Origin of the sequence: Segetibacter aerophilus (genome assembly GCF_007991655.1) — a bacterium.
GTDB lineage: Bacteria > Bacteroidota > Bacteroidia > Chitinophagales > Chitinophagaceae > Segetibacter > Segetibacter aerophilus.
In genome coordinates, this window is the sequence record NZ_BJYT01000008.1 from 1 (window position 1) to 57,671 (window position 57,671).

At 39.6% G+C, this 57,671-nt stretch carries 46 protein-coding genes (1 of these 46 running past the window's edge); 27 read left to right on the forward strand and 19 right to left on the reverse strand.

All coding sequences use genetic code 11. The features are described from left to right. The 4 genes from SAE01_RS11495 to SAE01_RS11510 all read left to right on the forward strand — a co-directional run. The coding region (locus tag SAE01_RS11495) for a thioesterase domain-containing protein (RefSeq protein WP_218029141.1) at positions 1-1,037 on the forward strand (1,037 nt) is incomplete at its 5' end. A 196-nt stretch (positions 1,038-1,233) separates the two neighbouring features. Then, on the forward strand, positions 1,234-3,066 hold the full coding sequence (locus SAE01_RS11500; protein ID WP_147203916.1) for an ABC transporter ATP-binding protein: 1,833 nt from the start codon (positions 1,234-1,236) through the stop codon (positions 3,064-3,066). A gap of 179 nt (positions 3,067-3,245) precedes the next feature. Then, the gene (locus SAE01_RS11505; RefSeq protein WP_147203917.1) at positions 3,246-3,941 is read left to right on the forward strand and encodes a thioesterase II family protein; all 696 of its coding nucleotides are present in this window, start codon (positions 3,246-3,248) and stop codon (positions 3,939-3,941) included. Further along, a complete protein-coding gene (locus tag SAE01_RS11510; protein ID WP_147203918.1) occupies positions 3,938-4,585 on the forward strand; it encodes a 4'-phosphopantetheinyl transferase family protein in 648 nt (215 codons plus the stop codon). The genes SAE01_RS11505 and SAE01_RS11510 overlap by 4 nt, the downstream gene beginning before the upstream one ends. Before the next feature lie 118 nt (positions 4,586-4,703). Here the strand turns inward: SAE01_RS11510 and SAE01_RS11515 are convergent, their stop codons facing one another. From SAE01_RS11515 to hemH, 6 genes are all read right to left on the reverse strand, one after another. Continuing rightward, positions 4,704-4,910, reverse strand: a complete 207-nt coding sequence (locus tag SAE01_RS11515) for a hypothetical protein (protein ID WP_147203919.1) — start codon at positions 4,908-4,910, stop codon at positions 4,704-4,706. A gap of 204 nt (positions 4,911-5,114) precedes the next feature. Then, positions 5,115-5,576 (reverse strand): hypothetical protein, encoded by a 462-nt coding sequence (locus tag SAE01_RS11520; RefSeq protein ID WP_147203920.1) that lies wholly within the window; start codon positions 5,574-5,576, stop codon positions 5,115-5,117. Positions 5,577-5,648: 72 nt separating this feature from the next. After that, positions 5,649-7,706: a DNA topoisomerase (ATP-hydrolyzing) subunit B gene (gene gyrB, locus SAE01_RS11525; RefSeq protein ID WP_174834613.1), complete on the reverse strand. Its 2,058-nt coding sequence runs from the start codon at positions 7,704-7,706 to the stop codon at positions 5,649-5,651. 201 nt (positions 7,707-7,907) lie between these two features. Next, a complete protein-coding gene (locus tag SAE01_RS11530) occupies positions 7,908-9,539 on the reverse strand; it encodes an amidohydrolase (protein WP_147203921.1) in 1,632 nt (543 codons plus the stop codon). 25 nt (positions 9,540-9,564) lie between these two features. Continuing rightward, positions 9,565-10,116, reverse strand: coding sequence for a CopD family protein (locus tag SAE01_RS11535; RefSeq protein WP_147203922.1), 552 nt, complete (start codon positions 10,114-10,116; stop codon positions 9,565-9,567). Positions 10,117-10,283: 167 nt separating this feature from the next. Next, the gene (gene hemH, locus SAE01_RS11540; protein WP_147203923.1) at positions 10,284-11,330 is read right to left on the reverse strand and encodes a ferrochelatase; all 1,047 of its coding nucleotides are present in this window, start codon (positions 11,328-11,330) and stop codon (positions 10,284-10,286) included. Between the two features lie 997 nt (positions 11,331-12,327). On the opposite strand from hemH, the gene hemA reads away from it, so the two are divergent. The 9 genes from hemA (at position 12,328) to hemL (ending at position 20,627) form a co-directional block, all read left to right on the forward strand. Next, a complete protein-coding gene (gene hemA, locus SAE01_RS11545) occupies positions 12,328-13,578 on the forward strand; it encodes a glutamyl-tRNA reductase (RefSeq protein WP_147203924.1) in 1,251 nt (416 codons plus the stop codon). A 2-nt stretch (positions 13,579-13,580) separates the two neighbouring features. Next, entirely contained in the window at positions 13,581-14,501 is a 921-nt protein-coding gene (gene hemC, locus SAE01_RS11550; protein ID WP_147203925.1) for a hydroxymethylbilane synthase, read from the forward strand. Continuing rightward, the gene (locus SAE01_RS11555; protein WP_147203926.1) at positions 14,491-15,228 is read left to right on the forward strand and encodes a uroporphyrinogen-III synthase; all 738 of its coding nucleotides are present in this window, start codon (positions 14,491-14,493) and stop codon (positions 15,226-15,228) included. Before hemC ends, SAE01_RS11555 begins: the two co-directional genes overlap by 11 nt. 178 nt (positions 15,229-15,406) lie before the next feature. Next, positions 15,407-16,438, forward strand: a complete 1,032-nt coding sequence (gene hemE / locus SAE01_RS11560) for a uroporphyrinogen decarboxylase (protein WP_147203927.1) — start codon at positions 15,407-15,409, stop codon at positions 16,436-16,438. A 72-nt stretch (positions 16,439-16,510) separates the two neighbouring features. Continuing rightward, a complete protein-coding gene (locus SAE01_RS11565; RefSeq protein ID WP_147203928.1) occupies positions 16,511-16,882 on the forward strand; it encodes a four helix bundle protein in 372 nt (123 codons plus the stop codon). 19 nt (positions 16,883-16,901) lie between these two features. After that, on the forward strand, positions 16,902-17,840 hold the full coding sequence (gene hemF / locus SAE01_RS11570; RefSeq protein WP_147203929.1) for an oxygen-dependent coproporphyrinogen oxidase: 939 nt from the start codon (positions 16,902-16,904) through the stop codon (positions 17,838-17,840). A 37-nt stretch (positions 17,841-17,877) separates the two neighbouring features. Continuing rightward, positions 17,878-18,153: a four helix bundle protein gene (locus tag SAE01_RS11575; RefSeq protein ID WP_246113219.1), complete on the forward strand. Its 276-nt coding sequence runs from the start codon at positions 17,878-17,880 to the stop codon at positions 18,151-18,153. A 126-nt stretch (positions 18,154-18,279) separates the two neighbouring features. After that, positions 18,280-19,257: a porphobilinogen synthase gene (hemB, locus tag SAE01_RS11580; RefSeq protein ID WP_147203930.1), complete on the forward strand. Its 978-nt coding sequence runs from the start codon at positions 18,280-18,282 to the stop codon at positions 19,255-19,257. An 86-nt stretch (positions 19,258-19,343) separates the two neighbouring features. Next, the gene (gene hemL, locus SAE01_RS11585; protein WP_147203931.1) at positions 19,344-20,627 is read left to right on the forward strand and encodes a glutamate-1-semialdehyde 2,1-aminomutase; all 1,284 of its coding nucleotides are present in this window, start codon (positions 19,344-19,346) and stop codon (positions 20,625-20,627) included. A 110-nt stretch (positions 20,628-20,737) separates the two neighbouring features. Here hemL and SAE01_RS11590 read toward each other — a convergent pair whose 3' ends face one another. Then, positions 20,738-21,664 carry a helix-turn-helix domain-containing protein gene (locus SAE01_RS11590; RefSeq protein ID WP_147203932.1) on the reverse strand — a complete coding sequence of 309 codons (927 nt, stop codon included), beginning with the start codon at positions 21,662-21,664 and terminating at the stop codon, positions 20,738-20,740. Positions 21,665-22,242: 578 nt separating this feature from the next. On the opposite strand from SAE01_RS11590, the gene gltB reads away from it, so the two are divergent. The 4 genes from gltB (at position 22,243) to SAE01_RS11610 (ending at position 31,303) form a co-directional block, all read left to right on the forward strand. After that, positions 22,243-26,772 (forward strand): glutamate synthase large subunit, encoded by a 4,530-nt coding sequence (gltB, locus tag SAE01_RS11595; protein ID WP_147203933.1) that lies wholly within the window; start codon positions 22,243-22,245, stop codon positions 26,770-26,772. 161 nt (positions 26,773-26,933) lie between these two features. Next, positions 26,934-28,361 (forward strand): glutamate synthase subunit beta, encoded by a 1,428-nt coding sequence (locus tag SAE01_RS11600; RefSeq protein WP_147203934.1) that lies wholly within the window; start codon positions 26,934-26,936, stop codon positions 28,359-28,361. Between the two features lie 262 nt (positions 28,362-28,623). Then, positions 28,624-30,009 carry an ammonium transporter gene (locus tag SAE01_RS11605; protein WP_147203935.1) on the forward strand — a complete coding sequence of 462 codons (1,386 nt, stop codon included), beginning with the start codon at positions 28,624-28,626 and terminating at the stop codon, positions 30,007-30,009. Between the two features lie 229 nt (positions 30,010-30,238). Continuing rightward, on the forward strand, positions 30,239-31,303 hold the full coding sequence (locus SAE01_RS11610) for an outer membrane beta-barrel protein (RefSeq protein WP_147203936.1): 1,065 nt from the start codon (positions 30,239-30,241) through the stop codon (positions 31,301-31,303). A gap of 213 nt (positions 31,304-31,516) precedes the next feature. On the opposite strand, the gene SAE01_RS11615 is transcribed toward SAE01_RS11610, so the two are convergent. The 5 genes from SAE01_RS11615 to SAE01_RS11635 all read right to left on the reverse strand — a co-directional run bounded on the left by SAE01_RS11615 (position 31,517) and on the right by SAE01_RS11635 (position 38,625). Further along, the gene (locus SAE01_RS11615; protein ID WP_147203937.1) at positions 31,517-32,530 is read right to left on the reverse strand and encodes a glutamine synthetase beta-grasp domain-containing protein; all 1,014 of its coding nucleotides are present in this window, start codon (positions 32,528-32,530) and stop codon (positions 31,517-31,519) included. A gap of 297 nt (positions 32,531-32,827) precedes the next feature. Continuing rightward, entirely contained in the window at positions 32,828-33,676 is an 849-nt protein-coding gene (locus tag SAE01_RS11620; protein ID WP_147203938.1) for an HAD-IIA family hydrolase, read from the reverse strand. A gap of 11 nt (positions 33,677-33,687) precedes the next feature. Then, a complete protein-coding gene (locus SAE01_RS11625) occupies positions 33,688-34,815 on the reverse strand; it encodes a hypothetical protein (protein WP_246113220.1) in 1,128 nt (375 codons plus the stop codon). Positions 34,816-34,899: 84 nt separating this feature from the next. Next, the gene (locus tag SAE01_RS11630) at positions 34,900-36,258 is read right to left on the reverse strand and encodes a glutamine synthetase family protein (RefSeq protein WP_147203939.1); all 1,359 of its coding nucleotides are present in this window, start codon (positions 36,256-36,258) and stop codon (positions 34,900-34,902) included. A gap of 243 nt (positions 36,259-36,501) precedes the next feature. After that, a complete protein-coding gene (locus SAE01_RS11635; RefSeq protein ID WP_147203940.1) occupies positions 36,502-38,625 on the reverse strand; it encodes a DUF4231 domain-containing protein in 2,124 nt (707 codons plus the stop codon). A 453-nt stretch (positions 38,626-39,078) separates the two neighbouring features. On the opposite strand from SAE01_RS11635, the gene thrA reads away from it, so the two are divergent. Next, positions 39,079-41,520, forward strand: a complete 2,442-nt coding sequence (thrA, locus tag SAE01_RS11640; RefSeq protein ID WP_147203941.1) for a bifunctional aspartate kinase/homoserine dehydrogenase I — start codon at positions 39,079-39,081, stop codon at positions 41,518-41,520. A 164-nt stretch (positions 41,521-41,684) separates the two neighbouring features. Here thrA and SAE01_RS11645 read toward each other — a convergent pair whose 3' ends face one another. Continuing rightward, complete coding sequence (locus tag SAE01_RS11645) at positions 41,685-42,032, reverse strand: hypothetical protein (RefSeq protein ID WP_147203942.1); 348 nt, start codon at positions 42,030-42,032, stop codon at positions 41,685-41,687. Between the two features lie 289 nt (positions 42,033-42,321). Here SAE01_RS11645 and SAE01_RS11650 point away from each other — a divergent pair, with 289 nt between their 5' ends. Both SAE01_RS11650 and SAE01_RS11655 read left to right on the forward strand, forming a co-directional pair. Then, positions 42,322-43,959 carry a hypothetical protein gene (locus SAE01_RS11650; RefSeq protein WP_147203943.1) on the forward strand — a complete coding sequence of 546 codons (1,638 nt, stop codon included), beginning with the start codon at positions 42,322-42,324 and terminating at the stop codon, positions 43,957-43,959. 3 nt (positions 43,960-43,962) lie between these two features. Beyond that, a complete protein-coding gene (locus SAE01_RS11655) occupies positions 43,963-45,207 on the forward strand; it encodes a radical SAM protein (protein ID WP_147203944.1) in 1,245 nt (414 codons plus the stop codon). Between the two features lie 18 nt (positions 45,208-45,225). Here the strand turns inward: SAE01_RS11655 and SAE01_RS11660 are convergent, their stop codons facing one another. Beyond that, complete coding sequence (locus SAE01_RS11660) at positions 45,226-46,008, reverse strand: SDR family NAD(P)-dependent oxidoreductase (protein ID WP_147203945.1); 783 nt, start codon at positions 46,006-46,008, stop codon at positions 45,226-45,228. 287 nt (positions 46,009-46,295) lie between these two features. Here SAE01_RS11660 and SAE01_RS11665 point away from each other — a divergent pair, with 287 nt between their 5' ends. Both SAE01_RS11665 and SAE01_RS11670 read left to right on the forward strand, forming a co-directional pair. Next, on the forward strand, positions 46,296-46,571 hold the full coding sequence (locus SAE01_RS11665) for a hypothetical protein (protein WP_147203946.1): 276 nt from the start codon (positions 46,296-46,298) through the stop codon (positions 46,569-46,571). A 299-nt stretch (positions 46,572-46,870) separates the two neighbouring features. Beyond that, complete coding sequence (locus SAE01_RS11670; RefSeq protein WP_147203947.1) at positions 46,871-47,326, forward strand: methylglyoxal synthase; 456 nt, start codon at positions 46,871-46,873, stop codon at positions 47,324-47,326. A 16-nt stretch (positions 47,327-47,342) separates the two neighbouring features. Here the strand turns inward: SAE01_RS11670 and SAE01_RS11675 are convergent, their stop codons facing one another. The 5 genes from SAE01_RS11675 to SAE01_RS11695 all read right to left on the reverse strand — a co-directional run bounded on the left by SAE01_RS11675 (position 47,343) and on the right by SAE01_RS11695 (position 52,705). Continuing rightward, the gene (locus SAE01_RS11675; RefSeq protein ID WP_147203948.1) at positions 47,343-48,428 is read right to left on the reverse strand and encodes a zinc-binding metallopeptidase family protein; all 1,086 of its coding nucleotides are present in this window, start codon (positions 48,426-48,428) and stop codon (positions 47,343-47,345) included. A 299-nt stretch (positions 48,429-48,727) separates the two neighbouring features. Beyond that, complete coding sequence (locus SAE01_RS11680) at positions 48,728-50,221, reverse strand: peptide MFS transporter (protein ID WP_147203949.1); 1,494 nt, start codon at positions 50,219-50,221, stop codon at positions 48,728-48,730. A gap of 30 nt (positions 50,222-50,251) precedes the next feature. Continuing rightward, positions 50,252-50,635: a type II toxin-antitoxin system VapC family toxin gene (locus SAE01_RS11685; RefSeq protein ID WP_147203950.1), complete on the reverse strand. Its 384-nt coding sequence runs from the start codon at positions 50,633-50,635 to the stop codon at positions 50,252-50,254. Beyond that, entirely contained in the window at positions 50,635-50,844 is a 210-nt protein-coding gene (gene vapB / locus SAE01_RS11690) for a type II toxin-antitoxin system VapB family antitoxin (RefSeq protein ID WP_147203951.1), read from the reverse strand. Before vapB ends, SAE01_RS11685 begins: the two co-directional genes overlap by 1 nt. 85 nt (positions 50,845-50,929) lie before the next feature. Continuing rightward, complete coding sequence (locus tag SAE01_RS11695) at positions 50,930-52,705, reverse strand: peptide MFS transporter (protein WP_147203952.1); 1,776 nt, start codon at positions 52,703-52,705, stop codon at positions 50,930-50,932. 335 nt (positions 52,706-53,040) lie between these two features. On the opposite strand from SAE01_RS11695, the gene purD reads away from it, so the two are divergent. The 5 genes from purD to SAE01_RS11720 all read left to right on the forward strand — a co-directional run. Further along, entirely contained in the window at positions 53,041-54,327 is a 1,287-nt protein-coding gene (gene purD, locus SAE01_RS11700; RefSeq protein ID WP_147203953.1) for a phosphoribosylamine--glycine ligase, read from the forward strand. A gap of 198 nt (positions 54,328-54,525) precedes the next feature. Then, a complete protein-coding gene (locus tag SAE01_RS11705; protein WP_147203954.1) occupies positions 54,526-55,551 on the forward strand; it encodes a rod shape-determining protein in 1,026 nt (341 codons plus the stop codon). Between the two features lie 119 nt (positions 55,552-55,670). Next, complete coding sequence (mreC, locus tag SAE01_RS11710) at positions 55,671-56,522, forward strand: rod shape-determining protein MreC (RefSeq protein WP_147203955.1); 852 nt, start codon at positions 55,671-55,673, stop codon at positions 56,520-56,522. Beyond that, complete coding sequence (locus SAE01_RS11715; protein ID WP_147203956.1) at positions 56,519-57,052, forward strand: rod shape-determining protein MreD; 534 nt, start codon at positions 56,519-56,521, stop codon at positions 57,050-57,052. The genes mreC and SAE01_RS11715 overlap by 4 nt, the downstream gene beginning before the upstream one ends. A gap of 139 nt (positions 57,053-57,191) precedes the next feature. Continuing rightward, positions 57,192-57,671, forward strand: partial view of a DUF6766 family protein gene (locus SAE01_RS11720; RefSeq protein ID WP_147203957.1) — the 5' portion only. It continues 180 nt past the right edge of the window; only the first 480 of its 660 coding nucleotides appear in the window; its start codon is at positions 57,192-57,194; its stop codon lies off the right edge, out of view.

A 57,671-nucleotide genomic window follows, 5' to 3' on the forward strand; every position in this document is an offset into this window, starting at 1 on the left:
TCGGCGGACACTCACTTATGGCAGTAAGAGTAGTGGCTGCAACTAATAAGAGTTTGAATGTTGGAATAACTATTAAGGATCTGTTTTTAAATCCGTCTATATACGAACTGCTTTTACGCATTGAAGAAAAAAAGGACACAATTTCGAATACTACAATTGCCTTAAAATCCCTTGTGCAAATTAAAAAGGGAGGCCAGAGACTTCCGCTTTATATTGTTTCAGGAGGCGGTGGAACAGTATATAAATTTAAGGAGTTTGCCGAAATGTTGCATCCTGAGCAGCCGGTGTATGGGTTACAACAGCCTACTGATATCAAAGATTTGGAGAAATTTCCCAATACCGTAGAGGGTATTGCGAAGGATTATGTAAATGAAATTTTGACCGAGAATCCCGATGGCCCTTACGCTTTATCAGGACATTGTGTTGGAGGTGTTATTGCTTTTGAGATGGCTAAGCAAATAGAGGCATTAGGAAAGAAAGTAGAGGTACTAGCAATGTTTGATACTATTATTGGCGAGCGTAAAAAGCGTGAAAAGAAATCGTTCAAAAATTTGTACTACATACCTCATGTGTTAAAAAGATCAGTTTCTCAGATATATTGGAAGGCAAGATTTGAAACGCACTTATTTAGCAAGTACACGCGCTATGCACTCGAAAATAAGGTAGAGAAGCTAAAACTGTTTGCCAACAAGTACAACAGAGATGGGGTAAAAGATGTATCTGTCGATCTTTTTAAAACTTTGGAACATAATTTCGTTCACGCTACAAAAAATTATAAAATAACTCCCTATAATCGCGACATATTAGTCTTCTACGCTAAAGATCATTACTATTTTCTGGATATTGAAAGAAATGTTAGTTTCAGGAAGTTTGCTTTAAATGACAGTACTAAAAATATATGGAAGCCTTACGTTAAGTCGGTAACGATGTATGAGATTGAGGGGGAACATTCTACCATTTTCGAATCAACAAATGCAAAAGAGTTTGCTTTCCTGCTCCAACAAGAATTAGATAAGCATAATAAGACTGACAAATGAGACAAAAAGAATGAACTCAGTTATTTTATTCAATAAAAAGACAACAAAAGCGTTTCCTTCTTAATTGGAACAAAAACAGTTTTATAAAACTTTTAGTCTACCAATTGCATTATAAAAACAATTTTTTTTAGAAAAACTAACAATTTTTGCTCCCTTCAAAATAGTGAGGGGGCGTAAGTTTTAGAGCTAGAGATTTATGAAAGGTGAAAAGACATCAGCAGATGCTATAAGTTTTAGGGATCGTCTAAGAGCATTAAATAATATACCTCGCTTACTAAAAATGGTGTGGGAGACTAACCCCTATCTTACAATAGTAACTGTAGTTACTCGTATCATTTTAGCAGCATTGCCAGTTGCAATACTTTATGTTGGCAAGTTGTTTATTAACGAGGTCGTGATGCTGATACATAATAGTGATAAAACTCTTTCTCACTCTTATTTATGGCAACTGGTTGCTATTGAATTTGGGTTAGTTATTACTACAAATGCCTTAAACCGGGTTATTTTATTAGTTGACGTTTTGCTTGGGGATCGATTGTCCAACTATTCTTTTATGAGAATTATGACACACGCATCTAAGCTTGATCTTGAACAATTTGAAGACTCAGTTTTTTATGACAAGTTAGAAAGAGCAAGACAGCAGTGTATTGGCAGAACTGTACTTTTAACAAACGTCTTTGGTCAATTGCAAGACACAGTTACTGTTTGTTTTTTGATTTCAGGATTAGTGCTGTTTAACCCTTGGTTTACTATTATATTATTCATTTCGACCCTTCCGTCCTTCCTGGGGGAATATTATTTTAATAATAAAAATTACAGCCTTATTCGTAGCCAGATGGAAAGGCGCCGGGAGATGGAATATATAAGTTCTCTTGGTACAAGCGATATAACTGCCAAGGAGGTGAGGGCTTTCGATTTGTCTACTTTTTTTGTAAACAGGTTTCGCAATATATCCAATCGGCTCTACTTTGACATTAGAGCACTTGAGACAAAGCGGTCAGCCTGGGCTATTATTCTTGCAATTACAGGCTCTGTTGGGTACTATTCTGCTTTTGTATATATAATTCAGAAAGTTCTCATGGGTAGTATATCAATCGGTGATCTAACTTTTTTGCTTGGTTCTATCAGGCAAGTAAGTGGGGTTTTGCAAAATTTAATGAAGCGTTTTAGCACAGTTTCTCAGGGAGCAATTTACCTGCGAGACTTCTTTGAATTCTTTGAAATTATGCCAAAGATTAAGCTTCCCGTTAATCCCAAGCCTTTTCCTCGTCCGATTAAAGAAGGGTTTACGTTCGAAAATGTGGGTTTCAAATATAATAACTCTACAAAATGGGCAAATAGAAACTTGAATTTTACTCTTCATGCAGGTGAGAAACTGGCTTTGGTAGGAGAGAATGGGGCAGGCAAAACAACATTGGTGAAACTTTTGGTTCGGTTATATGACCCTACTGAAGGCAGGATTTTATTGGATGGGGTTGATTTAAGAGAATATGATCTTGCCGAATTGCGACTTGAAATTGGCATTATTTTCCAGGATTTTCTGAAATACCAGATGACTACTACTGAAAATATTGCGGTAGGAAACATCAGTGAGATGAACAACCATACGTTGATTGCAAAATCGGCCAAAAAAAGTTTGGCAAATATTTTTATAGAAAAATTGCCAAAACAGTATGACCAGATGTTAGGAAGACATTTTCAACAAGGAGTTGAGTTATCAGGCGGGGAATGGCAAAAAATAGCGTTGGCCAGAGCTTACATGAGAGACGCCCAACTGATGGTTCTTGACGAGCCAACGGCTGCTCTGGATGCTAAATCTGAATACGAGGTATTCCAACGGTTTTCTGAATTGACAAAAAACAAGTCGGCATTACTTATATCTCACCGTTTTTCTACAGTTAGAATGGCAGACCGTATTCTAGTTTTGGAAAAAGGTGAGTTGCTTGAAGTTGGAAGCCACGACGAGTTGCTACACCAGAACGGAAAATATGCCGAGCTATTTGAATTGCAGGCGATGGGTTACAGGTAAAAAACAGTATCCTATAAAGATTTACGGGATTTTTCTCCAACCATAAATCTTAATCAGTTTCAAAGAATCAGCGTTGGTATCTTATTTCAATAGAAAATTTGAAATAAAACATTTTTCAGAACAAGAGATTCTATTTTTGATATTTCCTGATTTTTGTTTGAATTATATCACTTCTAGTCATGAGTAATATCACAGTCTTTTGTTTACCCTTTGCAGGCGGATCTAAATATTCTTTAGCCTTTTTAAAAAAGGTTTTACCTAAAAACATATCCTGCCACTTCTTGGAATACCGGGGAAGGGGTACAAGAGCTAAAGAAGATTTTGCAGAAAATATAAGTGAAGTAGTTGACGATGTTTTTAAAAGTATAACTCCTCTACTTGACAAGCCTTATGCAATTTATGGTCATAGTATGGGAGCAAAAATTGCATATTTGTTGACGTTACGAATAAGAGAAGAAGGTAAAAAAATGCCAATTCATTTATTTGTTTCTGGTACCGATGGACCTTCTGTTCCTGCAAGAAAGTCTCCTAAACATTTACTTCCAAAAAATGAATTTGTTACGGCAGTTAAAGAACTAGGCGGTCTGCCGGATGAAATTTTAGGACATGAAGAAATGCTCGAGTACTTTGAACCTATTTTAAGGGCAGATTTTAAAATCTCTGAAAGTTATCAATACGAGGGCACTGAACCTTTAAAAATTCCATTAACTGTTATGGTCGGTGACAAGGAGGATATGCAGGAGGAGGACATTCTGCAATGGCAAAATGAAACACTAATTCCTATTAAACTTTATAGACTTCCAGGTAACCATTTTTTTATTTACGATCACGAAAAGCAGATAGGTAAAATTATTGAGGATGCTTTGACGAAATGATTAAAGCTTTTTACATAGAAAATAAGAAGCAGTTAACGCAAGAAGTTATAGATACAATTGAAGCGTTGATTGGACCGGCTGAAAAAAGGAAAGCTTCTTTATACAGAAGATGGCAAGACAAGCAAGCATACTTATTAGGGAAGTTATTAATAGCCGAACATCTCGAAAAGAACGGTTACCACACCACGCTCTTACAGCATTTATCGTATACAAAATCTAATAGGCCGTTTATTAAAACCTTGAAGGGGGATTTTAATGTTAGTCATTCAGGTGACTTTGTGATTTGTGCGTTTTCTGATGCCCAGATGGTGGGTGTAGACATAGAGAGAATTCAGGTTGTTGATTTTAAAGATTTTAGTAATATCCTGAACAATAATGATGAAATGGCGATAAAGAATGCTGATGATAAATACGCCTCTTTTTTTAAAATCTGGTCAGCTAAAGAAGCGATATTAAAGGCAGATGGCTGCGGTTTAGTAGATGATATCTATAAATTAGAATTAGATGGAAACGTCGGTACTTTTAATAATAAACGTTACTATTTAAAGGAATTCAATATTGCCCCATCTTATTCAAGCTGCCTTGCAAGCCCTTCTCCAATTGAAAGTTTTGTGATTGAAAGAGTACATTTAGAAAGCTTGTAATTACGTCTACCAAAAAGCGCCTCTATCAAATTAATTTTCAACCCACATTCCACATAGCATAAATGAAAAAAACTTCACAATCGTGAAGTTTCCAGTTATTATAATATAATTCGTTCTTTTAAAATCCTTTTTTTGCAACACCGTCTTCTATCGCTTGTAGGGCCTTTGACTCACTTAGAATTGCTGCCATCTTATTGCCTTTCCCATCATGACCACCAGCCATGTAACCACCTCTAGCTGTTTTAGTAATAACAGCTTCATGCATGGGCACATTTTTCTCTTTTGTTTTTAAACAATAAGCTTTAATCATTTTTGAAGTATCCATCGTTTTTTGTTTTTTTAATTAGGGAATACAAATTTCTCTAACGGCACACAAGCTACAAATTTTTTAAGAAAAACAAATTTCTCAACTAAAACATCAAAAGCTTGCTAAGGCTTTCATCTTTCAATGAAGGTTTCCTTTAAGGAATAAAAAAAGCCATCCTATAAATTGGATGGCCTTCAATCAAGTCCTAAATTAATTATTTTATTAAAGATGGATTTGGAAACCAGCGCCGAGTCCATAAATGGTTCCACCTCCTGTTAATATTCTTGCAGCAACTTCAAGTGCAACATTTTTAGTTAAGAAGGAAGCATATCCAACTCTGCCAGAAAAGCCAGTACTGGTATTACTACCGGAAGAACCAGCGAGTGAAAGTCCAGCTTGGGCAAACAGTTTACCAGTTGGATTTCCTGCGAAGTAGGCTCTTACGTAGGGACCAAGGCCCCAGTTGGTATAACCTCCACCAGTTATTAAATTAAATTCTGCTCCCGCAGCCACATTGTCCATAAAGAAGTAGCCTACATTAGGCGAAGCGGAAAAGGTAGTATTGCCAGAACGGCCAAGTAAAAGTAGTTCGCCACCAACCATTACTCTACCTTTTTCTGTCTGAGCGCTTAGCTGGGTGGTAACAAGGAATACTCCGAAAGCAATAAGTAGTAATTTTTTCATCTAAATTAATTTTAAGAATTAAACAATTAATAAATGTCAAATTACATATGCAAATTGTATTCCTCCTAAATGTTAGACATCGATTTTAGCGTATTTAGCATGACTCTCGATAAACTCTCTTCTTGGTGCAACTTCATCCCCCATCAACATACTAAATACGCGATCTGCTTCTGCAGCACTCTCAATGGTAACTCTTTTAAGCGTGCGGCGTGCAGGATCCATTGTAGTCTCCCACAATTGCTCTGAGTTCATTTCTCCCAAGCCTTTATATCGTTGAATGGTAACGCTGTCATCTTTTCCCCCACCTAACTTTTCTACCCAATGTTTGCGTTGCTCTTCACTGTAAGCATACTCTTGCTCTTTGCCCTTCTTAACCAGGTACAAAGGGGGCTGAGCAATATAAACGTAACCCGCTTCAACCAGTTCTTTCATATAACGGAAGATAAAGGTGAGAATTAAGGTAGCTATATGACTTCCGTCTACGTCAGCATCAGTCATAATGATAAGCTTATGATACCTGAGCTTTGCAAGGTTAAGTTGTTTAGGATCTTCAGGAGTACCAACTGTAACACCTAACGCAGTGTACATATTTCGGATCTCTTCGTTTTCATAGATTTTATGCTCCATCGCCTTTTCCACGTTCAATATTTTTCCCCGCAATGGAAGAATTGCTTGGAAACTTCTTTCACGACCTTGCTTAGCTGTACCACCTGCCGAATCTCCCTCAACTAAATATAATTCAGTTTTTGTTGGATCTCTTTCGGAACAATCTGCCAGTTTACCGGGCAGTCCACCACCGCTTAACACTGTCTTACGCTGTACCATTTCGCGCGCCTTTTTAGCTGCTACTCTTGCCTGCGCTGCTAAAACTATTTTCGAGATTACATTTTTTGCTTCTCTCGGGTTTTCCTCTAAATAAGCTTCTAAGGCTCGCGCAACAGTTGTCTGCACAATACCACTAACTTCACTATTGCCAAGTTTCGTTTTTGTTTGACCTTCAAACTGCGGTTCGGGCACTTTTACAGAAATGATCGCACTCAACCCTTCCCTGAAATCATCGCCCTCAACAACCACTTTTGCTTTTTCAAACAAACCATTTTTATCACCATAAGTTTTAAAAACTCTGGTTAGCGCTTGTCTAAAGCCGGTAACGTGAGTGCCGCCTTCAATGGTGTTGATGTTATTGACGTAAGAAAAAATGTGCTCCTTAAAATCATCGTTATAAGTCATTGCAACTTCAACCGCTACCATGTTGGCTTCATCCAATCCTTCTACAAACAGGGTATTTGGAATAAGTGCAGTACGATGTCCATTTTTATCTAGCATTTCTACGAACTCAACTATCCCGCCTTCGCTATAAAAGCTTTTGAAGTAAGGCTTTCCTTCTTCATCCAATTCCCGTAAGTCTGTTATATTTATGGTGATTCTTCGGTTCAGGTAAGAAAGCTCTCTGAGCCTTCCTTCTAAAATATCTCTTTTGTAAACTGACTCCTGGAAAATGGTATAGTCAGGCCAGAAATGCACAGTAGTTCCGGTAGTTTCTGATGTACCTATTTCTCTCACTGGATATTGCGGTACTCCACAATGATATTCCTGCTCGAAGATTTTCCCTTCACGGTGTACAGTAACTTGCAGAGTAGTACTTAACGCATTTACGCAACTCACGCCTACTCCGTGTAGTCCTCCGCTTACCTTGTAAGTATTCTTATCAAACTTACCACCGGCATGCAATACGGTCATTACAACCTCGAGTGCACTCCTGTTTTCTTTAGTATGTATAGCTGTTGGAATACCACGACCATCATCACTTACACTAATCGAATTGTCTTCGTGAATAGTAACATTTATGTTTTTACAATACCCTGCAAGTGCTTCGTCAATACTGTTGTCTACCACTTCATACACAAGATGGTGAAGTCCCTTTACACCTACATCGCCAATATACATTGCCGGTCTTTTACGCACAGCTTCTAAACCCTCTAAAACCTGGATACTGTCGGCACCATAATTCTTATTTTGCGCGGCGGCATCATTTACAATTTCATCTGACATAACTGCTTGATTTTCCTGCTTTTTATTGAATTCCTGCAGGTGCGCAAAAGTAAGAAAAATAAAGGGTTTTTCGGGCATAAAAGGAGGCCTTTTAACCCTAGTTTGTCTACCTGTGGATTTGGTGTGAATTGTATATAAAAGAAGAAGATTTGGACATGAGTTGTAGTGCTTACTTCAACATAGTTGCGTCGCATTCTTGTACTATTAATGTTTTTATCAGCGATTTTTTCCCTAGCTAAAATTTTGCGTCTGTAGCGGATCATGTCAGGAGGGCCTCCACTAAAAAACCTTTTTTCCTCCGATATACGTATTTACAACTTTTGTATTTAAAACATCCTTACCTGCAACTTTCATTAAGTCTTGACTAAGTATGATGAAATCTGCTTTTTTGCCTGCTTCGATGCTGCCTACTTCGTTTTCTAAAAAGCAAGATCTTGCTGCCCAGATCGTCATTCCCTTAATAGTTTCTTCTCTCGTTAAAGCATTTTCAGACTGAAAGCCTCCTTCAGGAAATCCTTTCGAGTCCTTTCTAAACACCGCAGCTAAAAAGGTTTTAAAGGGACTTATGTCTTCTACAGGAAAATCGGTACCTAAAGGTATCCAACCGTTCTGCCGCAACAATTGCTTAAATGCATATCCGCTTTTTATTCTGCCTGGTCCTAATCTTTCTTCGGCCCAATACATATCGCTTGTAGCATGTGTCGGCTGAACAGAGGGAATTATACTGGATGTTCCAAACAAGGTAAAATCGGCCGCATTGATAATCTGCGCATGTTCTATTCTCCAACGCTTGTCGTTTTTGCCATTTAACGCCCTGTTGTAAATCCTCAGCATTTCGCGGTTAGCACTGTCGCCTATTGCATGTGTACACATCTGGTAATTTGTTTTGGCAATTACACCTGCTATGCTGTCAAAATATTTTTTGTCCTTCAGCAGAAATCCTGACCATCCTTTCTTGTCCGAGTAAGGTTCCAATAAACAAGCACCCCTGCTTCCCAGTGCTCCATCTGCGTACACCTTAATGCCTTTCACAAACATCTTATCCGATTTGTAAGGTTCTTTGTGCAGATACCTGTTGTAGTTTGCAGTATCATCGCTTAGCATTACATATAAACGCATGTCGAGCTTACCTTCCTTTTGTAAACCATCAATTGTCTCGACGTCATTGTACATGAGACCACAATCAGCCACGGTAGTAAGACCGGCTTCAAAACAGTTCTTTTGAGCTTTTGATAACCATTTTAAATAATCATCTATTGTACTTGGTGGCACCTTGCCGGTTACTAGGTCAACCGCATTATCTATTAGGAGGCCGGTGAGCTTGCCTTCTTTTGTCTCAATTTCTCCGCCCGTCAAGGTCTGTCCTGCATGTATTTCTGCCAGGTCAAGCGTTTTTTGATTCACGATAGCAGCATGTCCGTCGACCCTTGTCAATATCACCGGCGTTCCCGGAAATGCTTCGTTCAACTTATCATTTGTAGGGTACAATTTGCCCGGCCATTTATTTTGATCCCAGCCTCTGCCTTTAATCCATTTTTCTTCCGGATGTTCTTTTGCAAACTTTTTTACTCTTTCTACCGCTTCTTCCCAGGTTGCGGCACCAAAAAGATCAACCATAAACAGCGATTGCCCATACCCTAAAAAATGCGCATGCGCGTCAATTAATCCAGGATAAACAGCTTGTCCCTTTGCGTCGATTGTTTGATTTGCTTCATACTTTTTTAGAATTTCGTTGTTAGTACCTGTTGCAACAATTTTTCCACCCTTTACAGCAAAAGCCTCTACCGTTTTGAAGTTTTCATCAACCGTGTACACAACCCCGTTATGCACAATTGTGTCAACCGCGTTAGTTGATTTACAAGCAACATTGAGTAATGAAAATATAATAACAACAACAAGCAGTCGGGGCATGTGAGCGGGGTTAAAAATTAAAAGATCAGGAACGTTTAGTACGAATAGCTTTATAAATCTTAATGGCAGTCATCAGCAGAATGATAAACAAAAAAAGCCCAATGAGACCCCAGACAAAGCTCATGCTTTGTTTTACAACTGCTAACATTACAATTGCTATTAAAAAAACAGTAGCTACCTCGTTCCAAATTCTTAGTTGTTGTGAAGTGTGTTTGAAAGTGTTGACCAGCTGTTGTTTAAAAATCCGATGTAGGGTAAAGAAATACAGGTACAGTAGTACAACAAATCCAAGCTTTACAAGAAGCCACCTGCCTTCAGGCTGAAAAATTGTTTTATGCCAATTTCCATTTATCATGGTAAAAAGGCCAAAACCCAGCGTAAGGATTGCAGAAGGCCAGGTAATACCGTACCACAATCGTTTCATCATTACATTAAACTGCCTCTGTAGAATTTCTTTAGTTGGCGCAGGTTGTTCCAGTGCTTCGGTGTTGTAAATAAATAGCCGCGGCATATAAAACATCCCGCTAAACCATGTAACCACAAAAATGATATGTAATGCTTTTATGTAATTGTACATGCCGCTAAGTTATAGAGGTATTTTTTTCGCTGGGCATTCTTGCGATATTCAACATTGTTGTGTCACTCACTGCAACAGTTATTCATATTTCGACAATTCAAGGCAAAAAGATGAATAGTAATATTGATGCCTTGCCCTTTCAATCCTAGTATGACAGTAATAAGTGTTTAGGTAAGTACCATATCTCGTTTACCCGCAGCAAAGTCTTGCACCCAAGTTACGAGTGATTGTACCCAAAGCGGATGGACATTTAGGCAAGGGATTACCATAAAACTTTCGCCACCCGCATGAAGAAAAGTTTCTTTCCCCGCCATTGCAATTTCCTCCAACGTTTCAAGGCAATCACTTACAAAAGCAGGGCAAAGAATCACAAGCTTTTTAACCCCTTCGCCCGGCAACTCCTTCAATCGTAGGGCTGTATAAGGTTTCAACCATTCCTCGCTTCCAAGCCGTGATTGAAAAGAGAAGCCGACTTTGCTAGAAGGAATGTTAAGCTCATTAACTAACATCTGAGTTGTAGTCCAACATTGGTGGCGGTAACATGTGGCATGGGCAGGTGAAGACACTTCACAACAATTCTGCACCTTCATGCAGTGTTTACCAGTTGGATCTGCTTTTGTCATGTGTCGCTGAGGAAGGCCATGATAACTAAACAGCACCTGGTCATACTCCTGTTGTAAGTATGGTTTAATACTTTCCGTTAAAGCAGAAATATAGTGGGGCTCGTTATAAAAAGGTTTTATAAACGATAACGAAAAAGAATATTTTTTCTTTTTATGCACCGACTTGGCATGCTCCACAGCAGTTTCATAAGAAGACATCGCATAATGAGGATATAAAGGAATCGCAATTACTTCTTCGAGATCTGGTACTCTTGCAGCTAATTTTTCGTAAGCCTCTTCCATCGTTGGGTGGCCGTATCGCATCGCAATCTCCACCGGCTCCTCAACATTTGGCTGGAGGGCTTGCTGCAATTGTTTTGTCAGAACGATCAAGGGTGAGCCTTCCTGAGTCCACACCGATTTGTACGCTTCCGCAGATTTAGGAGCGCGAAAAGGCGCAATAATACCTCCAACCAGCAATAACCTAAATATGTAAGGATAGTCAATTACCCTTTCATCCATCAAAAACTCCATTAAATATTTTCGAACATCTTTAACCTCGGTAGAGTCAGGTGAACCAAGATTCATTAAAATAATACCTCTTTTAGCCATAATGTAAAATAAACAGCAAATGTAAACCCCTCACATCAAGAAAAGTTCAAACGTAGTGTTAGGAGTAGAGACTGGAAATAGAGAGAAATAACGACAGTTAGTGGGAAATAAAAAAGGCACGGTATTCAACCGTGCCAAAATTTTAATTTGAAGTCCTTCTATGTTTCATATTGCAATCGTAGAAGGTTTCATACAGTTAATCAATCGTAGAAGCAAGTATTGTTATCGTTAGAAGCAAATCACTACTGAATTGCTGAAGCAAAGAAACTCAACTTTTTTATGCTAACAACCGTTAGTAACATTTTTAATTCTTTTTTAATTGCCTGAACAAGCGAGGATGGATGCTTTGAAAATAAAAAAGGAGGCTTCCCTAATTTATAAGAAAAGCCTCCACAATAATAACTACAGCGTTAACCTAAATGGAAGTAAGACGCAAACTAAAATAAGACTAGAAAAAAAGCAAGAACAATCGTAGAGGCCGGTATTATCAATTGGCAAATAAATCTTTAGATTTTCAATGACTGGCTAATCGTTAAAGGCGAAAACAAAGAAACATCATTTTTATGTCACTAACAAACGTTAGTAATTCTTTTTTAGAGAGTGGAATCTCATCAAAAAGCTTTTGAATTTGGAGTAAGTAAAAAAAAGCAGGGCATGATATAAATCACGCCCTGTTAACCCTTAATTTCTATTAGCAAAAACAGCAATCTAACGGCAAGTAAGCCCAAATGCTTGAACTACTTGCTTTGCCAAAGTAATAACAAAAAATCTAAACTAACAAACGTTAGTTTAGATTTTATCTTAACTTTTTTGATAGTTTCTAGCACTTAAGATGATTCGTGCGATTGAAAGAGTAATCGAGATAACGAGAATAGAATGTTGTAATCGTTAAAACCCGGATAGGAGTCATGTTTTTTTATGACAACTACGTGACAGACAAATTATGTCACTCCTTTACCTGCAATTACCTTTGCAATACAGAATTAAGAAACACTAAATGGTAGCAGACAAGCAGCAAAATATTTCTGGATTTTTCATCGTTGGAATAAACTATAAAAAAACAGATGCTTCAGTTAGGGGACAATTTGCTATCAACAATATTCAATATGCTAATATTCTGTCTATAGCCCCCTCGTTTGGCCTTTCTGAGTTTTTTATTCTTTCTACCTGCAACCGAACTGAGATTTATGGGTTTGCTGACAACGCTTGTCAACTTGTAGAAGTTCTTTGTAGCCAGACAGAAGGAGACATTGAAATGTTTAAGAAGTTGTGTTATGTCAAACAAGGGTCTGAAGCTATCCAACATATCTTTGAAGTGGGAGCGGGACTAGAATCGCAAATATTAGGAGACTATGAAATCATAGGCCAATTAAAGTTAGCCGTAAAGTTTTCAAAAGAAAGTGGTTTTATTGGCGCGTTCACTGAAAGATTGGTGAACAGTGTAATACAATCAACAAAGGTTATTAAAAATAAGACTGCATTAAGCGGGGGAACGGTATCAGTGTCATTTGCAGCGGTCCAATACATTAAAAAGAATGTTTCTAAAATAGCCGATAAAAACATTTTGTTATTGGGTATCGGCAAAATAGGAAGAAATACCTGCAAAAACCTCGTAGACTATCTTAATACAAAAAGGATCACTCTTATCAATCGCACCGAGGAAAAGGCTAGAGAATTGGCGAGTGAATTAGGTTTACAATCGGCCTCAATGGATGATCTTTCTTCATACGTTCAATCTTCAGATATTATACTGGTTGCCACCAACAGCAACGAGCCTATTATTTTAAAATCTCATTTAGAAAATTTCGGAGATAAGCTTATCATAGACTTATCCATCCCTTATAATGTAGAGAAGGAAGCACAAGAACTATCTAATGTTACACTTATTAACGTAGATCAGTTATCTAAACTTAAAGATGAAACGCTTCAAAAGCGTGTAGCAGAAATTCCTGCTGCTAAAGCAATTATAGCAGAGCACAAAGAAGAGTTTTTAGAATGGAGTCATATGCGCAAAAATGTACCATTCATAAAAGCAGTTAAGCAAAAGTTGCATGACATGCACAACTGCGAATTATATTTATCTTCCTACTCTTCTTATACTTCCAATACCACTTCTCTCAATCCTGTAAATGTGCAGGCTATACAAAAGGTTATAAAAAATATGGCTGTAAAAATGCGCCAGCAACACCAGCCGGGATGTTCTTACATAGAAGCCATCAATGATTTTATAACTACCCATCGCAATTAGTAATGAATAAGGTTATAAAAATTGGTACGCGGGAAAGTCAACTCGCGGTGTGGCAGGCTAATAGGGTAAAGGAACTTTTGGCGAAAAGCGGATTTGATGCAGAACTTGTTTTTATCAAAAGTGAAGGAGATATAGACTTACAAACTCCCTTATATGAAATTGGCGTTCAAGGAATTTTTACCCGTAGTCTTGATATAGCCTTACTTAACAATAGGATTGATATTGCTGTACACAGCATGAAAGACGTTCCTACTCAACTTCCAAAAGGTATTGTGCAATGTGCGGTTTTAGAAAGAGCTTCCTATAAAGATCTGTTCGTTTACAAGGGCGATGTTTCTTTTTTAGAAACCAGAAACTCAGATGGTTTGATAGCGACTAGTAGTATCCGCCGAAAAGCACAGTGGCTTAATCGATATCCCAATCACAAGATTGAGAACCTGAGAGGCAACGTAAATACCAGGCTGCGCAAAGTTGAGGAAAGCGATTGGAACGGGGCCATTTTCGCTGCGGCAGGTTTGGAGAGAATTAACTTAAGACCAGGAACTTCCATTGAACTTGATTGGATGCTTCCGGCGCCGGCGCAGGGAGCAATTGTAGTTGTTTGCCGAAATGAAGATGTGTTTTCTTATGAAGCTTGTCAAAACTTTAATCACGAGGAAACCGCATTATGTACCAAAGTAGAAAAGGATTTTTTAAGAACGTTGCTTGGCGGATGCTCCACACCCATTAGCGCTCTCGCGGAAGTAAGCGGTGAAACACTTGTTTTTAAAGGGAACATATTTACAGTAGACGGAGGTAAGAGAGTTGACATAGAAAAGTCTGTAACAATCAGCGAAGCTCCAACATTTGGGGAAATTGCGGCTTTGGAAATCCTGGCAATTGGAGGTCAGGAAATTGCTGACAGTATTCATCATGAAAGATAAGGAAGTCTGCATATTGAGCACGAGGCCTGTAGATGGAGCACTTATCGAAAAAGCAGCTCATCAAAATATTGTCATTGATACTATTGCCTTTATTGAGGTAAAAAAGATGATTTCAAATAAAGTTGCAGGGCGCATCAATTCTATAGCGGGTGAAAAGGCGACTGTAGTTTTTACAAGTATGAATGCCGTGGAAATTGTGGTTGAAACAGTACCCATTACCCCCCTCATGCCCGATTGGAAAATCTATTGTATTGGAGGAGCAACTTTTACCCTGGTAAAAAAATATTGGCCTTATGACAACGTGATTTTTACAGCCAAAGATGCAAATGAACTAGCGGATAGAATTATTGAGAATAAGGAAAAAAGTGTTTATTTCTTTTGTGGTAACAAGAGGCGAGAAGAACTGCCAACACTATTACAGAAGCAGAACATAGAGGTAGAAGAATTGGTAGTGTACGAAACTATTGAGACGCCCCAATCTGCTAACAAAACTTACGACGGCCTTTTGTTTTTTAGCCCCAGTGCTGTTCACAGTTTCTTTTCTTATAACAAGCCTGCTGCAGAGACAATTTTTTTTGCCATTGGTAATACAACTGCTAGTGCTATCAAACAATTCAGTACAAATAGCATTATTGTAAGTGACTTTCCGGCGAAGGATCAATTGATTGATAAAGCAATTGAATACTTTACGGAAAGGCCAACGAATGTTAGTAGAAAAACTGATTAATTCTGCTAATGAAAGTGCGATAGTTCAATGTTTTAGTTTCCAAACTTCATTGCTTTTGTCGACATCGTTGTGTCACTCACTTGTACACTGGTAGTTTTAGGAGCTTCGGCAAATATTGCTCTAAAAGCTTAAACTCTGGTTACCATTTTTACCCTGAAAATTAATACAAAAAATAGGAATGACCGAACTTAAAAACGACTTGGTATTAAGAGCCTTAAAAGGAGAAAAAACGGAACGTGTGCCTGTATGGATGATGCGACAGGCAGGCCGCTATCTACCCGATTACTTGAAACTAAAAGCAAAGTACGATTTCTTCACAAGGGTTCAAACGCCGGAGCTCGCCACAGAAATTACTCTTCAGCCAATAGACCAGGTTGGAGTAGATGCAGCCATTATTTTTTCTGATATCCTGGTTATTCCACAAGCTATGGGTGTTGAAGTGTTGATGGAAGAAGGTAAAGGACCTTCGTTGCCCAATGTGATGAAGTCTCAAAGCGACATCGATGCATTGCAGACAGACGGAGTGGAAGAAAACCTGAAGTATGTAACGGATGCGCTATCCCTTACAAAAAGAGAGTTAAACGGCAGAGTTCCACTAATAGGTTTTGCCGGAGCCCCTTGGACGATCTTATGCTATATGGTCGAGGGAAAAGGAAGTAAAACCTGGGACAAGGCAAAGCAGTTTGCTTATACCCAACCTGAGCTAGCTCACCAACTACTGCAAAAGATTACAAACATTACCATAAATTATTTGAAAGCCCAGGCGAGAGCAGGTGCAGACTTGGTTCAGGTGTTCGACAGCTGGGCAGGTTCACTTAGTCCGGCTGATTTTAAAACTTATTCGCAGCCCTATTTGGTTAAGATAGCGGACGCGTTAAAAGACGTTGTCCCGGTAATATTATTTCCAAAGGGTACGTGGTATGCGTTGAAGGATTTAAGCCAAACAAGCGCGGCGGGGCTTGGATTAGATTGGTGCATCGAACCAAAATTTGCAAGGGAACTTACTAACAACAGTATAACCCTCCAGGGTAACTTTGACCCTTCGAAATTACTTGCACCAATTCCAGAAATCAGGAAAGCAGTCAAAGAGATGATAGATGGGTTTGGAACACAGCGATACATTGCAAATCTCGGTCATGGCATTATGCCAAATGTTCCGGTTGATCATGCAAAGGCTTTCGTGGACGCAGTTAAGGAATATGGGGTGTGAGTGGTATGTGGTCAGTAGTGAGTGAGCGAAACCTAATTTTTAAATTTTTATTCTACAATTAAAATAGAAGAAATGTTCCTACAATTAGCTCATACTAAACTGAATGCTTATCAAGAAACAAGAAAGTTTACGCTGGAATGCTACAAAGTAACGAGGCTTCTTCCAGCAGATGAAAGGTTTGCAATGGTGCAGCAATTAAGAAGAGCTGCGCTGTCAGCTCATTTAAATTTAGCAGAAGGCGCCTCTCGGAAATCCATAGCTGAAAGAAAGAGATATTTTGAGATTTCAAGAGGTTCAGTAATAGAAGTAGACACCGCTGTTGGTATTGCGTTTGAACTAAAGTACCTGAAAATGGAAGATTTAGAAAGTATAGGAGAATTAATAGTAAATACTTTTAAGTTGCTAACTGGATTAATAAACCAAAGTAATAATACTGACAACTAACAACTGACAACTCACAGGAATGGGCATTAAAGAGCAATGGATACTATTCATACATCAGCTTCAAAATGACATTTGTGAAGCTCTGGAACAGACAGATGGCAAAGCAAAATTTTTTGAAGATGCGTGGGAGCGAGCCGAGGGTGGCGGTGGAAAGACAAGGGTAATTGCAAACGGAAATGTATTTGAAAAAGGAGGGGTAAATACGTCAATTGTATTTGGAGAGGTTACAGATGCAATGCGAACTCAGTTAAAAATAGATGGTGCAAAATGGTTTGCATGCGGACTGAGTCTTGTGATCCATCCAATCAATCCTTTTGTTCCCACAGTTCATGCTAATTACCGAATGTTTGAGTTGTACAATGAAAATGATGAAGTGATAGACCGTTGGTTTGGCGGTGGAACTGACCTTACGCCTTACTACTTATTTGAAGAAGATGCAAAGCATTTTCACAATACTTATAGAAACGCTTGTGACAAGTTCGATAAGTCTTTTTATCAGAAGTTCAAGGCAGAGTGTGATAACTATTTCGTCAATTGGCATAGAAATAAAGAGCGACGAGGCATAGGCGGAATTTTTTACGACTACCAGAAACCGACCGAAGAAAGGGATGTGAAGTTTTGGATGGATTTTGCAAGGGAGTGTGGTTTTGCCTTTATTGATGCATATATTCCAATAGTCAATAAACGAAAAGAAATTGCATTTACAACAGAAAACAAACACTGGCAGGAAATAAGACGTGGCCGTTATGTAGAGTTCAATCTTGTGCATGACCGGGGAACTATTTTTGGCCTAAAAACAAATGGTCGCATAGAGAGTATTTTAATGAGTTTGCCACCAACAGTAAGGTTTGAATATAATTATCAACCAAACCCGGGAAGCGAAGAAGATAAATTATTGCAAGCTTGTTTGCATCCAAGAAATTGGGTGGGGGAAGAAATTGGGGATGTAGGGATGTAAAGAATTGGTGATTTTAGGAATTCCTATACATAAAACTGTGACCAAGTTTGAACTGCAAAAGGGGACAAAGAAATTTCATGTAGACGTCCTTAAGTTATGTACTTATTATCCTAAAAATGCAGCAGGATATGAAACAGCGAAACAACTTATTAGGGCGGCTGGTTCTGTAGGAGCAAATTACAGAGCTGCTTGCCGAGGAAAATCGAAGGCAGACTTTATATACAAAATTGAAGTTGTGTTAGAGGAGGCAGATAAGTCTTTGTACTGGCTTGAAATTTCAAAAGAGGCAGAACTATTACCGCTATCAGAATAACTAGATTATTTATTGAAAGAAGCAAACAAAATAGTATGCATTTTTAATGCTGCTGATATAACTGCAAAGAGAAAAAGAGATGAACAAAATCAAAACGTCAGTAAATCTCCAAATCAGAAATAACAAATGTATCTACAAAGAAGAAATAGAATATTAAGAGCAACGCCGGCAATTAGAAGTTTGGTAGCGGAGGCAACAGTTTCTCCAAATGATTTTATAGCTCCACTTTTTATAGATGAAGGTGAAAATGTGGAGACAGAAATAGCGTCCATGCCAAATTATTATCGCAGGAGTCTTGACCTGACAGTTAGAGAAGTAAAAGAGCTTTGGAGTCTGGGGATCAAAAGCGTGTTGCTTTTTATAAAATGTAAAGATGAGTGGAAAGACAACACCGGTAAGGAAGCCTGGAACAAAGACGGGTTAATGCAAAGAAGTATCCGGGCAATTAAAGATGCAGTTCCTGGTATGTATGTGATGACTGATGTTGCGCTGGATCCATATTCCTCTTATGGTCACGATGGAATAGTGGAGAATGGAGAAATTGTAAATGATCCAACTGTTGAAGCGCTGGTAAAGATGAGTGTTAGTCATGCTGAGGCGGGCGTTGATATGGTTGCTCCCAGCGATATGATGGACGGACGTATCGGTGCAATAAGAGAAGGGCTGGAAGAAAACGGGTTTACCAAAGTTGGTATAATGGCTTACAGCGCCAAATACGCATCCTGTTTTTACGGTCCTTTTAGAGATGCCTTAGACAGCGCCCCAGGTTTTGGCGATAAGAAGACTTACCAGATGGATTATTCAAACCGTATCGAAGCGATCAAAGAGGCTTTAATGGATATTGAAGAAGGTGCAGACATCGTGATGGTAAAGCCGGGTCTTCCATATTTAGATATTGTGAGAGAAGTGAAAAATGCAGTTGATGTGCCTGTTAGCGTGTACAACATTAGCGGCGAATATGCAATGATAAAAGCAGCTGCGAAAATGGGTTGGATCAACGAAGAAAAAGCCATTTTAGAAACTTTAACCGGATTTAAAAGAGCTGGTGCAGATTTGATAGCAACCTATTTTGCAAAGGATGCAGCCAGACTTATCAATTTATAGCCACTAATACAGACGGGCTCAAAGATGCACCAAGACGACTTTCAGTTACTTTGCGTCTTTGAGCCTTTGTAGTAAAATAAGTTAGCATGATAGAAAAAAGCAAACAATTGTTCGAACGCGCGCAGCAATCAATCCCTGGAGGAGTAAACTCTCCCGTCCGTGCCTTTAAAAGCGTTGGCGGCACGCCCATATTTATTGATAAAGCCAAAGGCGCTTACTTATACGATGCAGATGGAAACCGTTACATCGACTACATAGCATCATGGGGACCGATGATTTTAGGGCATGCTTATGAACCTGTAGTGAAAGCTATTCAGGAACGTGCAGTTTACTCTACCTCTTATGGCGCGCCAACAGAACTCGAAATTGAAATGGCTGAGCTTATAATAAGCATGGTACCAAACGTGGATTTAGTCAGGATGGTGAGCAGCGGTACCGAAGCTTGTATGAGCGCACTGCGTTTGGCTCGTGGATACACAGGAAGAAATAAAGTGATAAAATTTGAAGGACATTATCATGGCCATGCTGATAGCTTTTTGGTAAAAGCTGGCAGCGGTCTGGCTACTTTTAATATTCAGCAGGTGCCCGGTATCACTGCTGGAGTTGCCAATGATACGCTTGTTGCCGCTTACAATAACTTAGAACAAGTCAAACAACTAGTTGCTGAAAATAAAGGTGAAGTGGCATGTATAATCCTTGAGCCGGTTGCAGGTAACATGGGTTGTATACTTCCAGAACCAGGTTTTCTTGAAGGCGTAAGACAACTGTGTGATGAAGAAGGAATTGTTTTTATACTTGATGAAGTAATGACCGGGTTTAGATTAGCGCCAGGTGGAGCGCAAGAAAAATTAGGTATAAAGGCAGACCTGGTCACTTATGGTAAAGTAATCGGGGGTGGAATGCCTGTAGGAGCCTTTGGAGGTAAGAAGGAAATTATGCAACATATTGCTCCACTCGGAAATGTTTACCAGGCCGGAACATTAAGCGGAAACCCCATAGCAATGATTGCCGGATATACTACTTTGAATACTTTGAAGGAAAATCGTGGCATTTACAAAGAACTCGAAGAAAAGACAATTTATTTAAAACAGGGGCTGCAGCAAGTTTTGCAGGACTGGGGCCAGCCTTTCGTTATTAATCAATTTGGGTCCATGATCAGTATTCATTTTAGTGATCACCCAATTATTGATTTCACAACTGCGGCTGCGGCTAACAATTCAAGATTCAATAAGTTCTTTCATGCCATGTTAGATAGGGGTATCTATTTACCTCCTTCAGCATTCGAAAGCTGGTTTTTAAATAATGCACTTTCTTACCAGGATTTAGATGAAACTGTTAAAGCAGCAAAGGAAAGTTTAGCAGCTATTTAAGTAGCCGATTTAGAAAAATACAGTACAAGAGTGCGACGCAACAAAAGTTTCAAAAACGATAAAAGCTGGGTCAACAACTGATTTTATTGGATCTGAATAGTAAAATGAGATTACTTCAAAAGAAGTTCACAGGGCTTTAAGCCTGTGTGCTTCTTGAAAGCCGTAGAAAAATGTGAAATGGAAGAATAACCAAGCAAGGCGGAAACGTCGGTAACACTTAGGCCTTTTTCGTATAAGAGATACTTTGCGTGCTCCATACGTTGCTGTTGGTAAAAGTCGAATATGGTAGTTCCAAAAATTTCTTTAAAACCCTTCTTTAAGTAGCATTCATTAATAGCAACTTTTCGGCTTAGTTCCTTAATTGTAATCGGATCTCCGATATGCTGCAATAAAACTTCACGGGCATTGAGGATCTTCTCACGATCAAGATCGTTCGCTAAAAACTTACACGAAAAACCTTCCTCTTTCTCATCAACGAGGCACTCAAGACTATACAACAAGAGCTCGTGAATTTTTGCATTGATGAAAATATTCTCAAGGCTACCACTATAACTGTGATTTAGGAGGGAATCCAAAACAGTTCTTTTACGATTGCAAACGGGAAATAGTTTAGTAAAAGAAGATGGATGTTTAAAAGCCAATACCTCATCCTTCCTGTTACTAAGTTTGATATTATGCGTAAACTGGCTTAAGAAAGTGTGCGTGAAATGGAAGGTGTAAACATCAACCGTATGTTGTTTTCCATTGCAATTATTAGTTGGAAGTTGCGTACACTTTGAGCAGCTTCTTTCCTCGCAATAGCGGTTACCTATAGTACAAAATCGAAGCTCGAGATAATTTTTTAAGGGTTGATTTGTATGAAAATGATAAACCATCATTCCAGTATCTTCAGCCCCTTCCGGGAATTGGTTATAATACCTTTTAATTGAATATTGAATAGAATCTGGAATACTTTGCTCTTTCTGAAAGAGCAGGTCTAACGAGGAGTCAATAGTATTTTGATTAGAAACCTTTAATATGTCGAGCGGCTTTAACATCAGCGACAAAATTAATGTAGAAACATGTAATGTCAAGATCCTTATGTCTCTTGCTTGTCATTTTCTGGTTTGCCCGAATGTTGGTGACTCCTCTTTTCTTCATTCTCTCTTTGATTGTTTTAATAAGCATTTTTTAAAAAAAGCAAATTGTGAGAAAGTTGGCGACTGGATTTTACGGGCTAGTTAAAAAGTAGCGGGCTTGATTCGCCGTTGAACTGAAAAGGAGATAGCTTGGGCATCGTAGAAAAAATGCTTTCAAACGCAATATCAGTAAGGGTTGTGGCTTTTTATTTTAAATCTCACTACTGTAAAAGAATAATAAGAATATTGTTTTTAGCCTTACTAAGAAAATTAAATTTGGTAGAAAACAAATTGGCATTCTTTGAAGAGGGATATATAAAGGATTAAAGGTTCGTGTAAACGAACATTCATTGATTGCCTGGAGATTTATAACGATTAGCTCTATTTCAAACACATAATTTCCATTATCCTGATTGCTTCTCTACGATTGTTTGCCAGTACAAAAGTTTAATACTTTACTTAAGTATTATTTCCATATTTAAAAACCTCATTTTTTTATGACAGGTACTGGACTATACTCCCCCGAATTCGAACATGACGCGTGTGGTATCGGCTTTGTTGCTAATATTAAAAACAACAAATCTCACGAGACTGTATCTGATGCATTGACAGTTTTAGAAAACATGGAGCATCGCGGTGCTTGCGGATGCGAAAATAATACAGGAGACGGCGCGGGCATTACAATTCAAACTCCACATGAATTCTTCTTTGATGAATGTCTTAAAACAGGGGTTCATTTACCTGCTTATGGCAAATATGCTGCAGGAGTAATTTTCTTTCCGCAGGATGTACCGTTAAGAGAAGAATGCAGAAATATCTTTAATCGGTCGGCAGAAAAACTTGGACTAGAGATACTACATTATCGCAAAGTGCCTGTAAACCAGGAAGGCATCGGTGCTTCTGCATTGTCTGTTGAGCCTGAGATTGAACAGGTTTTTATAGCTTGCCCGGATAACATATCCAATCCTGAGGAGTTTGAAAGAAAGCTTTTTGTTTTGCGTAATTACGCCACGCATACAATTGCTAACTCGGTTAAAAAAGATGCTGTAGGTTTTTACCTTGCCTCGCTTTCTTATAAAATAGTTATTTATAAAGGACAATTGACGAGTACCCAGCTCCGCAATTATTACCCTGACTTAAACGACAGACGTGTTGTGTCGGCATTTGCATTGGTTCATTCACGGTTTGCTACAAATACGTTTCCTTCATGGAAGCTTGCTCAACCGTTCCGTTACATTGCCCACAATGGAGAGATTAACACACTCCAGGGAAATCTTAACTGGCTAAAGACTAGTGAGAAAGGTTTTACAACGCCTTATTTTAGCCGGGAAGAAATGGACATGCTTTTGCCCGTCATCACTGCGGGTCAATCCGATTCTGCATGTTTGGATAATATGATTGAGTTGCTGACCCTTACAGGTCGTTCACTTCCACATGTGATGATGATGCTGATACCTGAGGCGTGGGACGGCAACGAATTAATGGACCCGGTGAAAAAGGCTTTCTATGAATACCATGCAAGTTTTATGGCACCTTGGGATGGTCCTGCATCTATTTCGTTTACCGATGGAAAAATGATTGGTGCGACCCTTGACCGGAATGGTCTTCGCCCTTCCAGGTATTGTGTTACTACTGATGATAGAGTAATCATGGCTTCTGAAACAGGTACACTGCCCGTTGATCCGGCGATGATTAAGGAGCTAGGAAGATTGCAACCAGGAAAGATGTTTGTAGTCGATTTGGAAAATGGAAGGATTATTAGTGATGATGAGTTAAAGAATACAATTTGTTCTCAAAAGCCTTACGGCGAATGGCTCAACAAGTACAAAATAAAACTGGAAGAACTTCCTGAGCCTCGTGTTCTATTTACTGAGCTTGAACATGAGCAGATTTTTAAATATCAGAAAAGCTTCGGATATACAGTTGAGGATGTTGAAAACATCATTGCACCTATGGCTCTAGATGGTAAAGAGCCAATTGGGTCTATGGGAACTGATGTACCTCTTGCTATTTTAAGCGATAGGCCGCAGCACATTAGCAGCTATTTCAAACAGTTATTTGCGCAGGTGACAAATCCTCCAATAGATCCTATCAGGGAAAAATTAGTGATGTCGCTGGCAACCTTTGCCGGAAGTAATGGAAATTTTCTAATTGAAGATCCCCTTGCATCTCATAGTGTCGCGCTGGCACAACCAATTCTTACAAACCACGAACTCGAGAAGATCCGCAGTATTGATACAGGGATGTTCCAGGGAAAAACCTTGCAAAGTTATTTTAGGGCCGATGGAAACCCGGGTTCATTGCAAAAAGGTATTGACAGAATTTGTAAGTATGCGTTGGATGCAGTTGAAGATGGATTTAAATTAATTATACTTTCTGATAGAGCAATCGACTCAGGCCATGCCCCTATTCCATCTCTGCTAGCTATTTCTGCTGTCCACCATTTCTTAATCCGCAAAGGATGTCGTGGCCAAGTGGGTATCATTGTAGAAGCAGGTGACATCTGGGAAATCCATCATTATGCCTGCTTAATAGGTTTTGGAGCTACAGCAATTAATCCATATCTCGCTTTATCTACTATTCACGATTTAAAGGCGACAGAAAAAATTCAAACTGATCTTGACTTAAAATATTTGGTCAAGAATTATATAAAAGCGGTCAATGATGGTTTATTGAAGGTTTTCTCAAAAATGGGAATATCTACTTTACAATCATACCAAGGTGCTCAAATCTTCGAAATAATTGGTATTAATAAACACGTCGTTGATCATTATTTCACGGGAGCACCTTCACGCATAGAAGGTATCGGCCTCGATGAAATAGCACAAGAAACGTTGGCAAAACATTTTGTAGCGTTTAAAAAGAAGCCAACACCATTCGAAAGACTGGCTGAAGGTGGTGTATACGAATGGAGAAAAAAAGGGGAATTCCATCTTTTCAATCCACAGACAGTTCACTTGTTACAGTATTCAACAAAAATGAACGATTATGCTACTTTCAAAAAATACTCGAAACACGTTAATGAGCAGAGTGAGAAGGCTTGTACTTTAAGAAGCTTATTCCAGTTCAAACCAAATAGACCTTCCATATCATTAGACGAGGTTGAACCGGCGGAAAAGATCTTTAAACGTTTCGCAACAGGAGCCATGAGTTTCGGTTCTATATCGCACGAAGCTCACTCTACTTTGGCTATTGCTATGAACCGTTTAGGCGGTAAAAGCAACACAGGAGAAGGGGGTGAAGATGAAATAAGATACGAAACGCTACCTAATGGAGATTCTTTAAAATCTGCTATTAAGCAAGTTGCATCTGCAAGATTTGGAGTAACAAGCTATTATCTTACCATGGCAGAAGAGCTTCAGATTAAAATGGCTCAAGGTGCAAAGCCGGGCGAAGGAGGTCAGTTACCAGGCCACAAAGTTGATGAATGGATTGGTAGAGTTCGTCACGCTACCCCAGGCGTTGGTTTGATTTCTCCACCACCGCATCATGATATTTATTCCATTGAAGATCTTGCTCAGTTAATATTCGATCTAAAGAATGCGAACAGGGCAGCAAGAATAAGTGTAAAACTGGTTTCTAAAGCCGGCGTTGGAACGATTGCAGCAGGGGTCGTGAAAGCAAAAGCTGACGCGGTATTAATCTCAGGGCACGACGGTGGAACGGGCGCTTCTCCGGTTACTTCAATCAAACACGCTGGTTTACCTTGGGAACTTGGATTGGCAGAAACTCACCAAACACTGGTAAAAAATAAGTTGCGTAGCCGCGTTGTTGTTCAAACAGACGGACAATTAAAAACAGGTAGAGATATAGCGATTGCTACATTGTTGGGGGCGGAAGAGTGGGGTGTTGCGACAGCAGCTTTAATTGTAGAAGGATGTATTATGATGCGCAAGTGTCATCTGAATACTTGTCCTGTAGGTGTGGCTACGCAGGATCCGGAGTTGAGAAAGCGCTTTACAGGAGAGGCTGAACATGTCATTAACTTCTTCAAATTCATTACCCAGGAATTGAGAGAGATTATGGCTGAGCTAGGCTTCAGAACTATTGAAGAAATGGTTGGCCAGGTAGATTGCCTCGAACAAAGGACGGACGTAAAACACTGGAAGTACGGCAAGCTCGATTTATCAAAAATTTTATACAAGGAGCCGGCGAGCGAGGAAACCGGTTTATTCAACCAGGACGCGCAAGATCACGGTTTAGAGGGAGTGTTGGATTGGAAACTTTTAGAGGCAGCACAGCCTGCCTTGCAGAATGGACAAAAAGTGTTCTCTTCCTTCAAAATAAAAAATACAGATCGTACCGCCGGGACTATTATATCAAACGAAATTTCGAAGCTCTATCAATCAAAAGGGCTTCCTGAAGATACTATTCATTTCAAGTTTACCGGAACCGCGGGCCAAAGCTTTGGTGCTTTCAACACTAACGGCGTTACTCTAGAACTTGAAGGTGATGCGAATGACCATTTTGGCAAAGGCTTATCTGGTGCTAAACTGATTGTTTATCCTTCTTCAAGGGCAGCGTTTGTTCCCGAGGATAACATCATCATTGGAAACGTTGCTTTTTATGGCGCCACTTCAGGTACTGCATATATTAGAGGTAAGGCCGGTGAGCGGTTTGGAGTTCGTAACTCAGGTGTTACTGCTGTAGTTGAAGGGGTGGGGGATCACGGTTGCGAGTATATGACAGGAGGCCGAGTAGTGGTGTTGGGTGATACAGGACGAAACTTTGCTGCAGGTATGAGCGGCGGGATAGCTTATATCTACGATGTAAAGGGCACCTTTTCGACTCTTTGTAATAAAGAAATGGTTGACTTGGACCCGGTCTCGGAGGAAGATTATGCAGAATTAAAAGAAATGATCTATAATCATTTTAAGTACACCAATAGTAGGGTTGCTAGATTTGTGTTAGACGATTTCGAAAACCAGCTTAGAAACTTTATTAAGGTGTTTCCAAAAGATTACAAAAAAGCATTGTCCGACGCAAAACACAAGCAGGTTCAAAAAGTTGAAAACAACAACTTTTAATTAATAGTCATTATCAAACTTGCAACTAACGATTGAAAGCTGGCGCTTAGCGACAAGACGCCGGTTGTTAAAACCCCAAATGTCCAAAAGTGCGACGCAAGAAAAGCTCGGGGGAAGTTAAAATGTTTGTTACCAAAAAATAATATCAGTAAACAATAGATATGGGAAAGCCTACAGGATTTTTAGAATTTACAAGGGAGCTTCCAAAGAAAAGGCCAGTGGAAGAAAGGTTGCATGATTACAATGAGTTTGTTCATTTATACGAGGAGGAAAGGTTAAACCACCAAGCAGCGCGTTGTATGGATTGCGGGATACCTTTTTGTAACCACGGATGTCCCGTTGGTAATCTCATTCCTGATTTTAATGACGCTATTTATCGCAAAAATTGGAAAGAGGCTTACGAGATACTTTCTGCAACTAACAACTTCCCTGAATTTACAGGAAGGATTTGCCCCGCCCCATGTGAAAGTTCATGTGTTTTAGGAATAAATCAACCGGCTGTTACTATTGAAGAGATTGAAAAGCACGTAATTGAAATTGCATTTCAAAAAGGCTATGTGCAGCCATTCAAGGGGATAGTAAGAAGCGGCAAAAAAGTAGCAGTTGTTGGTTCTGGTCCTGCCGGCTTAGCAGCAGCAGCACAACTTAACTATGCTGGTCATACAGTTACTGTGTACGAAAGAGATGACACCCCGGGCGGTTTGCTTCGCTACGGCATCCCTGATTTTAAACTTGAAAAGTGGGTTGTGGAAAGAAGGCTTAAAATAATGGAAGAGGAAGGAGTTGTATTTAAATGCAATGCGGAGGTTGGAGTAAATGTAAGCATGAATGATCTTTTAAGAAATAATCATGCAATTGTTCTCGCGGGCGGTTCTACCATTCCAAGAGATCTTAAAATTCCTGGCAGAGATCTTAACGGAGTTGCTTTTGCCATGGACTTTCTAAAACAGCAAAATAAAAGAGTTAGCAATAGGCCTTCTATTAATGAATTGACGGCGACTGGAAAAAATGTAGTGGTTATTGGTGGGGGAGATACAGGAAGCGATTGTGTAGGTACTTCTAATCGTCATGGCGCTGTCTCGGTTACTCAGTTCGAATTAATGCCAATGCCGCCTGCTTCCAGAACACCATTTATGCCGTGGCCAACGTATCCGATGGTATTAAAAACAACTTCATCGCACGAAGAAGGCGCCGCAAGACAATGGGCGGTTTCAACAAAAGAATTTATCGGGGATGAAAATGGTAATTTGAAAGCGCTGAAAATAGTTGATCTTGAATGGAAACTAACCCCTGATGGAAGGCCTGCTCAATTTGTAGAAATACAGGGAAGCGAAAGAGAAATTCCGTGCGAGTTGGCCTTACTTGCAATGGGTTTCTTGCATCCCCAGCATGCAGGTCTACTAAACGAATTAGGCGTTGAGTTAGACGACAGAGGCAACGTAAAGGCAAGTGAAAAAATGTATCAGACAAACATTCAAAAAGTTTTTTCTGCGGGAGATATGAGACGTGGCCAATCACTGGTAGTCTGGGCTATCGCTGAAGGCCGAGAGTGTGCAGCTAAAGTTGATGAATATCTCGCCGGTTTTTAGATTGATTAAACACCTAATAATTGTAATTCATACAAGGAGCAGTTTTACTGCTCCTTTTTTATTTGGGCGCAATTGCAACTAGTTGACTAAAAGGTCAAAAGTAGAGTCGCTATTAACATTATAAATAAAAATATGTATATAAATATTCTCACAACAGTCCAAATTTTTCTTCTTTTCGGGTTACTATTTCATTTTTTTTGCATTAATTTACAAAAAGAAGGATAAGGTTAATATTTATTCATTAAAATTTGAACCCGTTTTTATGAAATCGAACACATTAAAAAAAGTTACACCCTTTGTTATTTTGTCTCTAGTGGCAATTGGGGCAATCTTTATTCCATCGCTCCCTAGTTTTGCGGATGCAGGAAAGTATAACAGTGCAGACATTGCATGGATTATAGTTGCTACCTGCCTTGTTTTCATAATGACCCCAGCCTTAGCCTTTTTTTATGGAGGGATGGTACACAGGAAAAATGTGTTGTCCACCATGATGAAGAGTATAGCGGCTGCAGGAGTGGTCAGCATCTTATGGGTAGTAGTAGGCTTCAGCCTTTGTTTTGGAGATACTGTGGGTGGTTTTATCGGTAATCCAACTACCTTCTTCTTTTTCAAAGGGGTAGCATCAGGTGCTCCGTGGTCATTAGCTCCAACTATTCCCTTCTTACTATTTTCTTTATTTCAGTTAATGTTTGCGATAATAACCCCTGGGTTGGTTGTAGGTGCTGTTGCTGAAAGAATAAAATTTACTTCTTACATTTTATTTATAGCTCTGTTTAGTTTGCTGGTCTATGCGCCTATAGCACATTGGACGTGGCACCCTCAAGGATTCCTATTTAAAATGGGAGTCCTAGATTTTGCTGGTGGAACTGTTGTACATATTTCTGCTGGTTGCGCTGCTTTGGCTGGAGCTTTGGTTTTAAAGCGTCGCCAGGTTCATCTTGATCACAAAGAAATCCCACCTGCAAATATTCCTTATGTTTTGATTGGTACCGGTTTGCTTTGGTTTGGATGGTTCGGTTTCAACGCCGGTTCAGCGCTAGGTGCTAACGCACTTGCTGTTTCTGCATTTGCTACAACAAATACTGCTGCCGCGGCTGCAGGACTTTCATGGATGTTCTTCGATGCACTTAGAGGAAAAAAACCATCAGTATTAGGTTTCTGTATTGGCGCAGTTGTAGGATTGGTAGCGATTACTCCTGCTGCAGGTTATGTGGCAATTCCACAAAGTATTTTTATCGGCTTCCTGGCTGCTATCGTATCAAACATTGCAGTTTACTATAAGCAAAAATCCAGGTTAGATGATACTTTAGATGTTTTTCCTTGTCATGGCGTTGGTGGTATGGTAGGTATGGTTATGACGGGAATATTTGCTACTACTACTGTTAACAATGCCGGAGCAAATGGCTTGTTATATGGTAACGGCGCATTTCTAATTACCCAGTTAAAGGCCTTAGCAATTGTGGTAGCCTATAGTTTCATTGTTTCTTACGGCATTTTCAAATTCATCAACTTTATTTTACCGCTTAGAGTTAGTTCAGAGGAAGAGGAACTAGGTCTCGATGCAAGTCAGCACGATGAAAAATACATGCAGGGTACTTTGCTTGTACATGACAACGGTACGCTAAAGGAAGAGATGGTTCAGGATTAGCACTTCTTCTTAAGTTATTATTAATTGAAATTATTTATAGGCCAAAGACTGGTACAATCTTCTCCATTTGTTGCGTCGCACTCTTGTACGGCTTTATTCAATTCAACAAAAAGCTATTATTTAACCACTATCTAAGAGTGGAAATATGTAAAAAATAAGGTACGGCTTTACTAAAAGCTTCTCCAAAAGCTTCTAACCGTACCCTTTCTTAATACTAAAAACCAAAACAATGTTACAAAAATTTTTGCTAACGGGCCTATGCATGGCCTCCATTTCGTCGATATACTCGCAAGACACTCTAAAAGTTTCTTCTTTTAAGTTGTCCGGATCTGTTGACGGCTATTACAGGTATAACTTTAACGAGCCTAAATCCGCTCCCTATAACAATTATACAAGCTTTACTAATAGCCAGAATTCTTTTGAATTGAACATGGCCTCAATTAAAGCCGAACATTCTATTGGAAAAGTTGGCTTTGTTGCAGATCTCGGCTTTGGTAGAAGAGCTGAAGAATTTTCTTATAATGATAGCAAAACAATGCAGGTTATTAAACAGGCCTATGTCACTTACTCACCTTCGTCGCATGTAAAGTTTACCATGGGAAAGTGGGCAACTCACGTTGGTTATGAATTAGTTGATGCAGCCGGCAATAGAAACTATAGCATGTCTTACATGTTTACAAATGGTCCTTTCTTTCACACCGGTCTTAGAACTGATTTTACTTTTGGTAAGTCAGGTTTTATGATAGGAGTTGCCAACCCGACCGATTATACTACCACAACTTCAACTACAAAAACGCTCATTGCTCAATTCAGCACGGGCACAAAAGACGACAAATTAAAGGCGTACCTAAACTACCAAGGATATTTTGGAGCTAAAAGAATGTCTCCCAACGCGTCTCGTCTGAATCAGTTTGACCTTGTGGTATTAGGAACGATCAGCCCAAAATTTAGTGTTGGCTACAACGGCACTATTCAGACGGTGAAAGATGAAGAAGCAAAACAAAGTAAAAAATGGTGGGGTTCTGCTGTGTATCTTAATTACGACCCGACAAGCGCTTTTGGCTTAACATGGAGAAATGAATACTTCAACGACGAAAAATATGGATTAAAGACAATCGGCGGTGGAGCTGATATATTTGCATCGACGCTTTCTGCAAACATTAAAATAGATAACTTTAGAATTATCCCTGAATTCAGAATAGACAACGCATCAAAATCTATTTTTACAAAAAGCAACGGAAATTCATCCAAAGGAACGGCCGGCTTTTTATTGGCTGCAGTATATAGTTTCTAAGAGATTTGAATAATTTGAGGGATCTAATCTACACAAAAAAATAATTGATTGGGTTAGTTTGTAAATTCTAGATATCGTAAAATCCGGGCAAGTAACATTGACCGGATTTTTTATGTCTATATCAAAAAATACAACGAAATAGCTTCAAACTAAAAAGAGGTTGCGATAAGCAACCTCTTTTAAATTAGAGATATTTTCAAATCAACTTAAAACCTAAACAACAGCAGACTTCACAGTCTTGATAATAACAGCCGCAACTTTATAAGGATCTGCAGCAGAGTTAGGACGGCGATCTTCCAGGTATCCTTTCCAACCTCTTTCTACTGTAGCTAAAGGTATACGGATGGATGCCCCGCGATCAGAAATACCGTAAGAGAAATCATGGATAGATGCGGTTTCATGCTTACCGGTAAGACGTAAATGATTATCAGCTCCATATACTTCAATGTGCTCTTTCACAACAGGACGGAAAGCTTCACATATTTTATCGTAAGTTTCTTTGCTACCGCAAGTTCTTAAAACACCATTCGAGAAGTTAGCGTGCATACCCGAACCGTTCCAATCTAAAGCACCCAATGGTTTGCAATGCCAGTTGATTGAAACTCCATATTTCTCACCAATTCTTTCAAGTAAATATCGAGCGATCCAAATTTCGTCACCGGCCTGTTTAGCACCTTTTGCAAAAATCTGAAACTCCCACTGGCCAGCGGCAACTTCAGCATTGATACCCTCAACGTTTAAACCAGCTTCAATACAAGCGTCCAGGTGTTCTTCAACAATGTGTCTTCCAAAAGCATTGTTTGCACCAACGCCACAATAGTAAGGTCCTTGAGGAGCTGGGTAACCACCTTCAGGAAAACCTAAGGGTTTGTTGGTTGCAGTATCCCACAAGAAATACTCCTGCTCGAAACCGAACCAAAAATCATTGTCATCGTCTTGAATAAGAGCACGTCCATTGCTAGGATGAGGTGTTCCGCCGGCACTCAACACTTCACACATTACCAGGTAAGCGTTTTTTCGTTGCGGGTCTTTCACTACGTATACTGGTTTCAAAACGCAGTCAGAAGATCCTCCTGGCGCTTGTTCGGTAGAAGAACCGTCGAAAGACCAGTTAGGCAAATCTTCCACTTTACCACTAAAATCTTTTTCAATTTTAGTTTTGCTACGTAAGCTTTGGGTGGGCTTATAACCGTCGAGCCAGATGTACTCAAGTTTTACTAACGACATAAAGAGTTTAAGTTAGAAATTATAAATTTTTAAACAATTCTGGTGCGAATTTAATAAAAATAAAAGAAAAAGAGATTTTTTCTGCAAATACCCTCCTTAATTTTCCTTTAAGCTGAATAAGTAAAACAAATAAAAATAATTTTAATATGTTTGAGGATTGTTGTTGTTCGGCAAAATCTAAAGCCGAATAAAGAGATGAAAGTAACAGTGTGTGACACAACGATGTTGAGGAAAGTTGAAAAGCGGAATTCAAAAAAAGGTTGTAGTCTTTTACATTGCCTCAACAAATTGAATGGTTTAATCAATAATAGAACGACAAATGAAATCGGGGATAATTCCCGATGCGTTGATTTGCTGCTGGGCATTTTCCTCGCTTGTGTTGCCAGAAAGTACGAGCGTAGTTTTAATACCAAATTTGTTACCTCCCAAAATATCAGTATTCAGGTTATCGCCCACCATTAGAATTTCTTTTTTAGTGAATGGACCTAGTCGTTGCTTCAGCCTGTTATAACTATAGGTGAACATTTGCGTATCAGGCTTGCCAAAGTGGATGAACTTCTTGTTCAACATGCTCTCAACCAAACGGGCAATACCACCAGTTGCAACTGCTACATCATTTTTAGAAACGGGGTAGAGTTTGTCGGAGTTAGCGACAATGATAGGTATGTTTTTACGCCTAAGCAGGTTTACAGTTTTATTGATTTCGGTGTTCCAATCGAAGCCTTCATCGTCGAGAAAAACGAATGCTGAAATGTCTTTGACGTTGTTAAGATCAACGTCTTTAACAGCAATGTGCTCGAGCCCCGATTGAAGAATATAGTGGGCGGAATTTTCAGTGCCGAGATAAGCAATTTTGCCCTCGGTAATTTTGTGCTGTAAAAAGTGCTTAGCCATCATTCCGGAAGTAATCACTTCATAGGTTTCAAAACCATGAAGGCCCTGCTTCGCAAAACTGGCAATCTGCTGCTCCTGGCTACGCGACGCATCATTGGTGAGTATGCGTATGGCAATCCCTTTTTCTCGCAACTTGGCAATGGTGTCTTGCACGCCGTCGATCAATCCCTTGTAATTTTTTAAAACTCCGTAAGAGTCCAAGAAAACAGCTCTGAATTTTTCTGCCAGCGGTAAAAAAGGTTGTATTTCCATCGATAGTAAGGTTAGAGATTTAAAGCTTTTAAAATGATGTCTGCATTAAATTCTTTTTCAATTGAAGGCAGGTAAATTTCGTACGCTTCTTTCTGGAGTTTGATTGCAAATAATTCATGGAAAAAGAAACGGCCGTCTTTGATGACGTAGTTTAAAATAAAGAAGCGATAAGCTTCCTTTAAAAACCTGACTTCTGCTTCTTTCAATGGATATACTTCGTGATAAGCTTTTATAAAAAATAAGAAGCGTTCTTCCATTAATGGACCGATATAATAACTGAAAGCAGTGCGGTCGCCGACGTCTGAAACAACACGACTTAAAAAATAAAAGTCCAGCATGCGGGACCCCATTCTAAACCAGTCGTAATCCCAGCGGGAATATAATCGTAAGGAAGATGTGACTGAGAAGTTTCCGATGTTCCAGTCAACAAACACAGGTATTTTGTCAAAGTTGGGTGACTTTAGTATTTGAGTGTTTTGGAGAAATATTTCCGAATGCTCTTTTATTTCATCCAGGTGCATGCGATGTTCAAAGCGGCCTTCTTCTGTTTCAATAATCTGTAACAAATGGTCAATATCAGTCTTCAGCGTTTTAGAAGACGGCGGAAGTGTATTGCGTGTATTATGACAAGCCTTATGAAACAGCGCAAGTTGAACTGCAAGTTTTACGATTTGACTTTCGTCTAAGCGCTTCGGAAGTCTTTTCTTAATTGCAATTGGCCGGTAAAAGACGACCCAGGCATCTAAGATTTCATCCTTGTAGCGGTAAACAAAAAGGTTTTTTCCTTTTGCAAGTGCGCGGGCCAGGAAGTTTTCAAAAGGGGCCGGCAGGTTATTAGAAAGCGTATCTATTATGCTGTGATCCTCTACAAAATGTTCAAACCGGCCGAAGTAAGACATTTTAGCAATAATGAAATTGCCATCAGTAAAAGTTACCCTGTACACATGGTTGGTAGAAACTTTTGCGCTAATGTCAACTATTCGTATGATCTCTCGGGTATCATCATATGCTTTCCACGCTTCTTCAATAATCGCTGTAAAATCTATAAAAGGCATATCAGTAAATGAGACTGATTTTGTGTGATTAATTTTTATGTTACCGGCAGTTGCTCTTTGTAGCGTCATCGTTGTGTCACTCACTTGTACTGTCAATTGTTAGTTGTGAGATGTGAGTAAAAGAAACCTACTTGTTCCACCACTCACCACTGACTACTCACCACTCACCTAAACAATTTCAAAGTAACGCTTCAATTCCCAATCAGTAACCTTTTGTGTAAACTGTTTCCATTCCCATTCTCTTGTTTTGATAAAATGGTCGACAAAGCCTGCTCCAAACAGTTTATCCGGAAGGTCACTGGCTTTCATTGCATCTGTGGCTTCTTTTAATGTTTTAGGAAATTGCTGGTTCAATTCGTTCGCATATTCATTTCCCTTTGTGCTGGCAGTATCAAGAGATAGTTTGTTTTCAATTCCATACAAGCCACTTGCAAGACTCGCTGCGAGGGAGAGGTACGGGTTTGCATCTGCTCCGGGTACTCTCGTTTCAAGACGCATAGAATTACTGTTGTGATTAATCACACGTAAAGCAGTAGTCCTGTTCTCCATCCCCCAACTCACAGATGTCGATGCCCAGGCTCCTTCAACATATCTTTTGTAACTGTTTACGGTCGGAGCATACATTGGTAAAATGTGGGGCAAACAATATAATTGGCCTGCTACATAGTGCTTCAGCAACTCGCTCATTCTGTTCTCATCCGCGTCATCATAAAACAAGTTCGTATTCTTCTCTACGTTCCATAAGCTTTGATGTATATGTCCACTACAACCAGGAAAGTCACTACTCCATTTAGCCATAAAACAAGCCATTAAATTGTGACCTGACGCGATTTCTTTTACCGAAGATTTGAACAAAACTGCGCGATCAGCAGCTTCCAAAATATCTGTATAGTCAATAGCAGCTTCACACACACCATCACCGGTTTCTGTATGCAAACCTTCAAGCGGTATTTTAAATTGTTGAAGGAGTTTAAAGAGATCGTTATAGAATTCTTTATTCTGCGATAAGCGGAGGATAGAATAACCGAACATGCCAGTTGTAAAAGGCTCGGGGTTAAAATAGTTTTTGCCTTTAAGAGATTGGGATGTTTCGCTGAAGTTAAACCATTCGAATTCTTTAGCAAACTGCGGATTAAAACCTTGATCCAAACATTGTTGTCTTACCCGCTTTAAAAGTGTGCGCGGACATGCAGCGCTAACATCTTTTGAGTTACTGAAGTCTGCAAGAAAAAAGGGGGTATTATCATCCCAGGGAATATTGCGAAGGGTATCGACGTCAATAGTCGCGATTGCGTCTGGGTAGCCGGTGTGCCAGCCACTCACACTTGTGTTGTCATAAACCACATCATTTATATCCCAACCGAAAATCACGTTACAAAATCCCAGGCCTTCCTCTAATCCTTTCAGCAGTTTTGCTTTGCTAATAATCTTTCCCCTAACAACTCCATCAATATCTGTTACTGCAAATTTTATTTTATCTGTTTCCAGGTTTTCAATTCTTTGTTTCCAATTTATTTCATCTGGCATGGCACCTCCGGTTTGTTAAATAAATCATTATAGTGAAAGTAAAGATCAAGGTAATTTTTGATTTCCACTCAAATATGGAAGGTGGTATTTTCAGCAAAGAGATAGGAAAAATGAAAAAAGACGTGTCAACTTGTTCAACTAAGAGTCTGCAGAAATCCAGAAATCAAAAGCACCAGCAGACGCTGCTGGTGCTTTATTTAGTTTTGATCTATTTAGCATAAAAAACCAAAAAGGAGAAAATTATTAAATGGGTCCAGCAGGCTGAGGCTTTTCTTTTTGCATTTCAGAATCTGTATTCTCTTCTTCAGGCTCCGCTTCAGCGTCAACAGCCTCTTCCTGTTCTTTTACAGTTCCATCTGCCGATATAATTGTTTTTCCAATTTCGGTTTCCAGCGGTTGCTGGTTCTCTTCAATTTCTGCCTTTCGAATAACTTCCGGCTGTCCTGCCTCACCCTCCTTTTTTGATGTCGCTTCTTCCCTCGCGATTATCTCCGCAGGAGGCGAGGCACTTTTACTAAACGGCCCCTCTTGCGTAACTTTTGTTGCATCTTCCTCTTTTCCTGTTTTTTCATATTTCTTCTGACTGTCTCTCAGTTCTGCGAGAGCGTTTTGCATTTGTTGGATCCATCCATCAAGTTCACTTTGCAGCACTTGTTCAGTATGCTCAACCAACGAGTCTATGTTTTTTTGATCAGACTGTTCTTCTGACGACAGTGCGTTCCACCAGGCTTTTACATTTGACAAGTCGGTCGACGACTGGTTATACTTCATCAACGTACGTTCTGTTTGTTTATAGCCAAGAAATGTGGCGAATGCTCCCACCAACGAAGTTGTTACAGCAATCCACACCTCAAAACCTACTGCGGCAAGAAAACTTCCTACGCCGCCTATGATAAATGTTAACCATGACAGTAAATTTAGTTGTCGTTCCAGCCCTATTGTTTTCTTCCTATAGAACTCTGCCTGGTCATTTAACCTGATGGTAATATACCTGTCGGGAACGAGGTAACTAAATCCATCATCCTTACCATCTCCTTCACCAGAAAATATGTTTGCCGGCAAGGACTTATCTTTTTCATCCTTGTTGTAAGGTTTTAGCGCGGAAGAATTTACTTCCGTTCTCATAGTTCTTCTTGTGATGTCTTCTATGCGTTGCGCTAACTGTTGTTCGGGCTTTTCGTTGTAGTACATGGCTCTTGTACGATACCTGAATATTTCACGCTTTATAGACTCGGCTCCCGCGCGCAAGAGCAGCCACTTGGAGCCTTGCTTAAACCTATTGGCCGCGGTAACTAATACAGTTAGCAGTATTGGAATAAATATCAATACATAATGTAGCAGCCACCAGGCATACTGTTTCGTCTTCCATAAATTATCTGCTGACAAGAGGCGACTTGGTTCGTTTAGATCGGGCGGAGCAAAAACCTGCTGAGAGATAACTAATACTGTACTAAACACGCCAAAAAACAAAATGCTTAACTGCATTCTGTTAAACGTCTTCTGCTGCAGCTTCGCATTGTAATCGTAATACGCAAAAGTGTCCCACGCTTGCATTAGAACATTGTCAATTCCCAGTTCTCTAATGATTAATCTTTCAATGCCTTTAACAGGTTTCGTCAAATTATGGAAGTGCAGTTCTCCGTCGGCAATGATTTCTGCAATCACGGGGTCTTCTTTCAATGGATCTTTTCTTTCTGCTGCAGCAACAATTTCGTCCGCCACTCCACCACTTCCCTTTATAATAATAAGTGGAAGGTTTTGACGAACAGCCCTTAAGACTTCTTGTTTCGCAATGGGCCCTCCACCAGCTAAAATCGCAATTGCAGGAACTATGTTACTCTTTGATTTTGGAGCGTCCTGGCTATTGCCTATGCTGTCAGAAGGAGTGGCAAGGGCTTGCGCTAACTTAAACATTAACGATGTTTCACTTCCCCTTTTATCGCCTTCTACAAAAATAAAATGGGAGTGATTTGGTTCAAGTAATGAAATATCAGGTTGATTAGTTTGATCTTTTATTGCACCAAAAGGCGCAATTCCTATAATTGATGTTTTATAGCCTCTTGCTGCCACACCTTCACCCATCATTGATGTTATGCCTTTCCCCGAACCTGAGTCTATAATTACCGCACTTGCTTCAACTGCTGCCCGGGCAATCCCAAGCCCAAATAATTGGGTGAGCCTGTTTGTATCCGTCGCTTCCAATTCATCTGCTCCACCTAAAACCAATATCACTTTCGTATAAGGAATGAGATTGTCGAGTTTACCAACAATCGCTGTTACGCTCGTATTACTTTGTACCAGAAGAGCCGTTGCGCTATTATTATTGTCGAACTTGATTATTTGACTTTCTACGCTATTGTTACTCATGCTTCATGTGGTTTTATTACTAGTGCTGGAATCGATCCTTTAACTTAAACATTAATCCCCGCTTTTGCAAATATTGAAACAGTTGGAACTCAGGTCTGTATGTTTTCTTGCCCGACTAATTGTACAAGTATTATTGTTGGAAAGTTGCGGTAAAAGAACTGCAGGTGCAGCAGGGAGTTATGCAAGTATCCCTGTTGGATATAAGCACAAAAAACATGGGAAATAGAATTTTACTATCTTACGCCCGCTAATAAATTTTCTTGACATTCCTGGAAATACATATTATTTCTTTCAAATCACCAGGTATTTTATCATGTCTTATACCTGTTATCACTACTGTTACATCAACCCTTTAGGGGTTGTACTTCATCATATTACCAGTGGGCATTTAGTTGCTATAACGAGCTTCAGGTGTTCTCTATTTAAAAATTATTTATTCCAAAAACAAGGTTCATGCAAGTATTAAAATTTGGTGGTAGTTCCGTAGCCAATGCGGAAAACATCGAAAAAGTTGTAAGCATAATACAGCACAAGTCAACAGAAGAAAAAGTGATCGTGGTTGTTTCGGCATTGGGTGGAATGACGGATCTGTTGTTGGAATGTGGAATGCTTGCTTCACAGGGTGATGAGTCTTATAAAGATAAATTACACGTTGCTGAAGCAAGGCACATGGAAACAGTTAAAGCACTTGTGCCTATTACCCAGCAGAGCAGGATACTAAGTCATGTAAAAACCCAGTGCAATGAGCTCGAGGATATTTGCAACGGTATTTTTTTATTGAAAGAATTATCAGCAGCAACGAAAGACCGCATTGTGAGCTACGGCGAATTACTATCGTCACAAATTCTGGTTGCAAGGCTTTCTTCAATCGGCCTAGATGCTGAATGGAAGGATGCGAGGAATCTCATCACAACCAATAATAACCACACAAATGCAACTGTAAACTTTGCGGTATCTAATGAATTGATTGCTGCCTACTTCAGCAATACCGATCATGGTGTCACCGTCCTGCCGGGCTTTATTGCTTTCGATGAAAATCGTAAAACAACCACATTAGGAAGAGGAGGTTCGGACTATACCGCTGCAATTATTGCTGCAGCAGTAGACGCACAAATATTGGAGATTTGGACCGATGTTTCAGGTATGATGACTGCCGATCCAAGGCTTGTGCCAACAGCAAAGGCTATCCCCCGTATTTCATACCAGGAGGCCATGGAGCTTTCTCACTTTGGAGCCAAAGTTATCTACCCTCCAACCATACAACCGGTGATGAAAAAGGAAATACCGGTATGGATAAAAAACACATTTGCTCCTACCGACGAAGGGACTTTAATAGAAAGTAACCGTAGCAGTAATGGCAAGAACATCAGGGGTATTTCTAGCGTCAATGATATAGTGTTGCTTAGCCTTGAGGGAAGCGGCATGATAGGCATTCCAGGCTTTTCTAAGAGATTATTTGAGGCGCTTGCACAGGAAAGAATTAATGTAATCCTCATTACCCAAGGATCTTCTGAACATTCTATTTGTGTTGGTATCGATCATCAAAATGCAGGACCGGCGAAAAGGGCAATTGATACCGCTTTTTCATACGAAATTGAAACCGGCAAAGTTGAGCCATTATCTATAGAAGCAGGATTATCAATCATTGCTTTGGTGGGAGATAATATGAAAAATCACACCGGTATTAGCGGTAAAATGTTTGGAGCGTTGGGTCGTAATGGCGTGAATGTTCGTGCTATTGCGCAGGGGTCTTCAGAAAGAAACATTTCGACAGTTATTTCGAAAAACGACGTAAAAAAAGCGATCAACGTTTTACATGAAGAATTTTTCGAAACGAGCTATAAACAACTCCATTTATTTGTAACAGGCGTTGGTAATGTTGGAAGCAAATTGCTGGCGCAAATAAAACAACAGCAGACCTATTTGCAGGAGCATCTGCGGTTGCAGATTAAAGTGGTGAGTATAGCAAATAGCAAAAAAATGTACTTCAACGATGAAGGTGTTGACCTGTCAAACTGGAAAGAGCAGTTGCAACAAGGTGAACAGATGAACACTCAGCAATTCGTTGAAACCATTCAATCTAAAAATCTTCGTAATGCTGTTTTTGCAGACGTTACTGCTAATAGTGAAATTGCCCATTCTTACGATTCTCTTCTGCAACGTAGCATCTCAATTGTCGCTTGCAATAAAATTGCTTGCTCTTCGCCCTACGAATATTATAGAAAGCTGAAGGATTTGGCAAAAGAGTATAATGCCCAGTTTTTCTTTGAAACTAACGTAGGTGCGGGTTTGCCGGTAATCGGAACACTAAATGACCTTTTAAGAAGTGGTGATCAAATTAACCGTATCGAAGCAGTGTTGAGTGGTACGCTCAACTATGTCTTTAATAATTATGACGGCTCAAAAACATTTGCCCAGGTAGTTCAGGATGCACAGGATGAGGGCTACACGGAGCCAGATCCGCGCCTTGATTTAAGTGGTACAGATGTAATGCGCAAGATTATGATTTTAGCCAGGGAAGCGGGTGAACAATTAGAAATGGAAGACATCACCAATAAGTCCTTCATGCCGCCGTCGTGCATGCAGGGAAGTGTGGATGATTTTTATGCAGAAATGGGAAAACACGAAACACACTTTGCCTCCCTTTACAATGAGGCAAAAGTTGCAGGCAACAAATTAAAGTTTGTAGCTTCCTATAACAACGGTAAGGCTTCGGTTGGCCTACAGCAAATTCCTCCGCAGCACGATTTGTATCATCTCTATGGAAAAGATAATGTTGTGTTGTTTTATACCAACCGCTATGTTGAACAGCCATTAGTTGTTAAAGGTGCCGGAGCTGGTGCAGAAGTAACAGCATCAGGTGTTTTTGCAGACATTATAAGAGCCGGAAGATAAGCGATCTTTAATTTTACCTCTCTGGTTAATTGCCCTACTATTTGTAGGGCAATTTGTTTTACAGGCAGAGGAACATAGCCTGGCATTCTTGTGTCACTCACTTGTACTATTGATGTTTTATTCAGCTTTTTACAAGATTGCTTAAACTGCTGTTGTCAACTGTTTTATTGAAGCTCTTTCGCCAGCAACGCCGCATCTATTTTGATACTATAGACTTTCTTGTTATTAGTAAAAAAGCCATACACAACATCTGTGTCTTTGCTTCTTAATTTTCTTACACTCCAAAGCTTCACTGGTTGGGCTGCAAAATCAGCGCTTACTTTTTCACCTTTTGCATTTACGTGTTCAATATATCTAAACGAACCATCGTCTCTCGATCCCAAGCCAATTTTTACCTGTTGACCTTTTGTAAACACTTGTCCCGAAGTTGCTTTGTAAGTGCTGTCATTAATCATTTGAGAAAAGGCATAAGTAGGTAGAGACAATAATATTATAACCGCTAATTTTTTCATGATGTATGTTTTTATGCTAAAGAATAAAAAATGTATCCTTTTCAAAACTCCTATTCTTTTTGAACAAAAAACTGAAATTGCCCTGGTGTTAATATTAAAAACAAGCTCCAATTATTTATACACTAAAAGTATTTTCAGCATCTCTCTTATACTTATAGGCTCTGAGGTACGACTCTATTTTTCTTGCAAACCGCAGATCAAACGCCAATATTAATGATTGCGATTTGTTGCAATTAGCAAAAACCTTGTTTACTTTTCAATAGCAATAACCTCAACCAAATCAAAACGTATGAGAATACTCAAGTCAATGTGCAAAGCGTTTGTTGCCTTTATTTTTTCAAGCGTTTGCTCCGGGTGTTTTCAACATTATTTTAAAGTAGTTCCGGTTAAGGATGTTGCAGCGTACCCTACTTCAGTTGAAAGGGGAAAGGAGGAGAACCGGTTTTTTATTTTACATGCTGGCTCAAACGCATACAGCATTACCACCATTCACGTAAACAAAGAGAAGCAGCAATTAGAATTGCAGCTTTCGAAGCTTGATACGCCCCACACTGTTTATGTAAATAAGCCTAAATACAGAGTCTATAAACCTTCGAAAGGTCAATCGCAAGTATTGACTGAAATGCACCTTTATTCAAAAGATGCAACTAGCTATGCTTTAAGCGAACCTCTTGTACTTCCTATAGCCGAGGTTAGCAAAATAGAACTGGTGGAAAAAGATGTAGCTGGTACTACGGCCAGTACAGTATTTAGCCTATTAGGTGTAACGCTGGGAGCATTTGCACTTCTAATAGTCATAGTAGCTCTTACTAAAAGCTCGTGTCCTTTTGTAAGCGGTTATGATGGGAATGACTTTAAGTTGCAGGGAGAAATTTATGCCGGCGCTATTTATCCTGCTCTTAAACGTGATGACTACCTGCCTTTGCAGTTGAAGCCTTTGGAAGGTAAGCTACAGGTTAAAATCAGCAACGAGTTACAAGAAAGACAATACACTGACCTTGCAGAACTTTGGACTATTGAGCATGAAAAGGATGTTGATATCGTGCCGGATGAACAAGGCAATTTATATTCAGTTGCGAAAGGAGAAATTCCTTCGACTGCCACTGTAAATGGTCGTAATGTTTTAACTGAAGTGTCTCAGAAAGATGAGACTTATTTTCCTTTCAATAATGAGAAAGAAGGCGGTATTAGTGAGTTGGAGGTAACTTTTTCAAAGCCGCATGAAAGCAAAGAAGGTAAACTGTTACTCCACTTAAAGAACTCCTACTGGCTTGATTATATCTATGGCGAGCTCATTCAACACATGGGCGGCTATTTTAATAAGTGGAGCAAACTGCAAAAGAATAAATCGGCTGAACAATTAGTTAAATGGAAAAACGAGCAAGCCATCCCACTAACGATCGAAATGAAAACTGCGACAGGATGGAAGGAGGTGAAAACTCTTACGACAGTCGGACCTGTCGCCTATAGAGAAATGGCAATTCCTTTAAATATAAGCGAGTCTGAAGGAGCACAAATAACACTAAGGCTTTCCTCAGGTTTTATGTTTTGGGAACTTGATCGCGTCGCTATCGATTATACGCCTGCACGTGCATACACCGTTCGCAAACTTAAGCCTGTTTCTGCTATTGACGAGTTGGGAAAAGACGTCAGCTCTTTACTTCTTGCAAAAGACAATCAATCTCTGAATCAGCCCATTCCCGGAAATGTAGCTACGATTAGTTTTGATGCCAATACGCCAAAATCAGATAAATCCTTGACGTACATTTTACACACGAGCGGCTATTACGAACACGTGAGATCATTTAAAGGAATGGCTGATATAAAATTTCTGAAAAAGTTTAAAGAGCCTTTAGCATTATCGAAGTTTAGCATGGAACGTTATCATCAAATAAATTCTTCGCTTGCCACAAAATCAAAAAAATAACCCATGATAGATTTATCTGCCGGTACAGCTAAAGCAAATACTGCGTTTAGCTTTCATGATAAAAGGGAGTTTAGGAGCGAGGAATTGGTCGATGGCAAAAAGCACCGGACTCAAGTAACAGGTCTCCATAATACTTGGGTATGGTTTGCAATAAAAAGCAGGATATTTTTCCTGGTAATGTATAATGTCAGGTCCATTAAAAAGGCTATTGAGTACTACAGGCAAATTATCGGTTTAAGGGAAAATGTTTGGAATGGTAATATGAAAAAGATTTACCAGGTGGGAGGGAAATATTTCTATAATCAATACACACCAGCGTGGCCCTCGAAGCAATACGATCAAATGATTGTAAGGGAAACGAGGAGAAGAATTTTTAATGAAACAAATCATTCCTGTTCTTTTATTTTTTTTGCAATAACGAGGAAATGCCCTTTAAAATGTGAGCACTGTTTTGAATGGGATAACCTCAACAAAAAAGAAACGTTCTCTTTGAAAGAGTTGGACTTAATCGTCGACCATTACAAAAAGCAGGGAATGTTTCAAATGCACTTAAGTGGAGGCGAGCCTATGCTTAGGGTAAAAGAAATGGTTGTGTTACTAAATAACCACGCAAGACAAGTGGACTTCTGGGTACTTACTTCTGGTTTTAATTGCACACGCGAAAACCTTTCTCAGTTAAAACAAGCTGGTTTAAAAGGCATCGTAGTTAGCATCGACCATCATCTCTCAGAACTACATGACTTGTTCAGACGCAAGGCCGGATCTTTTGATGCTGCTTTGAAAGCAATCCATTATGCACAAGAACTTCAGCTTGCAACGGCAATCAGTGTTTGTGTAACAAAGTCGTTTTTAGACGGAGGGCATCTTTGGCCGTACGCAGAATTTGCAAAAGACCTGGGAGTAGAATTCGTGCAGTTACTTGAGCCGAGGAATATCGGTAACTACAAAGACCAGGATGTACTGCTCGATGAAAAGCATATACTCTTGCTGGAAGATTTCTTTAAAAGCATCAATCATAGTAGAGACACTAAAAGTTATCCAACTTTTAGTTACCACGGATTTCATCAAAGAAGAATAGGCTGCTTTGCAGGAAGTCGTAGCATGTATATCGACTCAGCAGGCAATGTACATTCATGCCCTTTTTGTCATACTGCTGCTTATAACATTAAATCCTTTATCGAAAACGATACCTTGGCTAACATACCTCAAAAGCAAAACGAATGTCCAAGGTTTGGTAAAGTTATATAGATAAAATTAGTGAGGTCTTCATCTGTCTTCTTTGAAAGCAGCATTACTCCTTATAAAATTAATCGCATTTGCCTGGGCAGTACAAGTTACAACCAGGTCATTAATGCAAACATGTGGAGGAAGCGAAACACAATACCACGCAATGTCTGCTATGTCTTCTGCATACAAAGGAGTGAAACCGTCATAAGTTTGTTTTGCTTTGTCGCTGTCACCTTTGTAACGAACCAAAGAGAATTCTGTGTCGGCTGCACCTGGTTGCAGTGCGGTAACTTTTATTTTATGCGGTAGAAGATCGATACGCAAAGATTTTGAGATAGCATCAACTGCAAACTTACTGGCGCAATACACATTACCACTTTCATACACCTCTTTACCTGCAACTGAACCGATATTGATAATGTGTCCCTTGTTTTTTGCAATCATGTAAGGCACAACGGCTTTCGTTACATACAACAGCCCTTTTACATTTGTGTCTATCATTGTATCCCAATCATGAATACTTCCTTTGTCAAAAGTGTCGCGGCCAAGAGCAAGGCCGGCATTGTTTACCAGTACATCTATGTCTTTCCATTCAGTTGGTAGGTTGCCCAGGTTTTGCTTCACCTCGTCATTGTGACGCACATCAAAAACAAGGCTTAGCACGCGCACAGCAAACTTTTCTCTCAGTTCATCTGCAAAAGTGTGAAGCTTGTCTGCACGGCGACCAGTAATGATACAGTTCCAATTACCCGATGCAAATTTTTCTGCGATAGCTTTTCCAAATCCCGAAGTTGCCCCTGTTATTAGTACAATTTTGTGCATGGCGCGAAGGTAATAATGATGAAGCAAATGAAAAATTGAAGGAAATGAGGCTGATAGATGACGCCAAATATCAACTTGTTAGACACCATCTGTTATAGTCTCATTCAACAAGGTTACAATTACTTAACACCGGTCTAAAGGTAGATTTAATCGAAACGGTTACCTTTGCGATGTTTAAACGTTTAAATGAAATTTCTAAAAAACGAAAAAAGCTACCATTTGAAATAGAAAAACTTTGTGTTTGCCATATGCGAGAAGTTAGTATCGTTAACTAAAAACAGCAAAGTATGGTAAAGACAATAAGTGCCGGCATTATAGGTTGTAATATGTCGGAGGAGTTTTTTAGAACAACTGGAGTGAATAAGGTCGAAAGTTTTTTTTGGAAGAAAATCTATCTGAGCGGAAAATCTGCAAGCATAAAAAGCCATCCACAGGCTGAGATCGTTGAGAGGGCAGAGTCCATCATTAATGACGTTGATATTGAATTAGTATTTGTATCAGCAAATCATCTCCACTTCGTAAAGCCGGTAATTGAATCAGGTAAAGCTGTCAGGGTAATCTGATCTCTCTTACTATCGATGATTATTGGATAGAATTTATTAATTATTAAAATCAAAAATTATGTACACAACATATCCCGGAAATTATAGTCTTGAATATTATAATTCCCTTACACAATTATCTTTTAGGGTTAAAGCATTAATAAGACTTTTTAAAATAAAAAGAACAGTAAAAAGCAGATATGCCTTAGGGTAAAACGAATGAATTTATAATGGATTTTGAATTTAACGGATAAATAAAAATAAGAATGCCTGCCTCAAAAATAGCAGGCATTTTTATTATCTCTAACCTAATAAATTGTATGAACACTATCAAAAATATAAGCGTGGTAAAACGGATAGCGCTTGTTGCCCACGACAATAAAAAAGCAGATTTATTGGATTGGGCGAAATATAATAAGAGAGTACTAGCTCAACACCAGCTAACAGCCACAGGTACTACAGGTAGATTATTGGAAGAAGCGCTGGATATCCCTGTATTTAAATTATTGAGCGGCCCGTTGGGTGGAGACCAACAACTAGGCGCTATGATAGCGGAAGGTAAGTTAGATATGATCATATTCTTTTGGGATCCGATGGAAGCGCAGCCGCATGATAGTGATGTAAAAGCGCTACTACGTGTTGCTGTTGCATGGAATATCATTATTGCCTGTAACCGATTAACTGCCGATTTTGTGTTGACTTCCACTCTTATGCATAAAAACATTTCGACAGATATGCCGGATTATTCGGGGTATTTAAACAGAAAAATTGTCTAAAACATTTTAAGATTTACTAACTTTCTGTTATGCTGTTTTTAGCGTTGGTGCATACTTTATGTATAAACTTCAGCTTGTCTATAACAGCCACGGGAATAACAAAAGGGTATAGATCATGCAGGCCCATACTCCTGTTGACACTATTAAAAGCAAACGTAAGAGGAAGCCATTGGGTAATGATATTATCAAAACTGGGTTGGTTATAAGGGTCAACTTTGATATCGGTATTTAAGTGTGCAGCCGTTGGAGCAACATGAGGATGTACGCTGAGCCCGAATGAATAAGCGGTTTCCATAGTATCTACGATGTGCAGATAGTGCGCCCATGTCTCGGCCCAGTCTTCCCACGGATGGGTACTTGCATAAGCACTGATAAAGTGAGTGTTCCAGCCGATTGGAGGGCCATCTTTGTAATGCACTTTTAAAGCTTCCTGGTAGTCTAGGTTGTCGTCTCCAAAAAGCTCTCGGCACTCATCTAGAAAAGGGGTATTGTCTATTAGCCGATCCCAGTAGTAATGTCCCACTTCGTGCCTGAAATGTCCCAGCACTGTCCGGTACACTTCAGCCATTCCCTTCCTCGTCATTTCTCTTTCTACGTCATCTGCTTCTGAAATGTTTAAAGTAATCACCCCGTTGTCGTGCCCCGTAAGTATTTTATTTTCTCCGCCGGTTTCGTCATCAGCCATAAAATCAAACAGCAGACCTTCTTCAGCATTAACAGCCTTGCTGGCGAGAGGAAGCTGCATGCGGAGCAATTGATAAACAAGGCGATGCTTTCCATTTTCAATAACGTTCCATCGTTGCCGGTATTCTTGTTTGCTTAAGTTGGGTATTGTTCTGTTGAGACTGCATGCAGTACAATAATCTATTTGCTTGTTGTTTGGCACCAGCCAGTTACACACATTGTATTCATGGTTTTTACAATAGCGGTAAAGGGTCTTTTCATCTCTTCCATGTAGCCGATAGGTGTCGTCACCTTCTTGTACGATTGGTAGTAATGTTAGCTCTTCAGAGATAAATCCGAGCGACAGACCACATTGTTCGCAGTGGCTGTTTTCGAAATAAAGTAACTGGCCACAATTAGTGCAACTAAAAAGTCTCATTTAAATAGAAATTAGAAAACTTCTATTGTTCTTAAAACATCGAGCCATCTCGTGCGTGGTTTCTTAATTAGGCAGAATTAAGAAATAGTGTCTTATTTGTCCAAACCTTTATATCAACTCCGTTACTTCCGTTGCGTCGCACACTTGTACTTTTTTTCTCTATTCATCCGGGTAGAAAAGCGCAGGTTATTTCAAGGCAGTAAAAACATAAGGGCGACTAAAGCCGAATTAAAAAACAAAAAGACGAACGGATTGCGTCGCAACGATGACTCATTTTTGTACGTCTGCGGGTATCAACATTACCGCACGTCACTCATCCATTTTCTGATCAGGGGAACAAAACAAATCAGCAGAATGCCGATACCGATAGAATACATTCCAATCTTATTTAAAATGGTAGCGTAGTAGGGAAGAGACAGAACAGGATTATATACCACAGCTTCAGGCACACTCATTAGCGACCCGATTTTCCCCGCAAAAAACTCACCTAGGGCACTGGCAAAAAACCACATCCCCATCATCAGCGCTACCATTCTTTTTGGAGACAATTTCGTAATCATTGAAAGTCCAATGGGAGAGATGCACAACTCACCGGAAATAATAAAAAAATAGCCGGCTACGAAAGAAAACAGCGAAATCAAGCCGGTCTCTCGACTTGCTGCACAGGCTGCGTAAAAAACATAAAAGCCAATGCCCATGAGGATGAACGAAAAAGCAAACTTTAGGGGCGTAGATGGCTCTCTTCTCCTTCTGTTTAATGCGGGCCAAAGCCAGGCAAAAAAGAAGCTTAGCAAAATAACCCATGCCGGCGGCAAAAAGTTATTTACCGAAAGTGGTGGCAGGTCGCTACCGCCGACGCGCATGTCTACGTTTCTCATTGCAAACAAATTCAGCGAACCCGAATTTTGCTCGTAAAAAGCCCAAAACAACGTAGAGAAAATAACGAGGATAAGTGCTGAAAACAATTTGTATCGCTCTGTTTTCTCTAATCGAAATGCAGTAAACAAAATGTAGATAATTGCTATTGCACCCAGGCCAAACATGATAACGTCCATGACCTGGTACTGATTAAACAATATAACTACAACCGGTACGAGGCAAAGGGTGGCGAGATAAATAACAACTTCTGTAGTGATGCCGGCAAACAAAGGTTTCTTCAGAGCATCAGCATCAGGCGGAAGGCCACGATGGCCTAAAGACTTACCGCCAATGTAAAAAACAACAAGTCCGACAATCATAAAAATGCCGGCAAGCCCAAAACCGTAATGCCAGTTAATTCTCTGGCCTACATAACCACACAGCAATCCTCCTAAGGCTGCACCTATGTTTATCCCCATATAAAACAACGAAAAGCCGCTGTCTTTCTTTGGATCGTTATCCGCGTATAAGGTTCCCACGAGGCTGGAAATATTAGGTTTAAAAAAACCATTGCCACAAATGATAAAAGCCATTCCATAAAAAAAGCTCCAACCTTGTGGTACTGCTAACACAAGGTGTCCAATGCTCATTAGTATTCCGCCAAACAACACAGCTTTTCGATTGCCTAAAAATCGATCGGCCATCATTCCACCAAACATTGGCATTGTATATACTAAAGCAGCATACGAACCTAGGATAGCATAGCCTTTCGGCTCATCGAACTTTAGTTGTGTAACCATGTATGCAAGCAGCAAAGCTTTCATTCCATAAAATGAAAATCGCTCCCACATTTCTGCAAAAAACAGGATGTATAATTGTTTCGGATGTCCACTGCTTCCCTGAACTGCCGGTGTTTTAGGTTCGGTTAAATCCATAGTGTTTTTTAATAGAGGCTGAAATGATTATCAGATAACGGAAATGTTGTAAGCGCCGAGTTGCTTGTCTTTTGAAATTAAAGTCATATGGTCAGAATAGGCAATAGCTGCCAGCATTCTGTCAAAAGAATCTTTGTGAAGAACCGGCAGGAGTGACAATTGGTTAAGATGATAAAGTTTGACAGGTACTATTTCTATATTGCTTGTAATACAAGCAGCAGCAAGTTCGTTGATGTAGTAGTCGAGCTTTAATTTTCCTGTCTGTAGTTTAATTGTGATTTCCCAGAATGAAGCAATGCTTACATATAAGCTGTTTGCTAAATTTTCTATAGTTTTTGTCGCTAACTGAGATAGCTGTTTGTCCCCTTCGTTCCACCAGATTAAAGTATGAGTATCTAAAAGATATCTGCTCATTACATGTAATCTTTGAAATCTTCTAGTGGCTCATCAAAGTCAGGGCTCATCCACATTTTACCTTTAAATAGACCCGGAATTCTTTTTCCCTGCGATAATGGCTCTTTTCCCAACTTTTTTTCCCACACAAACTCAATAAAGTCTTTCACTTCCTGCTGGTAATCCGGAGGCATTAATTTCACAGTCTCTAAAAAAGCTAAGTCTGACATAAAAAGGTATTGTAACCAAATTTACCACTGTTCATGCAATTAAAAAAGCTGCTCAATTTTGAACAGCTTGTTATTTTTTTGATGCTTATCTAACCCCATTCATCATTCGTTTCAATATCGGTGTGATCGCATATAAAACCACTGATGCAACTCCGCACAGTATTACGAAAACCATAAAAAACTCAAAAAGGTTATGAATAGTAAACCCGGCAAATGTGGGATAAGTCGTTGGGATCTTTTTGTCTGAAAGAAAGGCCATTTGTTCTGCTGTAGCCTGCCCGGTCTTATCAAGGATTGCCCGCAGGTCAATTCCTTTTTCTGCAGCCGCTGCATATTTATCGCCAGTTGGTGGTAGCAATGCACCTAGTGTTCCTGTAAGCGCGTAGCCGGCAGCATTACCTAAAAACCAGACTCCCATCAATAAAGATGCAAACCTTTTTGGGGCTAATTTGGCCACAAGCGATAATCCTATGGGCGATAAACAAAGCTCACCCCACGTATGAAGCAGGTACAATAAAATCAACCATATGACCCCTATTTTTCCTTGCGTTCCCAAATCTTTTACCTGCAACGCAATGATCAGGTAACCAAGTGCAATCAAGGCGAGACCGATGGCTTGTTTAGCGGTAGAAATGGGCTCCATATTTCTTTTCTGCAACCACAGCCATAAAGCACTAAAGGGAAGCGCAAAAATGATTACAAAGAAGCCGTTGAAGTTTTGTACCATACTAGGTGGCATTCTCCAGCCAAGTATGCGTGTATCTGTTTGATTATCGGCAATGAAAGTGAGCGACGAGCCGGCCTGCTCAAAAGCAGCCCAGAAAAAGATAACGAAGAATGCTACAATATAAAGTACGTAGATCCTTTGCGTTTCAACTTTCGTTAGCGATTTATCTGTAAGTATAAAAATTGCGAGGCTAACACCTGATGCATATATAAAAGGATACACGTAAGTTTTTATCGGGGAAGTTAGCAGTGCCGAAAAGTATCCCCCTATCCCTGATCCCGTCATTGGCATCGAAACTGAATCCCATGATAGATATTGAAAAATGAAATAGAAGACTATCAATAATCCAACAAGTATTGCAACCGCTTTTGATGTAAACTTCGCTTGTACAGCGTCACCATCCTGGCGCAAGTCGGCTCTTGGTTTTCCTCCTATTGCTGCGCCTTGAGGTGTAACGACATATTTATTCTTTAGAAAGAAGAAGGTTATAGTGCCGATTAACATGGCAACGCCGGCAGCAAAAAAACCCCACTTAAAAGCAGTAAGATCACGCACCGTTTTTTCGACTCCGTTTACAACAGTGGTAGTTTCAACATCACCAAGCAAAGGACAAATTGTTTGACCAAGCAACGCGCCAACATTAATACCCATGTAGAATATGGTAAACGCTGAATCCAGTTTGCTTTTTTCATTCTCAGGATATAACTGCCCGACCATCGAAGAAATATTCGGCTTAAAAAAACCATTGCCGAAAATGATCACTAATAAAGCCAGCCACATGATAGTTTTGGCAAGGTCGAGGTTTGAACCAAAAATAGAGGCACTTCCAAAAAGCAGGAATTGTCCGGCGGCCATAGTTAAACCACCAAGAAGAATACAGTTGCGGTTACCAAGATACTTGTCAGAGATATAACCCCCCAACATTGGAGTGAGGTAAGACAAACCCAGGAATCCGCCGTAGATGATAGAAGCCTGTTGTTCACCCAGAAGCAACGCCTTAGCAAGGAACAAGGTTAGCAAAGCCCTCATCCCGTAAAAATTAAACCGTTCCCACATTTCAGTTGTAAAAAGAACTCCCAATCCTTTTGGGTGACCGCTTTTTACGGGTGCTTCCGCAGTGGCATTACTAATCATAGGTACTTTTTTTTGATCGATTTTAGTTTATTCAATTCCGCCTTATATAATTCCGCCTTCTTTTTTTGTTGTCGCCATCTTCCGGTCTGTGGCCATCTTTTGTTGTGTCACTCCCTTGTACCTGTAAATACTTCATTCAGCTTTTTTAAAAAAAGGCATCCCAATATTTGTATCCATTCTGCAGCTTGTTGTTCAACTTTGAACCTTTTTAATAAAGTTCTCAAAATAGGGATAAATCCAATTACTTACTTAGTAACTATTATACCACGCGCTCTTTGATTATAAAATGTTTCTACTTTCGCTGCCTAATTTATCTGCTTATTAACTTATCTGTTATGAATATACTTGTGCTAGGATCAGGTGGACGTGAACATGCACTAGCATGGAAATTAAGGCAAAGTAAACTATGCAGTCGATTGTTAATTGCTCCCGGAAATGCCGGCACTTCTCAGTACGGCGAGAACATTGATGTCTCAATCACAGATTTTGAAGCAATTAAAAAAGTGTGTGTATCAGAGTTTATCGAAATGGTAATCGTTGGACCGGAGGAGCCATTGGTAAAAGGCATTTACGATTTCTTTAAAAATCATGAAGAGCTCGAAAAAAGAACTGTCATTGGTCCATCTGCCGCTGCCGCACAACTGGAAGGAAGTAAAGCGTTTTCAAAAAAGTTTATGCAGCGCCATAAAATTCCTACCGCAGGTTACGCAGAGTTTGATGAAAAAAATTATGAGGCTGGCAAAGAATACATTTCAAATCATGCGTTGCCAATTGTTTTGAAAGCCGATGGCCTCGCTGCTGGTAAAGGTGTAATTATTTGTGAGACACATAAAGAGGCTCTTGATGCTTTTGAGCAAATGATCATACAAAAACAATTTGGTGAAGCTTCCTCAAAAGTTGTGATCGAAGAATTTTTGAAGGGGATTGAGTTAAGTGTATTTGTATTAACCAATGGACAGCAACACAAAGTAATTGGTCACGCAAAAGATTATAAAAGGATAGGAGAGGGCGATACAGGATTGAATACCGGTGGAATGGGTTGTGTAAGCCCGGTGCCCTTTGCTGACGAAACATTTATGCAAAAGGTAGAAGAGAGAATTATCAAGCCGACAGTTCGAGGATTGAGCGAAGAGAAACTCGAATACAACGGATTCGTTTTTATTGGATTGATGAATGTAAATGGGGAACCTTATGTGATTGAATACAACTGCCGCTTAGGCGATCCTGAAACTGAGGTAATTATGCCGAGGCTAAAAAATGATTTGCTCGAATTGTTAATTGGGATCAAAATAAATCAACTGGACGATCTCAATATTGAATTTGATGAAAGATCTGTAGCAACTGTCATGGCGGTAAGTGGTGGTTATCCGGGAGAATATGAAAAGGGTATTGAAATAAAAGGGCTGCCAGATATGCAACCTGCCGATGAAGACGTATTGGTCTTTCATGCAGGAACAAAAAATACAAATGATACCGTAGTTACAAACGGAGGACGCGTACTAGCTGTTACAGCTTTTGGCGATAATTTAAAAAGTGCTGTAAATCGATCAAAGAAAGAGCTAGGCAATATCAGCTTCGAGGGCATGTACTATAGAAAGGATATCGGGTTTGAATTTGAGTAATTGGTGGTCTTCTTTTATATAATATAGCATTACTTTTTCAGCAATTGATATTAACGTAAATCCTTATCTAATACCATTTTAAAAGCTATCCAAACGTTGTCCACACTGCATCTGCGGCTATTTTTTCCACTTTGTTAATTCGGATTATTTCATACAACTTTGCACGCATTACTTAACATACAAGGAACTCAAATATAAATGGGACTGTTTAACTGGTTTACACAAGAGATAGCGATGGATTTGGGTACAGCAAATACCTTGATCATTCACAACGAGGAAGTGGTAGTGAATGAACCATCGATTGTGGCATTGGATCGCAATAACCTGAAAACTGTTCTTGCAGTTGGTAAACGTGCTTTAATGATGCACGAAAAAACTCATGAAAGCATTCGTACCATTCGTCCATTAAAAGATGGCGTAATAGCAGATTTTAACGCGGCTGAATTAATGATAAGGGAAATGATCAAGATGATCTATCCTAAAAAACCGCTCTTTCCGCCAAGTTGGAGAATGATGATATGCATTCCGTCAAGCATAACAGAGGTGGAGAAACGTGCGGTAAGAGACAGTGCAGAACAGGCAGGTGCTAAGGAAGTTTATTTGTTGCATGAGCCAATGGCTGCTGCACTTGGTATAGGTATAGACGTTGAAGAGCCGGTAGGAAATATGATTATTGATATTGGTGGGGGTACCACCGGTATTACAGTAATTGCTTTGGCGGGTATCGTCTGCGACCAAAGTATTCGTATCGCGGGTGATGAATTCACTGCTGATATTATGGAGGCGCTACGTCGTTACCATAGCTTATTAATTGGTGAACGTACTGCAGAGCAAATCAAGATACAAATAGGTGCGGCAATGAAAGATCTGGAGACGCCACCTGATGATATTCCTGTAAACGGACGTGACCTGGTTACCGGTATTCCGAAACAAATTATGGTAAGCTACCAGGAAGTTGCAGAAGCCCTTGATAAAAGCATCTTTAAGATTGAAGAGGCTATTCTTAAAGCGCTTGAGACAACGCCGCCTGAGTTGGCGGCCGACATCTATAGAAGAGGTTTATATCTTACGGGCGGCGGAGCCTTGCTTCGCGGACTTGATAAAAGACTTAGCCAGAAAATAAAGCTACCGGTACACGTGGCTGACGATCCGCTAAAAAGTGTAGTTCGGGGCACTGGAATAGCTTTAAAGAATTATCAGCGTTTTCCTTTTATCATGAGATAGACCATTGCAGGTTCTTCTTTGCAAAAGGACTTAAAGCACATTACCCTGAAATATTCATCCTGCTATAGCAACGTTTCTTTTATTTTCCGCAAATCAGCGGAGAAGCTGGGAGGGCTTTTATGAAGAACATTTTTGTTTTCATCAGAAGGTACTTCAACTTTCTCTTTTTTGTAGTGCTGCAAATATTGTCAATTGTTTTACTCGTTCAGTATAACCAGACACACCAGGCTGCCTATGCCGGTATTGCGAACGAAATAACGGGAAGCATCAACGAGCAGTACAACAAAATTCAAAACTACTTTCACTTAAAAGAAAACAACCGCCTACTACTCGAAGAAAACACGCGTCTTAAAAATCTTCTTAAGATAAATTTTGAAGATCCTGACAGCGCCCGTCTAGTTGTTATCGATAGCCTGATAAGAGATACCCTTGGCCATCAAAGAAAGTATATGTGGCTGCCCGCAAAAGTTATTAATAACACGGTGGCCGAACAAATGAATTATGTGACTTTACATAGAGGAGCTAACCAGGGAGTTAAAAAGGATATGGCAGTGGTTAGTACAAAAGGCATCGTCGGGACTGTTATTGATGTTAGTGAAAACTATAGCCGTGTAATGAGCCTGCTTCATAGAAACAGTAAGGTTAGCTCAATGCTGAAAAACTCCAAGATGATAGGGTCGGTGGAGTGGGACGGCAAAGACCCGCATTACATTACTTTAAGAAACATTCCTAAGAGTACTCCTGTTGCAAAGGGTGACTCTGTGGTTACAAGTAGTTATTCAGCCAACTTTCCCTCAGATCTTTTAATAGGTACTGTTGATGAAATTGCTAAAGACCCGATAAGCAACTTTTTTATTATCAGACTTAAAACGGCTACCAACTTCTATAGCCTCGAGTACGTAAACCTCGTGGAAAACGTACAATGGGATGAACAACGCAGGTTGGAGGCTGCTCCTATAAAAAATCAATGAGCCTGCTAGTAAAAAATATTATCCGCTTTATTCTGTTCATACTGATGCAGGTGTATGTGCTTAGCCAGATACCACCGTTGCATCAATTCATCACGCCATACCTGTATTTCTTATTTATTCTGTGGCTGCCGTTTACAATCTCGCGTTTTGGCTTACTATTGGTTTCATTTCTGCTCGGCATTACGCTTGATTATTTTTTATCGACCCCCGGCCTTCATGCTGCGCCCTGTGTGTTGATTGCTTACTTAAGACCTTTTTTGATCAATATTTTGATTTCTCAAGAAGGGGCAGAATTAAATTATGCGGAGCCTTCCATAAAAAGCATGGGCTTTGCTCCCTACAGCTTGTACGTACTTGTGTTCACGTTTATTCATCACTTCTACCTTGTTCTAATAGAGTGGCTTCAGTTTGGAAACTTCCTGTATTTCCTTGGAAAAGTGACGGCTACCACCGGAGTTAGTCTATTGCTAATATTCGTAACAGAAATGCTGTTCTTTAGAAAGCAAAAATTCAGGACAAATACCGCATAGAAATCTTTGTTTGGTATTCTTTTATTCCGCAACAAAGGTTAAGCTCTACTAAAAACTTTCTCGAGCAATAAAAGACTGAACAGCAATATTTTGTTTAGTGTTTCTTTTGCAGCTGGCATAAGTTTTTAATCAAAAGGTTATGCGAAAAGGGTTCTTTTACAAAAACAGTTTAACGATAGTTTTTTTGTTGCTATTTATAGCATCGCTAGTTGGCCAACTCTTTACGGGATGGAATGAATATAACAACGACCTTAAGGACGATCATTACAAGGAGATTTCTTTAACCGAATATCTTACCTCCGGTCATTTTATCTCCTCCACATTTGAAAACTGGGAAAGTGAATTTTTGCAGATGGCATTATTCGTTATACTCACCAGAACTTTCAGGCAGAAGGGCTCATCTGAATCTAAAAAACTAGAAGGGAAAGAAGAGGTTGATAAAGACCCCGACCCTGATAAAAAAGATGCTCCTTGGCCTGTACATAAAGGAGGCCTGGTACTTACTCTTTACAAGCATTCGCTTTCTATCGTGTTGTTGCTTTTGTACGTCTTCTCCTTTTGTATGCATGTTTTTGGCAGTTTTAAAGATTACAATGGCGAGCAGGTAAGAAAGGGACAC

What these genes read in the sequence shown, in the direction of transcription:
- SAE01_RS11555 (WP_147203926.1), top strand. Translation starts at nt 14,491, where the DNA reads ATGAAAGATAAGGAAGTCTGCATATTGAGCACGAGGCCTGTAGATGGA.
- SAE01_RS11650 (WP_147203943.1), top strand. Translation starts at nt 42,322, where the DNA reads ATGAGAATACTCAAGTCAATGTGCAAAGCGTTTGTTGCCTTTATTTTT.
- SAE01_RS11630 (WP_147203939.1), bottom strand. Translation starts at nt 36,258, where the DNA reads ATGCCAGATGAAATAAATTGGAAACAAAGAATTGAAAACCTGGAAACA.
- SAE01_RS11510 (WP_147203918.1), top strand. Translation starts at nt 3,938, where the DNA reads ATGATTAAAGCTTTTTACATAGAAAATAAGAAGCAGTTAACGCAAGAA.
- vapB (WP_147203951.1), bottom strand. Translation starts at nt 50,844, where the DNA reads ATGTCAGACTTAGCTTTTTTAGAGACTGTGAAATTAATGCCTCCGGAT.
- SAE01_RS11590 (WP_147203932.1), bottom strand. Translation starts at nt 21,664, where the DNA reads ATGTTAAAGCCGCTCGACATATTAAAGGTTTCTAATCAAAATACTATT.
- SAE01_RS11515 (WP_147203919.1), bottom strand. Translation starts at nt 4,910, where the DNA reads ATGGATACTTCAAAAATGATTAAAGCTTATTGTTTAAAAACAAAAGAG.
- SAE01_RS11530 (WP_147203921.1), bottom strand. Translation starts at nt 9,539, where the DNA reads ATGCCCCGACTGCTTGTTGTTGTTATTATATTTTCATTACTCAATGTT.
- SAE01_RS11605 (WP_147203935.1), top strand. Translation starts at nt 28,624, where the DNA reads ATGAAATCGAACACATTAAAAAAAGTTACACCCTTTGTTATTTTGTCT.
- SAE01_RS11635 (WP_147203940.1), bottom strand. Translation starts at nt 38,625, where the DNA reads ATGAGTAACAATAGCGTAGAAAGTCAAATAATCAAGTTCGACAATAAT.
- SAE01_RS11600 (WP_147203934.1), top strand. Translation starts at nt 26,934, where the DNA reads ATGGGAAAGCCTACAGGATTTTTAGAATTTACAAGGGAGCTTCCAAAG.
- SAE01_RS11680 (WP_147203949.1), bottom strand. Translation starts at nt 50,221, where the DNA reads ATGGATTTAACCGAACCTAAAACACCGGCAGTTCAGGGAAGCAGTGGA.
- SAE01_RS11705 (WP_147203954.1), top strand. Translation starts at nt 54,526, where the DNA reads ATGGGACTGTTTAACTGGTTTACACAAGAGATAGCGATGGATTTGGGT.
- hemF (WP_147203929.1), top strand. Translation starts at nt 16,902, where the DNA reads ATGGGCATTAAAGAGCAATGGATACTATTCATACATCAGCTTCAAAAT.
- SAE01_RS11610 (WP_147203936.1), top strand. Translation starts at nt 30,239, where the DNA reads ATGTTACAAAAATTTTTGCTAACGGGCCTATGCATGGCCTCCATTTCG.
- gltB (WP_147203933.1), top strand. Translation starts at nt 22,243, where the DNA reads ATGACAGGTACTGGACTATACTCCCCCGAATTCGAACATGACGCGTGT.
- SAE01_RS11505 (WP_147203917.1), top strand. Translation starts at nt 3,246, where the DNA reads ATGAGTAATATCACAGTCTTTTGTTTACCCTTTGCAGGCGGATCTAAA.
- SAE01_RS11660 (WP_147203945.1), bottom strand. Translation starts at nt 46,008, where the DNA reads ATGCACAAAATTGTACTAATAACAGGGGCAACTTCGGGATTTGGAAAA.
- hemC (WP_147203925.1), top strand. Translation starts at nt 13,581, where the DNA reads ATGAATAAGGTTATAAAAATTGGTACGCGGGAAAGTCAACTCGCGGTG.
- SAE01_RS11655 (WP_147203944.1), top strand. Translation starts at nt 43,963, where the DNA reads ATGATAGATTTATCTGCCGGTACAGCTAAAGCAAATACTGCGTTTAGC.
- SAE01_RS11615 (WP_147203937.1), bottom strand. Translation starts at nt 32,530, where the DNA reads ATGTCGTTAGTAAAACTTGAGTACATCTGGCTCGACGGTTATAAGCCC.
- SAE01_RS11645 (WP_147203942.1), bottom strand. Translation starts at nt 42,032, where the DNA reads ATGAAAAAATTAGCGGTTATAATATTATTGTCTCTACCTACTTATGCC.
- mreC (WP_147203955.1), top strand. Translation starts at nt 55,671, where the DNA reads ATGAAGAACATTTTTGTTTTCATCAGAAGGTACTTCAACTTTCTCTTT.
- hemH (WP_147203923.1), bottom strand. Translation starts at nt 11,330, where the DNA reads ATGGCTAAAAGAGGTATTATTTTAATGAATCTTGGTTCACCTGACTCT.
- gyrB (WP_174834613.1), bottom strand. Translation starts at nt 7,706, where the DNA reads ATGCCCGAAAAACCCTTTATTTTTCTTACTTTTGCGCACCTGCAGGAA.
- SAE01_RS11715 (WP_147203956.1), top strand. Translation starts at nt 56,519, where the DNA reads ATGAGCCTGCTAGTAAAAAATATTATCCGCTTTATTCTGTTCATACTG.
- SAE01_RS11670 (WP_147203947.1), top strand. Translation starts at nt 46,871, where the DNA reads ATGAACACTATCAAAAATATAAGCGTGGTAAAACGGATAGCGCTTGTT.
- SAE01_RS11565 (WP_147203928.1), top strand. Translation starts at nt 16,511, where the DNA reads ATGTTCCTACAATTAGCTCATACTAAACTGAATGCTTATCAAGAAACA.
- SAE01_RS11520 (WP_147203920.1), bottom strand. Translation starts at nt 5,576, where the DNA reads ATGAAAAAATTACTACTTATTGCTTTCGGAGTATTCCTTGTTACCACC.
- hemA (WP_147203924.1), top strand. Translation starts at nt 12,328, where the DNA reads ATGGTAGCAGACAAGCAGCAAAATATTTCTGGATTTTTCATCGTTGGA.
- SAE01_RS11675 (WP_147203948.1), bottom strand. Translation starts at nt 48,428, where the DNA reads ATGAGACTTTTTAGTTGCACTAATTGTGGCCAGTTACTTTATTTCGAA.
- purD (WP_147203953.1), top strand. Translation starts at nt 53,041, where the DNA reads ATGAATATACTTGTGCTAGGATCAGGTGGACGTGAACATGCACTAGCA.
- hemE (WP_147203927.1), top strand. Translation starts at nt 15,407, where the DNA reads ATGACCGAACTTAAAAACGACTTGGTATTAAGAGCCTTAAAAGGAGAA.
- hemL (WP_147203931.1), top strand. Translation starts at nt 19,344, where the DNA reads ATGATAGAAAAAAGCAAACAATTGTTCGAACGCGCGCAGCAATCAATC.
- SAE01_RS11685 (WP_147203950.1), bottom strand. Translation starts at nt 50,635, where the DNA reads ATGAGCAGATATCTTTTAGATACTCATACTTTAATCTGGTGGAACGAA.
- thrA (WP_147203941.1), top strand. Translation starts at nt 39,079, where the DNA reads ATGCAAGTATTAAAATTTGGTGGTAGTTCCGTAGCCAATGCGGAAAAC.
- SAE01_RS11535 (WP_147203922.1), bottom strand. Translation starts at nt 10,116, where the DNA reads ATGTACAATTACATAAAAGCATTACATATCATTTTTGTGGTTACATGG.
- SAE01_RS11620 (WP_147203938.1), bottom strand. Translation starts at nt 33,676, where the DNA reads ATGGAAATACAACCTTTTTTACCGCTGGCAGAAAAATTCAGAGCTGTT.
- SAE01_RS11500 (WP_147203916.1), top strand. Translation starts at nt 1,234, where the DNA reads ATGAAAGGTGAAAAGACATCAGCAGATGCTATAAGTTTTAGGGATCGT.
- SAE01_RS11695 (WP_147203952.1), bottom strand. Translation starts at nt 52,705, where the DNA reads ATGATTAGTAATGCCACTGCGGAAGCACCCGTAAAAAGCGGTCACCCA.
- SAE01_RS11665 (WP_147203946.1), top strand. Translation starts at nt 46,296, where the DNA reads ATGGTAAAGACAATAAGTGCCGGCATTATAGGTTGTAATATGTCGGAG.
- hemB (WP_147203930.1), top strand. Translation starts at nt 18,280, where the DNA reads ATGTATCTACAAAGAAGAAATAGAATATTAAGAGCAACGCCGGCAATT.